Origin of the sequence: Variovorax sucrosi (assembly GCF_051216635.1) — a bacterium.
GTDB lineage: Bacteria > Pseudomonadota > Gammaproteobacteria > Burkholderiales > Burkholderiaceae_C > Variovorax.
On record NZ_JBPJZU010000001.1, the window covers coordinates 506475 to 560632 of the forward strand.

59 protein-coding genes and 2 tRNA genes (2 of these 61 cut by a window edge) are annotated in these 54158 nt (G+C 66.9%); 36 read left to right on the forward strand and 25 right to left on the reverse strand.

The features are described from left to right. From ACSFBE_RS02295 to tatC, 14 genes are all read left to right on the forward strand, one after another. A protein-coding gene (locus tag ACSFBE_RS02295) for a hypothetical protein (RefSeq protein WP_435488743.1) crosses the window boundary here: on the forward strand, nt 1-102 show its end. It extends 252 nt beyond the left edge of the window; the window shows 102 of its 354 coding nt (coding positions 253-354); its start codon lies off the left edge, out of view; its stop codon occupies nt 100-102. A gap of 6 nt (nt 103-108) precedes the next feature. After that, complete coding sequence (gene hisC, locus ACSFBE_RS02300; protein WP_435488744.1) at nt 109-1197, forward strand: histidinol-phosphate transaminase; 1089 nt, start codon at nt 109-111, stop codon at nt 1195-1197. Continuing rightward, nucleotides 1194-1820 (forward strand): imidazoleglycerol-phosphate dehydratase HisB, encoded by a 627-nt coding sequence (gene hisB / locus ACSFBE_RS02305; RefSeq protein ID WP_435488745.1) that lies wholly within the window; start codon nt 1194-1196, stop codon nt 1818-1820. Before hisC ends, hisB begins: the two co-directional genes overlap by 4 nt. Continuing rightward, nucleotides 1817-2467 carry an imidazole glycerol phosphate synthase subunit HisH gene (gene hisH / locus ACSFBE_RS02310; RefSeq protein ID WP_435488898.1) on the forward strand — a complete coding sequence of 217 codons (651 nt, stop codon included), beginning with the start codon at nt 1817-1819 and terminating at the stop codon, nt 2465-2467. Before hisB ends, hisH begins: the two co-directional genes overlap by 4 nt. Before the next feature lie 20 nt (nt 2468-2487). Then, nucleotides 2488-3231, forward strand: a complete 744-nt coding sequence (hisA, locus tag ACSFBE_RS02315; RefSeq protein WP_435488746.1) for a 1-(5-phosphoribosyl)-5-[(5-phosphoribosylamino)methylideneamino]imidazole-4-carboxamide isomerase — start codon at nt 2488-2490, stop codon at nt 3229-3231. A 23-nt stretch (nt 3232-3254) separates the two neighbouring features. Next, nucleotides 3255-4094 (forward strand): D-hexose-6-phosphate mutarotase, encoded by an 840-nt coding sequence (locus tag ACSFBE_RS02320; RefSeq protein ID WP_435488747.1) that lies wholly within the window; start codon nt 3255-3257, stop codon nt 4092-4094. Between the two features lie 28 nt (nt 4095-4122). Continuing rightward, entirely contained in the window at nt 4123-4902 is a 780-nt protein-coding gene (gene hisF / locus ACSFBE_RS02325; RefSeq protein WP_435488748.1) for an imidazole glycerol phosphate synthase subunit HisF, read from the forward strand. 44 nt (nt 4903-4946) lie between these two features. Further along, the gene (gene hisI, locus ACSFBE_RS02330; protein WP_435488749.1) at nt 4947-5336 is read left to right on the forward strand and encodes a phosphoribosyl-AMP cyclohydrolase; all 390 of its coding nucleotides are present in this window, start codon (nt 4947-4949) and stop codon (nt 5334-5336) included. Next, a complete protein-coding gene (locus ACSFBE_RS02335) occupies nt 5336-5710 on the forward strand; it encodes a phosphoribosyl-ATP diphosphatase (protein ID WP_435488750.1) in 375 nt (124 codons plus the stop codon). Before hisI ends, ACSFBE_RS02335 begins: the two co-directional genes overlap by 1 nt. A gap of 8 nt (nt 5711-5718) precedes the next feature. Beyond that, nucleotides 5719-6108: a DUF4870 family protein gene (locus ACSFBE_RS02340; protein WP_435488751.1), complete on the forward strand. Its 390-nt coding sequence runs from the start codon at nt 5719-5721 to the stop codon at nt 6106-6108. Then, the gene (locus tag ACSFBE_RS02345; protein WP_435488752.1) at nt 6098-6457 is read left to right on the forward strand and encodes a histidine triad nucleotide-binding protein; all 360 of its coding nucleotides are present in this window, start codon (nt 6098-6100) and stop codon (nt 6455-6457) included. The genes ACSFBE_RS02340 and ACSFBE_RS02345 overlap by 11 nt, the downstream gene beginning before the upstream one ends. 45 nt (nt 6458-6502) lie before the next feature. Then, complete coding sequence (gene tatA / locus ACSFBE_RS02350) at nt 6503-6739, forward strand: Sec-independent protein translocase subunit TatA (RefSeq protein ID WP_262074996.1); 237 nt, start codon at nt 6503-6505, stop codon at nt 6737-6739. 10 nt (nt 6740-6749) lie between these two features. Continuing rightward, complete coding sequence (gene tatB / locus ACSFBE_RS02355) at nt 6750-7211, forward strand: Sec-independent protein translocase protein TatB (protein WP_435488753.1); 462 nt, start codon at nt 6750-6752, stop codon at nt 7209-7211. 61 nt (nt 7212-7272) lie between these two features. Further along, the gene (tatC, locus tag ACSFBE_RS02360; RefSeq protein ID WP_435488754.1) at nt 7273-8073 is read left to right on the forward strand and encodes a twin-arginine translocase subunit TatC; all 801 of its coding nucleotides are present in this window, start codon (nt 7273-7275) and stop codon (nt 8071-8073) included. A gap of 33 nt (nt 8074-8106) precedes the next feature. On the opposite strand, the gene ACSFBE_RS02365 is transcribed toward tatC, so the two are convergent. Further along, on the reverse strand, nt 8107-9270 hold the full coding sequence (locus ACSFBE_RS02365) for a S1C family serine protease (RefSeq protein ID WP_435488755.1): 1164 nt from the start codon (nt 9268-9270) through the stop codon (nt 8107-8109). A 308-nt stretch (nt 9271-9578) separates the two neighbouring features. On the opposite strand from ACSFBE_RS02365, the gene ACSFBE_RS02370 reads away from it, so the two are divergent. From ACSFBE_RS02370 to pdxA, 3 genes are read left to right on the forward strand one after another with little or no spacing between them, the layout of a single operon-like run. Continuing rightward, a complete protein-coding gene (locus tag ACSFBE_RS02370) occupies nt 9579-10910 on the forward strand; it encodes an MFS transporter (protein ID WP_435488756.1) in 1332 nt (443 codons plus the stop codon). Nucleotides 10911-10920: 10 nt separating this feature from the next. Further along, nucleotides 10921-11694, forward strand: a complete 774-nt coding sequence (locus ACSFBE_RS02375) for a Nif3-like dinuclear metal center hexameric protein (RefSeq protein WP_435488757.1) — start codon at nt 10921-10923, stop codon at nt 11692-11694. Further along, entirely contained in the window at nt 11691-12758 is a 1068-nt protein-coding gene (gene pdxA / locus ACSFBE_RS02380) for a 4-hydroxythreonine-4-phosphate dehydrogenase PdxA (RefSeq protein ID WP_435488758.1), read from the forward strand. Before ACSFBE_RS02375 ends, pdxA begins: the two co-directional genes overlap by 4 nt. Here pdxA and mscL read toward each other — a convergent pair. Beyond that, complete coding sequence (gene mscL / locus ACSFBE_RS02385; RefSeq protein ID WP_435488759.1) at nt 12745-13173, reverse strand: large conductance mechanosensitive channel protein MscL; 429 nt, start codon at nt 13171-13173, stop codon at nt 12745-12747. The genes pdxA and mscL overlap by 14 nt on opposite strands. A 156-nt stretch (nt 13174-13329) precedes the next feature. On the opposite strand from mscL, the gene petA reads away from it, so the two are divergent. From petA to ACSFBE_RS02415, 6 genes are all read left to right on the forward strand, one after another. Next, nucleotides 13330-13944 (forward strand): ubiquinol-cytochrome c reductase iron-sulfur subunit, encoded by a 615-nt coding sequence (petA, locus tag ACSFBE_RS02390; RefSeq protein ID WP_435488760.1) that lies wholly within the window; start codon nt 13330-13332, stop codon nt 13942-13944. Between the two features lie 13 nt (nt 13945-13957). After that, complete coding sequence (locus ACSFBE_RS02395) at nt 13958-15358, forward strand: cytochrome b (protein WP_435488761.1); 1401 nt, start codon at nt 13958-13960, stop codon at nt 15356-15358. 16 nt (nt 15359-15374) lie between these two features. Then, the gene (locus ACSFBE_RS02400) at nt 15375-16130 is read left to right on the forward strand and encodes a cytochrome c1 (protein ID WP_435488762.1); all 756 of its coding nucleotides are present in this window, start codon (nt 15375-15377) and stop codon (nt 16128-16130) included. Nucleotides 16131-16231: 101 nt separating this feature from the next. Continuing rightward, the gene (locus ACSFBE_RS02405; protein ID WP_062473683.1) at nt 16232-16843 is read left to right on the forward strand and encodes a glutathione S-transferase N-terminal domain-containing protein; all 612 of its coding nucleotides are present in this window, start codon (nt 16232-16234) and stop codon (nt 16841-16843) included. A 29-nt stretch (nt 16844-16872) separates the two neighbouring features. Beyond that, complete coding sequence (locus tag ACSFBE_RS02410; protein ID WP_435488763.1) at nt 16873-17442, forward strand: ClpXP protease specificity-enhancing factor; 570 nt, start codon at nt 16873-16875, stop codon at nt 17440-17442. Nucleotides 17443-17489: 47 nt separating this feature from the next. Then, nucleotides 17490-17565: transfer RNA gene (locus ACSFBE_RS02415), tRNA-Thr, on the forward strand. A 24-nt stretch (nt 17566-17589) separates the two neighbouring features. On the opposite strand, the gene ACSFBE_RS02420 is transcribed toward ACSFBE_RS02415, so the two are convergent. Then, entirely contained in the window at nt 17590-17901 is a 312-nt protein-coding gene (locus tag ACSFBE_RS02420) for a DciA family protein (protein WP_435488764.1), read from the reverse strand. Between the two features lie 160 nt (nt 17902-18061). On the opposite strand from ACSFBE_RS02420, the gene secA reads away from it, so the two are divergent. Genes secA through mutT form a run of 4 tightly spaced genes read left to right on the forward strand, consistent with a single transcriptional unit; the run spans nt 18062 to nt 23407 of the window. Beyond that, a complete protein-coding gene (secA, locus tag ACSFBE_RS02425) occupies nt 18062-20842 on the forward strand; it encodes a preprotein translocase subunit SecA (RefSeq protein WP_435488765.1) in 2781 nt (926 codons plus the stop codon). A gap of 33 nt (nt 20843-20875) precedes the next feature. After that, nucleotides 20876-22105: a bifunctional glutamate N-acetyltransferase/amino-acid acetyltransferase ArgJ gene (argJ, locus tag ACSFBE_RS02430; RefSeq protein WP_435488766.1), complete on the forward strand. Its 1230-nt coding sequence runs from the start codon at nt 20876-20878 to the stop codon at nt 22103-22105. Between the two features lie 4 nt (nt 22106-22109). After that, the gene (locus ACSFBE_RS02435; protein WP_435488767.1) at nt 22110-22979 is read left to right on the forward strand and encodes an ATP-binding protein; all 870 of its coding nucleotides are present in this window, start codon (nt 22110-22112) and stop codon (nt 22977-22979) included. Continuing rightward, on the forward strand, nt 22976-23407 hold the full coding sequence (gene mutT / locus ACSFBE_RS02440) for an 8-oxo-dGTP diphosphatase MutT (RefSeq protein ID WP_435488768.1): 432 nt from the start codon (nt 22976-22978) through the stop codon (nt 23405-23407). The genes ACSFBE_RS02435 and mutT overlap by 4 nt, the downstream gene beginning before the upstream one ends. Before the next feature lie 22 nt (nt 23408-23429). Here the strand turns inward: mutT and ACSFBE_RS02445 are convergent, their stop codons facing one another. The 8 genes from ACSFBE_RS02445 to ACSFBE_RS02480 all read right to left on the reverse strand — a co-directional run bounded on the left by ACSFBE_RS02445 (nt 23430) and on the right by ACSFBE_RS02480 (nt 30247). Next, entirely contained in the window at nt 23430-23642 is a 213-nt protein-coding gene (locus ACSFBE_RS02445; RefSeq protein WP_435488769.1) for a DNA gyrase inhibitor YacG, read from the reverse strand. Between the two features lie 58 nt (nt 23643-23700). Further along, on the reverse strand, nt 23701-24456 hold the full coding sequence (zapD, locus tag ACSFBE_RS02450) for a cell division protein ZapD (protein ID WP_435488770.1): 756 nt from the start codon (nt 24454-24456) through the stop codon (nt 23701-23703). Between the two features lie 101 nt (nt 24457-24557). After that, on the reverse strand, nt 24558-25157 hold the full coding sequence (coaE, locus tag ACSFBE_RS02455; protein WP_435488771.1) for a dephospho-CoA kinase: 600 nt from the start codon (nt 25155-25157) through the stop codon (nt 24558-24560). Nucleotides 25158-25173: 16 nt separating this feature from the next. Next, complete coding sequence (locus ACSFBE_RS02460; protein ID WP_435488772.1) at nt 25174-26022, reverse strand: prepilin peptidase; 849 nt, start codon at nt 26020-26022, stop codon at nt 25174-25176. Continuing rightward, entirely contained in the window at nt 26022-27245 is a 1224-nt protein-coding gene (locus tag ACSFBE_RS02465; RefSeq protein ID WP_435488773.1) for a type II secretion system F family protein, read from the reverse strand. The genes ACSFBE_RS02460 and ACSFBE_RS02465 overlap by 1 nt, the downstream gene beginning before the upstream one ends. Nucleotides 27246-27267: 22 nt before the next feature. After that, nucleotides 27268-29001, reverse strand: coding sequence for a type IV-A pilus assembly ATPase PilB (gene pilB, locus ACSFBE_RS02470; RefSeq protein ID WP_435488774.1), 1734 nt, complete (start codon nt 28999-29001; stop codon nt 27268-27270). Nucleotides 29002-29126: 125 nt separating this feature from the next. Further along, nucleotides 29127-29203 (reverse strand) — tRNA-Pro (locus tag ACSFBE_RS02475). 51 nt (nt 29204-29254) lie between these two features. Then, the gene (locus ACSFBE_RS02480) at nt 29255-30247 is read right to left on the reverse strand and encodes a polyprenyl synthetase family protein (protein WP_435488899.1); all 993 of its coding nucleotides are present in this window, start codon (nt 30245-30247) and stop codon (nt 29255-29257) included. Between the two features lie 187 nt (nt 30248-30434). Between ACSFBE_RS02480 and rplU the strand changes: the two genes are divergently transcribed. From rplU to proB, 4 genes are all read left to right on the forward strand, one after another. Beyond that, nucleotides 30435-30746, forward strand: a complete 312-nt coding sequence (gene rplU / locus ACSFBE_RS02485; RefSeq protein WP_435451210.1) for a 50S ribosomal protein L21 — start codon at nt 30435-30437, stop codon at nt 30744-30746. A 12-nt stretch (nt 30747-30758) separates the two neighbouring features. Beyond that, nucleotides 30759-31016 carry a 50S ribosomal protein L27 gene (gene rpmA, locus ACSFBE_RS02490; protein WP_435453524.1) on the forward strand — a complete coding sequence of 86 codons (258 nt, stop codon included), beginning with the start codon at nt 30759-30761 and terminating at the stop codon, nt 31014-31016. 101 nt (nt 31017-31117) lie between these two features. Then, nucleotides 31118-32173: an Obg family GTPase CgtA gene (cgtA, locus tag ACSFBE_RS02495; RefSeq protein ID WP_435488775.1), complete on the forward strand. Its 1056-nt coding sequence runs from the start codon at nt 31118-31120 to the stop codon at nt 32171-32173. 49 nt (nt 32174-32222) lie between these two features. Beyond that, nucleotides 32223-33365 carry a glutamate 5-kinase gene (gene proB, locus ACSFBE_RS02500; RefSeq protein ID WP_435488776.1) on the forward strand — a complete coding sequence of 381 codons (1143 nt, stop codon included), beginning with the start codon at nt 32223-32225 and terminating at the stop codon, nt 33363-33365. A gap of 6 nt (nt 33366-33371) precedes the next feature. On the opposite strand, the gene ACSFBE_RS02505 is transcribed toward proB, so the two are convergent. Further along, nucleotides 33372-33869 carry a CNP1-like family protein gene (locus ACSFBE_RS02505; protein ID WP_435488777.1) on the reverse strand — a complete coding sequence of 166 codons (498 nt, stop codon included), beginning with the start codon at nt 33867-33869 and terminating at the stop codon, nt 33372-33374. Next, on the reverse strand, nt 33856-34512 hold the full coding sequence (locus tag ACSFBE_RS02510) for an RNA pyrophosphohydrolase (RefSeq protein ID WP_435488900.1): 657 nt from the start codon (nt 34510-34512) through the stop codon (nt 33856-33858). Before ACSFBE_RS02510 ends, ACSFBE_RS02505 begins: the two co-directional genes overlap by 14 nt. A gap of 123 nt (nt 34513-34635) precedes the next feature. On the opposite strand from ACSFBE_RS02510, the gene ACSFBE_RS02515 reads away from it, so the two are divergent. Together ACSFBE_RS02515 and ACSFBE_RS02520 are read left to right on the forward strand one after the other, a co-directional pair. Continuing rightward, entirely contained in the window at nt 34636-36381 is a 1746-nt protein-coding gene (locus ACSFBE_RS02515) for a proline--tRNA ligase (protein ID WP_435488778.1), read from the forward strand. After that, nucleotides 36378-37040 (forward strand): lytic transglycosylase domain-containing protein, encoded by a 663-nt coding sequence (locus ACSFBE_RS02520; protein WP_435488779.1) that lies wholly within the window; start codon nt 36378-36380, stop codon nt 37038-37040. The genes ACSFBE_RS02515 and ACSFBE_RS02520 overlap by 4 nt, the downstream gene beginning before the upstream one ends. Here the strand turns inward: ACSFBE_RS02520 and paeA are convergent. The 6 genes from paeA to hemA form a co-directional block, all read right to left on the reverse strand. Next, entirely contained in the window at nt 37010-38338 is a 1329-nt protein-coding gene (gene paeA / locus ACSFBE_RS02525; protein WP_435488780.1) for a polyamine export protein PaeA, read from the reverse strand. The genes ACSFBE_RS02520 and paeA overlap by 31 nt on opposite strands. 59 nt (nt 38339-38397) lie before the next feature. Further along, nucleotides 38398-39420, reverse strand: coding sequence for an AAA family ATPase (locus ACSFBE_RS02530; protein ID WP_435488781.1), 1023 nt, complete (start codon nt 39418-39420; stop codon nt 38398-38400). A gap of 115 nt (nt 39421-39535) precedes the next feature. Then, the gene (gene grxD, locus ACSFBE_RS02535) at nt 39536-39859 is read right to left on the reverse strand and encodes a Grx4 family monothiol glutaredoxin (protein ID WP_435451217.1); all 324 of its coding nucleotides are present in this window, start codon (nt 39857-39859) and stop codon (nt 39536-39538) included. 68 nt (nt 39860-39927) lie between these two features. Next, entirely contained in the window at nt 39928-40749 is an 822-nt protein-coding gene (gene prmC, locus ACSFBE_RS02540) for a peptide chain release factor N(5)-glutamine methyltransferase (protein WP_435488901.1), read from the reverse strand. 38 nt (nt 40750-40787) lie between these two features. Beyond that, nucleotides 40788-41876 (reverse strand): peptide chain release factor 1, encoded by a 1089-nt coding sequence (gene prfA, locus ACSFBE_RS02545; protein ID WP_435453533.1) that lies wholly within the window; start codon nt 41874-41876, stop codon nt 40788-40790. An 85-nt stretch (nt 41877-41961) separates the two neighbouring features. Continuing rightward, nucleotides 41962-43248 (reverse strand): glutamyl-tRNA reductase, encoded by a 1287-nt coding sequence (gene hemA, locus ACSFBE_RS02550; RefSeq protein WP_435488782.1) that lies wholly within the window; start codon nt 43246-43248, stop codon nt 41962-41964. A gap of 94 nt (nt 43249-43342) precedes the next feature. Here hemA and ACSFBE_RS02555 point away from each other — a divergent pair, with 94 nt between their 5' ends. Next, nucleotides 43343-43621, forward strand: coding sequence for a hypothetical protein (locus ACSFBE_RS02555; protein ID WP_435488783.1), 279 nt, complete (start codon nt 43343-43345; stop codon nt 43619-43621). Here the strand turns inward: ACSFBE_RS02555 and ACSFBE_RS02560 are convergent. From ACSFBE_RS02560 to ugpB, 6 genes are all read right to left on the reverse strand, one after another. Continuing rightward, a complete protein-coding gene (locus ACSFBE_RS02560; protein ID WP_435488784.1) occupies nt 43618-46110 on the reverse strand; it encodes a DUF3772 domain-containing protein in 2493 nt (830 codons plus the stop codon). The genes ACSFBE_RS02555 and ACSFBE_RS02560 overlap by 4 nt on opposite strands. 61 nt (nt 46111-46171) lie before the next feature. After that, nucleotides 46172-46912, reverse strand: a complete 741-nt coding sequence (gene ugpQ, locus ACSFBE_RS02565; protein ID WP_435488785.1) for a glycerophosphodiester phosphodiesterase — start codon at nt 46910-46912, stop codon at nt 46172-46174. A gap of 2 nt (nt 46913-46914) precedes the next feature. Continuing rightward, nucleotides 46915-47922, reverse strand: coding sequence for a sn-glycerol-3-phosphate ABC transporter ATP-binding protein UgpC (ugpC, locus tag ACSFBE_RS02570; RefSeq protein ID WP_435488786.1), 1008 nt, complete (start codon nt 47920-47922; stop codon nt 46915-46917). 10 nt (nt 47923-47932) lie between these two features. Further along, nucleotides 47933-48784: a sn-glycerol-3-phosphate ABC transporter permease UgpE gene (gene ugpE / locus ACSFBE_RS02575; RefSeq protein ID WP_435488787.1), complete on the reverse strand. Its 852-nt coding sequence runs from the start codon at nt 48782-48784 to the stop codon at nt 47933-47935. 1 nt (nt 48785) lies between these two features. After that, nucleotides 48786-49667, reverse strand: coding sequence for a sn-glycerol-3-phosphate ABC transporter permease UgpA (ugpA, locus tag ACSFBE_RS02580; protein ID WP_435488788.1), 882 nt, complete (start codon nt 49665-49667; stop codon nt 48786-48788). 80 nt (nt 49668-49747) lie between these two features. After that, nucleotides 49748-51058 (reverse strand): sn-glycerol-3-phosphate ABC transporter substrate-binding protein UgpB, encoded by a 1311-nt coding sequence (gene ugpB, locus ACSFBE_RS02585; RefSeq protein ID WP_435488789.1) that lies wholly within the window; start codon nt 51056-51058, stop codon nt 49748-49750. Nucleotides 51059-51286: 228 nt separating this feature from the next. On the opposite strand from ugpB, the gene serA reads away from it, so the two are divergent. Both serA and ACSFBE_RS02595 read left to right on the forward strand, forming a co-directional pair. Beyond that, nucleotides 51287-52516 (forward strand): phosphoglycerate dehydrogenase, encoded by a 1230-nt coding sequence (serA, locus tag ACSFBE_RS02590; protein ID WP_435488790.1) that lies wholly within the window; start codon nt 51287-51289, stop codon nt 52514-52516. A gap of 84 nt (nt 52517-52600) precedes the next feature. Continuing rightward, on the forward strand, nt 52601-54158 hold the start of the coding sequence (locus ACSFBE_RS02595; protein WP_435488791.1) for a DUF3683 domain-containing protein. Its footprint extends 2321 nt past the window's final position; only the first 1558 of its 3879 coding nucleotides appear in the window; the start codon lies at nt 52601-52603; its stop codon lies off the right edge, out of view.

The window sequence follows — 54158 nt, forward strand, 5'->3', positions numbered from 1 at the left end:
CAGACCGAACTCTCGCGCAACGCCGACAGCTACGAGGCCGACATGCCGGTGCAATTCGTGCTCGCGTCAGCCCTGCGCAGCAGCTACCGCTGCACCCACTGAGAAACCATGACCGCTTCGACCACCGCCGCCGCCTTCCAGCGCATCCGCGCCGACGTCCAGTCCATGCACGCCTATGCGGTGCAGGACGCGACCGGTCTCCTCAAACTCGACGCGATGGAGAATCCGCATGGCCTGCCGCCAGCGCTGCAGGCTGAACTCGGCGCCCGGCTGGGCGCGCTGGCGCTCAACCGCTATCCCGGCGAGCGCGGCAACGACCTGAAGCGTGCGTTGGCGGATTACGCGCAGATGCCCGACGGTTTCTCGCTGATGCTGGGCAACGGCTCGGACGAACTGATCTCGCTGCTCACCATGGCCTGCGATCTGCCGGGCGCGACGATCCTCGCGCCGGTCCCCGGCTTCGTCATGTATGCGATCAGCGCGCAGCTGCAGGGCGTGCGCTTCGTCGGCGTGCCGCTCACGGCCGATTTCGAGCTCGACGGCCCGGCCATGCTGGCCGCCATCGCCGCCGAGAAGCCGGCCATCGTCTACCTCGCGTACCCGAACAACCCGACCGCCAACCTGTGGGACAGCGTGACGATCGAGCAGATCGTCGAGGCCCAGGGCGCGCAGGGCGGCCTGGTGGTGATGGACGAGGCCTACCAGCCCTTCGCCGCGCGCAGCTATATCGACCGCGTCGCGCGCCACGGCCACGTGCTGCTGATGCGCACGCTGAGCAAGTTCGGCCTGGCCGGCGTGCGGCTGGGCTACCTGATGGGCCCGTCGACCCTGATCGCCGAAGTCGACAAGGTGCGCCCGCCCTACAACATCAGCGTGCTGAACTGCGAGTGCGCGCTGTTCGCCCTGGAGCATGCCGACGTGTTTGCCGCCCAGGCAGCCGACCTGCGCGCCCAGCGCGAGCGCCTGGTGGCGGCGCTGGCGGCGCTGCCCGGCGTCGAGCAATGGCCCAGCGAAGCCAACATGGTGCTCGTCCGGGTGCCCGACGCGGCCAAAACCTTCGAGGGGATGAAGGCGCGCGGCGTGCTGGTCAAGAACGTTTCTAAAATGCACCCCTTGCTGGCGAATTGCCTACGCCTGACCGTCGGAACCGCCGACGACAATGCGCAGATGCTCGCGGCGCTTGAATCTTCCCTATGAACACCCCCACGGCACCCGAGGCCGTCGCCGCTGGCGACCGCAAAGCCTCCGTCACGCGCAACACCGCCGAGACGAAGATCACCGTTTCGGTGAACCTCGACGGCAGCGGCCGCGCGTCGCTGTCGACGGGCATCGGCTTCTTCGACCACATGCTCGACCAGATCGCCCGCCACGGGCTGATCGACCTCGACATCGATTGCCAGGGCGACCTGCACATCGACGGTCACCACACGGTGGAAGACGTGGGTATCACGCTTGGCCAGGCGGTCGCGCAGGCCGTCGGCGACAAGAAGGGCATCCGCCGCTACGGCCACGCCTACGTGCCGCTCGACGAGGCGCTCAGCCGCGTGGTCATCGACTTCTCCGGCCGCCCGGGCCTGGTGATGCACGTGCCCTTCACCAGCGGCATGATCGGCGGCTTCGACAGCCAGCTGACCTACGAATTCTTCCAAGGCTTCGTGAACCACGCCGGCGTGACGCTGCACATCGACAACCTCAAGGGCGTCAATGCGCACCACCAGTGCGAAACGGTGTTCAAGGCCTTCGCCCGCGCATTGCGCGCGGCGCTCGAACGCGATCCGCGCTCGGCCGGCGTCATCCCCTCGACCAAGGGGTCGCTCTGAAATCCAACACTGTCGCCGTCGTCGACTACGGCATGGGCAATCTGCGCTCCGTGTCGCAGGCTGTGCAGCACGCCGCCGATCAGGTCGGCGTGGAAGTCTTCGTCACCTCCGACCCCGAGGTGGTGCGCAAGGCCACCCGCGTGGTGCTGCCGGGGCAGGGCGCCATGCCCGACTGCATGCGCGAACTGCGCGATTCCGGCTTGCAGGCCTCGGTGCTCGAGGCGGCGGCCAGCAAACCGCTGTTCGGGGTCTGCGTGGGCATGCAGATGCTGCTGTCGACCAGCGAAGAAGGGCCGACGAACGGCCTCGGCCTCATTCCCGGTGCGGTCGTCAAGTTCGACCTGGCGGGCCGCACCCAGCCCGACGGCAGCCGCTACAAGGTGCCGCAGATGGGCTGGAACCAGGTGCGCCAGGCGCAACCGCACCCGGTGTGGGCCGGCGTGCCGGACGAGGCGTACTTCTATTTCGTCCACAGTTTCTTCGCCCGGCCGGCCGACCCGAAGCACAGCGTCGGCGAAGCCGACTACGGCGCGCCCTTCACCGCCGCCATTGCGCGCGATAATATTTTCGCCACCCAGTTTCACCCCGAAAAGAGCGCGGACCACGGTTTGCAGCTCTACCGCAACTTCCTCCACTGGAACCCCTGAGCCTTTCGGTTCGCCCTGCCATGCTGCTGATTCCCGCCATTGACCTCAAAGACGGCCACTGCGTTCGCCTCAAACAAGGCGACATGGACCAATCAACCACCTTCAGCGAAGACCCGGCCGCCATGGCGCGCAAGTGGGTCGAGGCGGGCGCCCGTCGGCTGCATCTGGTCGACCTGAACGGCGCGTTCGCCGGCAAGCCGCAGAACCATGCGGCCATCAAGGCGATCCTGCGTGAAGTGGGTGCCGAGATCCCGGTGCAACTCGGTGGCGGCATTCGCGACCTCGACACCATCGAGCGCTACATCGACGACGGCTTGCGCTACGTGATCATCGGCACCGCCGCGGTCAAGAACCCGGGCTTTTTAAAAGACGCCTGCACGGCCTTCGGCGGCCACATCATCGTGGGCCTCGACGCCAAGGACGGCAAGGTCGCCACCGATGGCTGGAGCAAGCTCACCGGCCACGAGGTCGCCGACCTCGGCAAGAAGTTCGAGGACTACGGCGTCGAGTCGATCATCTACACCGACATCGGCCGCGACGGCATGCTGTCGGGCATCAACATCGACGCCACGGTGAAGCTCGCACAAGCATTGACCATCCCGGTCATCGCCTCCGGCGGCCTGTCGAACATGGCCGACATCGACCAGCTCTGCGCGGTCGAATCCGAGGGTGTCGAAGGCGTGATCTGCGGCCGTGCCATCTACTCCGGCGACCTCGACTTCGCCGCGGCGCAGGCCCGCGCCGACGAACTCGCGCCGGGCTGAGCGCTCGGCGGGCCGGCGACCTCATGCCCCTGCAAACCCTCGACGTCCGCGGCCAGCCCGCGGTGCGCCTGACCCTCTCCGAGGGCAGCACCTGCACCGTCGCGTTGCACGGCGCGCACGTGCTCGGCTGGACCACGGCCGACGGCGTGGAGCGCATCTACCTCAGCCCGGACGCGGTTTTCGACGGCCAGGCCGCCATCCGCGGTGGCGTGCCCGTCTGCTGGCCGCAGTTCAACCAGCGCGGCCCGCTGGCCAAGCATGGCTTCGCGCGGAACATGGCGTGGCGGGTCGAGCCGCTCGACGCCGCGGCGCCGAATGCGGTGCAGCTGGTGCTGACGGACAGTGACGCCACCCGTGCGCTCTGGCCGCACGGCTTTCGCGCCACCTTGACGGTCGCTCTCACGCCGCAAGGCCTGCGCACCGCGCTCGACGTGGTGAACACCAGCACCGCCCCCTGGCCCTTCACCGCCGCGCTGCACACCTACCTGCGGGTCGACGAGATCGCCAATGCGCGCCTGGAAGGCCTGCAGGGGGCCGCCCGCTGGGATGCGGTGCGCGACGTGCGCCATCCCGAAGCCGCCGAGGCGCTGCGCTTCGGTGAGGAATTCGACAGCGTCTACGCCGCGGCCGCAGCACCCCTGCGCCTGGTCCAGCCGCACGGCACGGTCGAGATCGCGCAGAGCGCGAGCTGCACCGAGACGGTGGTGTGGAACCCAGGCCCCGTGCTCGCGGCCAAATTGTCCGATCTGCCGGACGATGGATGGCGCCACATGCTCTGCGTCGAGGCGGCGCGCATCGACGAAGCCGTGCTGCTCCAGCCGGGCGCTGCATGGCAGGGCTGGCAGCAACTCAGCCTGCGCTGATCCTTCTCTTCTTCTCAACACCGATTCCATGCTCGCCAAACGCATCATTCCCTGCCTCGACGTGACCGGCGGTCGCGTCGTGAAGGGCGTCAACTTCGTCGAATTGCGCGACGCGGGCGACCCGGTCGAGATCGCCGCTCGCTACAACGCGCAGGGCGCCGACGAGCTCACCTTCCTCGACATCACCGCCACCAGCGACGGGCGAGACCTGATCCTGCCGATCATCGAGGCCGTGGCCTCGCAGGTCTTCATCCCGCTGACGGTGGGCGGCGGCGTGCGCACCGTCGACGACGTGCGCCGGCTGCTCAACGCGGGCGCCGACAAGACCAGTTTCAATTCCGCCGCCATCGCCAATCCGCAGGTGATCGAGGACGCCTCTCGCAAGTACGGCGCGCAGTGCATCGTGGTGGCCATCGACGCCAAGCGCCGCACGCCGGAAGACGCTGCCACGCGCGGCCCGGGCTGGGACGTGTACAGCCACGGCGGTCGCAAGAACACCGGCCTCGATGCGGTCGAGTGGGCGGCCGAGATGGCGCGCCGCGGCGCCGGCGAGATCCTGCTGACCAGCATGGACCGCGACGGCACCAAGAGCGGCTTCGACCTGGCGCTGACCCGCGCGGTGAGCGACGCGGTCAGCGTGCCGGTGATCGCCTCGGGCGGGGTGGGCGCACTCGACCACCTGTCCGACGGCATCCAGATCGGTGGCGCCGACGCGGTGCTGGCGGCCAGCATCTTCCATTACGGCGAATTCACCGTGGGCGAGGCGAAGGCGCAGATGGCGTCGCGCGGTATCCCGGTGCGGCTTTGAGCCTGTTCGGTTCCACGGCATCGACGGTTTGCGACAATCCGCCGATGGATTGGCTCAACGAAGTGAAATGGGACGCGAACGGCCTGGTGCCGGTCATCGCGCAGGAACAGGGCAGCAACGACGTGCTGATGTTCGCCTGGATGAACCGTGAAGCGCTCGGAAAGACCGCCGAACTGGGCCGCGCCGTGTACTTCAGCCGCTCGCGCAACAAGCTGTGGTTCAAGGGCGAGGAATCCGGCCACGTGCAAACGGTGCACGAGATCCGCCTGGACTGCGACAACGACGTGGTGCTGCTCAAGGTCACACAGCTCGGCCACGAACCCGGCATTGCCTGCCACACCGGGCGTCACAGCTGTTTCTTCAGCCGGTACGAGAATGGCCGATGGATTGCGGTCGATCCGGTCTTGAAGGACCCGGAGACGATCTACAAATAATGGAAACGATGACCACCGACGCGCTGGACCGCCTTGCCGCCACCATCGAAAGCCGCCTGCCAGCGCGCGGTGGCGATCCCGAGAAAAGCTATGTCGCGCGCCTGCTGCACAAGGGCCCCGACGCCTTCCTGAAGAAGATCGGCGAGGAGGCGACCGAGGTCGTCATGGCCGCGAAGGACGCCGACCATGGCGCCGACCCGCAAAAAATAGTGAACGAAGTGGCCGATCTGTGGTTCCACAGCATGGTGGCGCTGGCGCACTACGGCCTCACGCCACGCCAGGTCGTCGCGGAGCTGGAGCGGCGCGAAGGCACCAGCGGCATCGAGGAAAAGGCCCTGCGCAAGGCGCAGGCCCGCGAAGCGTCCAACGACTGAGACAAACCATGGCCAATGACATCGTGACCGTCGAGCCCGACGAATCGCTCAAGACCTGGGGTTGGGTCAGCTACATCCTGCACCTGATCGTCGCCGTCGGCGCGGTGCTGCCGGGCGCCCAGGCGTCGGTCGTGCTGCTGCTGATTGCGCTGGTGATCGACCTGGTCAAGCGCGACGACGCGGCCGGCACCTGGCAGAAATCGCATTTCAGTTGGCGCATCCGCTCGGTGCTCTGGGCCGGGCTGTTGTACGTGCTGACCTCCTGGCTTTGGCTGCTGTTGCTGGCGCCGGGCTGGATCGCCTGGGGTCTTATCTCGCTGTGGTTCCTCTACCGCATCGTCAAGGGCATGGTGCGCATGAACGCCGGCCGTCCGATGGAGCCTGCCGATGTCGTCTGATCCGAACTGCATCTTCTGCAAGATCATCGAAGGGAAGATCCCGTCGAAGCAGGTCTACGAGGACGAAGACCTCTACGGCTTCCACGACATCGCGCCCTGGGCGCCGGTGCATTTCATGCTGGTACCCAAGCGGCACATTCCCTCGATGGCGCAGCTCACGCCCGATGACGCGGCGCTGATGGGCAAGATCATGACGCTGGCCCCCCGGCTCGCGCTCGAGAACGGCTGCCGGCCTTATCCCAACGGCGGCTACCGCGTGGTGGTCAACACCGGTGCCGAGGGCGGCCAGGAAGTGCACCATCTCCATGTTCACGTCATGGGTGGCCCGCGCCCCTGGCTCAAGGGCTGATATTCAGCCCGGACTAAAATTCTTCACATTCTTCAGGAGTCATCCATGGGTTCTTTTTCTATCTGGCACTGGCTGATCGTGCTGCTCGTCGTGGTCATGATCTTCGGCACCAAGAAGCTTCGCAACATGGGCTCCGATCTCGGCGGCGCCGTGAAGGGCTTCAAGGACGGCATGAAAGATGGCTCGACCACCGACACGCCGGCCACACCGACGCAACACGTGACCGGCACGCCGGCCGCCGACAAGTCGACCATCGACGTCGAAGCGCGTCAGAAGTCCTGAGCCGACCCGCGTGATCGACCTCGGCATTTCGAAGCTCGCGCTGATCGGCGCGGTGGCGCTGATCGTCATCGGTCCGGAGAAGCTGCCGCGCGTCGCCCGCACGGTGGGCATGCTGCTGGGCAAGGCGCAGCGCTACGTCAACGACGTGAAGTCCGAGGTCAACCGCTCGATGGACCTCGACGAGCTGCGCAAGATGAAGGACACGGTGCAGGAAGCGGCTCGCGACGTCGAGCAGAGCATCCACACCGGCGCCAGCGACTTCGAGAAGCAGTTCTCCGAGAGCGGCCAGACGCTGTCGGCCCTCGCGGAGCCCGACGCGCCGTCGTACCCCGAGTACAAGCACCCCCGAAAGAACTGGCGCCTGAAGCAGGGCGCCACGCCGCAGTGGTACAAGTCACGCAACGGCGTGCGGACCAAAGCGATTTCCGGCGCGGCGCGTGTCGCCCGCTTCCGTCCCCACAAGCTCAACTAGCCGCCACGCCGAACCCGGCCGCGCGCAGTGCGCCTCCGATTTCCTGCCCGCAGCGTCCCCCATGGCCGATCCCACCGACAAGAACAAAGAAGACGAACTGGCCGGCACCGAGCAGCCTTTCGTCGCGCACCTGATCGAGCTGCGCGACCGGTTGCTCTACTGCGTCTACGGCCTGGCCGTCGCGGCAGCGCTGCTGGCCTTCTGGCCCGGCCCCGCCGGTCTGATCGACCTGATCGCCGTGCCGATCCGCGCCCACATGCCCGAGGGCGCCAAGCTGATCGCGGTGGGCGTGTTCTCGCCCTTCTTCGTGCCGCTGAAGGTGTTGGGCATGACGGCGGTGCTGCTGGCGCTGCCCTGGCTCATGTACCAGATCTGGATGTTCGTCGCGCCAGGCCTCTACAGCCATGAAAAGAAGTTCGCGCTGCCGCTGATCCTGTTCGGCAGCCTGCTGGCCTACGCCGGCATCGGCTTCGTGCAGTTCTTCGTGCTCGACAAGATGTTCGGCTTCATCCAGAAATTCACGCCGCCGAGCGTGAATGCCACGCCCGACATCTCGTCGTACGTGGAGGCCATCCTGTCGCTCTACATCGCCTTCGGCTGCGCCTTCCAGGTGCCGATCGTCGTGATGCTGCTGGTGCGTTTCGAGATGGTCACCATCGAGAAGCTGCGCAGCTTCCGCGGCTACTTCATCGTGCTGTCCTTTGTGGTGGCCGCGGTGCTCACGCCACCCGACGTGGTGTCGCAGCTGGCGCTCGCCATCCCGATGTGCCTCTTGTACGAAGTCGGCATCATCGCGGCGCGCTACTTCGTGAAGCACAGCGCGGCGCCCGCGGAAGAGGGCGCCGACTCCGCCCAGTCCTGATGCGTCTGCGGCACCGCGCGGTGCCGCCAGGCATCATTCGGGGTCGTTCGGGTTGCGGCGCAGCGGCGTCTTCGGCCGCAGTCCGGGGACCACGTTCAGTTCCATCTTGTCGGTGCCGCGCTGCAGCGCGAAGCGCGATTCGCTGCCCGGCTTGAGGCCGGCCACGGCGGTCAGCAGCTCCTGCACGTTGTCCACCTTCTTGTCGTCGACGCTGGTGATCACGTCGCCCGGGCGGATGCCGGCCTTGGCCGCCGGGCCGGCCTGCAGCACGCCGGTGATGATGACGCCCGCATTGGCTTTGACGCCGAAGGTTTCGGCCAGCTCAGGCGACAGGTCGTTCGGCTCGACACCGATCCAGCCGCGCGTGACTTTGCCTTCCTTCACGATGTCGCCCAGCACCTGCTTGGCGATCGAGACGGGAATCGCGAAACCGATGCCCATGCTGCCGCCGGAGCGTGAATAGATCGCGGTGTTGATGCCCTCGAGGTTGCCGTTGACGTCGACCAGTGCACCGCCCGAGTTGCCCGGGTTGATGGCCGCGTCGGTCTGGATGAAGTTCTCGAAGGTGTTGATGCCGAGCTGGTTGCGGCCCAGCGCCGAGACGATGCCGCTGGTCACCGTCTGGCCGACGCCGAAGGGGTTGCCGATGGCGAGCACCTGGTCACCGACCTGCAGCGAATCGGAGTTGCCCAGCACGATGGCCGGCAGCTTGTCGAGTTCGATCTTCAACACCGCGAGATCCGTGTCGGGGTCGGTGCCGATCACCTTGCCGCGTGCATGGCGGCTGTCGTTGAGCGTCACCTCGATCTCGTCGGCACCCTCGACCACATGGTTGTTCGTGAGGATGTAGCCCTCGGCGCTGACGATCACGCCGCTGCCCAGGCCGACCTGCGGCTGGCTGTCGCCCTGGTCGCCGAAGAAGAAGCGGAACCAGGGGTCGTTGCTGCGGGGATGTCGCTGGGCGGCCTTGCTGGTGTTGATGCTGACCACCGCGGGCGCCGCCTTCTTGGCCGCGCTGCTCAGGCTGCCCGGTGCAGGCGTGGCGGTGCCGGTGCTGCCGGGCGCCTCGACCACCGACACGACGCCTGCGAGGGAGGTGCGTCGGTTGAGCCACTCGGGCTTCAGGGTGGCCACGACGAAGTAGGCCGCGAGCAGGACGGTCACGGCTTGGGCAAACAGCAGCCAGGTGCGTTTCATGGAAAAGATCGAAAGGAAATGAAAGACCGCAGTGCGGAGACGCCGCCGTGGGCGGGGGCCCAATTCTCCCTCAACACCCCAATGGGAATCGTCCCAGTGCCCCTGCCAAGGCCTGGCCGTAAAGACCGATGGACGGTGTCTCTCAGGGAAAACCCCTAAAATCAAGACCGCAGCTGGACGCCCACCCGGTGCTTCGGCGCGGCCCCGCACACCCGCAGCGCACGCCGCATCGCACGTTCCCGTTCTCTCGCCGGCCCTGCCGCCCCTGCGCAGCGCGCCATGCCGTCCGCCCGATTTCTGCCTGCTCCATGACTGCTCCTGCCTTTGCCGATGTCGCCGCTCCCGCCGCGGCCAGCGGCCGCGCCCTGACCGCGCGCGACTACAAGACGCTCTCGCTGTCCGCCCTCGGTGGCACGCTCGAGTTCTACGACTTCGTCATCTACGTCTTCTTTGCGACGGTGCTGGGGGCGCTGTTCTTCCCGGTCGACATGCCAGAGTGGCTGCGCCAGCTGCAGACCTTCGGCATCTTCGCCGCCGGCTACCTGGCGCGGCCGGTGGGTGGCATCGTCATTGCGCACTTCGGCGACATCCTGGGCCGCAAGCGCATGTTCACGCTGTCGATCTTCCTGATGGCGGCACCGACGCTGGTGATCGGCCTGCTGCCGACCTACGAGAGCATCGGCGTGGCCGCACCGCTGTTGCTGCTGGCGATGCGGGTGCTGCAGGGCGCGGCCATCGGCGGCGAAATGCCCGGTGCCTGGGTCTTCGTCGCCGAGCATGTGCCGGCCAAGCGCTACGGATTCGGCGTGGGCACGCTCACCTCGGGCATCACCGGCGGCATCCTGCTGGGCTCGCTGGTGGCCGTGGCCATCAACACCCACTACGCGCCCGCCGAGGTGAACGACTTCGCCTGGCGCATCCCCTTCATCCTGGGGGGCGCGTTCGGGCTGGTGTCGGTGTACCTGCGGCGCTTTCTCCACGAGACGCCGGTGTTCCAGGAACTGGCCGACCGCCGCACCGTGGCGCGCGAGCTGCCGATCAAGACCATCCTGCGCGAGCACCGCGCGGCCATCGTGTTCGTCGGTCTGCTGACCTGGGTGCTGTCGGCGGCGATCGTGGTGGTCGTGCTGTACACGCCGACCTACCTGCAGAAGGTGCACCACGTCCCGGCAGCGCTCGCTCTGAAGGCGAATGCGCTGGCGACCCTGACGCTCACGATCGGCTGCATCGTGGTCGGCTGGGCCAGCGACCGGATCGGCACCCGCGCCGTGATGCTCATCGGCTGGGGCGGCCTGCTGGTCACGTCCTACCTCTTCTACACCGGCCTGCCCGGCACGCCGACCTCGCTGGTCTGGCACTACGGGCTGGTCGGCTTCTTCGTCGGCACCATCGCCACGGTGCCGATCGCCGGCGTGCGCGCCTTCCCGGCGCCGGTCCGCTTCTCCGGCCTGTCCTTCGCCTACAACATGTCGTATGCGATCTTCGGCGGCCTGACGCCGGTGATCCTCACGCTGTGGCTGCAGAAGGACCCGATGGCCCCGGCGCACTATGTGGCGGCGCTGGCGGTGCTCGGCTTCGTCCTGGCGTTGCTGCCGATGGCTTCCCGCGGTCATGCAATGCGGGCGGTACCAAAGGCGTAACAATGGCGGGATGACGACCACCCGCCACGAACTTCTCCATGCGTTCGACCTGCTGCTGGCCCCTGAGCGCTTCAAGGACTACGGCCCGAACGGCCTGCAGGTCGAGGGGCGCACGACGGTGCGCAAGATCGTCTCGGGCGTGACCGCCAGCCGAGCCCTCATCGAAGCGGCCATCCATGCGGAGGCCGACGCCATCTTCGTGCACCACGGCCTCTTCTGGCGCGGCCAGGATGGCCGGGTGACCGGCTGGATGCGACAGCGCCTGGGCCTGCTGCTGGGCGACGACGTCAATCTGTTCGCCTACCACCTGCCGCTCGACGCCCACCCGGAGCTCGGCAACAACGCGCAGCTCGGGCTGCAACTCGGCCTGGTCGCGCAGCCGGGCTCGGCGGGGCGCTTCGGCGAGCAGGACCTGGGCTTCATCGGTGGCCGCATCGACGGCGAGGCCTTCCTCGATGCCGCGGCGTTGGCGGCGCATGCGCAGAAGGTGCTCGGTCGACAGGTCACGCTGGTCGACGGCGGACGGCGGCCCATCAAGACCGTGGCTTGGTGCACCGGTGGGGCGCAGGGCCACTTCGAGGCGGCCATCGCTGCAGGCGCCGATGCCTTCCTGACCGGCGAGATCTCCGAGCCGCAGGCGCACTATGCACGCGAGATGGGCGTGACCTTCCTGGCCTGCGGCCACCATGCCACCGAGCGCTATGGGGCACCGGCGGTGGCCGCGCACATCGCGGCGCAGCTCGGACTGGCGCACGAGTTCATCGACATCGACAACCCGGCATGACGACGTCTCCCGAGCGCGCCTTGCCCATGGCCATCACCATGGGCGACCCGGCCGGCATCGGCCCGGAGATCGTGGTCAAGGCCTTCCGAGGCGCGCCCTCGCTCTTGCGTGGGTGTTTCGTCGTGGGCGATCTGGCCACGCTGCGTGCGGCGCAGCGGATGCTGGGCGACGTTGCCAGCACGTCAATGCCCATCGCCCTGATCGACGATGCGAAGGAGGTCGCGCAGTTGCCGCCGCACTGCATCCCGCTGCTGCAGGCCATCGCCCCGCCGGAGGGTGTGACCCTCGGGCACGTCAGCGCTGCGGCCGGCCGGGCCGCCGGCGACTGCGTGCTCTGGGCGGCCCGTGCGGCCTTGGCCGGGCAGGTGGCCGCGATCGTCACCGCGCCCTTGCACAAGGAGTCGCTGGCCGCCGCCGGCTTCGCCTTCCCGGGCCATACCGAACTGCTGCAGGCCGAGGCGGCGGCGCATCTCGGACGCCCGGTGGCCGAGGTGCCGGTTCGGATGATGCTGGCCAACGACGAACTGCGCACGGTGCTCGTGAGCATCCATGTCTCGCTGCGCGACGCCATCGAGGCCGTGCATGTCGACGGGGTGCGAGAGACGATCCGCATCGCGCACGAGGCGCTCGCTGCCGTGCTCGGTCGTGCGCCGCGCATCGGCGTGGCCGGGTTGAATCCCCATGCCGGCGAGGGCGGTCTGTTTGGCTCGGAGGAGCGCGCGGTGATCGCACCTGCGATCGCCGCCGCCCGCGCCGCCGGCATCGACGTGCACGGCCCCTATGCGCCGGACACCATCTTCATGCGGGCGCGTGCGACGCCGACGAAGGCCGGGGAATTCGATGTGGTGATCGCGATGTACCACGACCAGGGCTTGATTCCGGTGAAGTACCTGGGCGTGGAGAAGGGCGTGAACGTCACGCTCGGCCTGCCGCTGGTGCGCACCAGCCCGGACCATGGCACGGCCTTCGACATCGCCGGCACCGGGCGGGCCGACGCATCGAGCCTCGTCGAGGCCATCCGCATGGCGCGGGCGCTGGCGCCCGACGCGCTCAGGGGCGCTTGAGGCTGTCGCGGATCTCGCGCAGCAACGTGATGTCCTCGGGCGGCGTGGCCGCCGGCGGCGCCGCTTCTTCTTTCTTGCGCAGCTTGTTCACCTGCTTGACCATCATGAAGATGATGAAGGCGAGGATCAGGAAATTGACCGCGATGGTGATGAAATTGCCGTACGCCAGCACCGGCACGCCGGCCTTCTTCAAGTCCGCCAGATTGTTCGCCACGCCGGCCGGCGCGCTGCCCAGAACGACGTAGAGGTTGGAGAAGTCGAGCTTGCCGAAGACCAAGCCGACGATCGGCATGATGATGTCGGTGACCAGCGAGTCGACGATCTTGCCGAAGGCAGCGCCGATGATCACGCCGACCGCCAGATCGATCACGTTGCCCTTGACCGCGAACTCGCGGAACTCCTTCAAAACGCTCATTGCAAGGTCCTCGACCGTATGTGGGCGGCCAGTATAGGAGCCATCGCGCAGCGTGCGTGCGCCCGCCGCAGCCGGTCTGCGCGCGTTGAATTCGCTTGTGACGCTCCGCTACAATCGTTGGTTGACCCCACCCCAGCGACAAGATTGAGGCCCCCCATGAGTGACATCCCCGTCGGCGCCCCCCGGATCGACAAGAGCAAGCGGACGTGGTTGATCGCCTCCGGCTGTGCCGGCGCGGTGGGTGGCGTTGCAACTGCCGTCCCTTTCGTCAGCACCTTCCAGCCTTCCGAGCGGGCCAAGGCTGCGGGTGCACCGATCGAGGTGGACATCGGCGCCATGCAGGTCGGCGAGAAGCTCACGGTCGAATGGCGCGGCAAGCCGGTGTGGATCCTCAAGCGCTCGCCGCAGCAGATCGCCGAACTCTCGAAGCTCGATGGCCAACTGGCCGACCCGAAGTCCGCGCGCAACCCCGCCGAATTCACCCCCGAGTACGCCCGCAACGAAGGCCGTTCGATCAAGCCCGAAGTCCTGGTGGTGGTCGGCATCTGCACGCACCTGGGCTGCTCGCCGATCGACAGGCTCCAGGCCGGCCCACAGCCTTCGCTGCCCGACAACTGGGAGGGCGGCTTCCTCTGCCCCTGCCACGGTTCGACCTTCGACCTGGCCGGCCGCGTCTTCAAGAACAAGCCCGCGCCCGACAACCTGCCGGTGCCGCCGCACATGTACCTGTCGGACACCCGCCTGCTCATCGGCGAAGACAAGAAGGCCTGAGGGAAGAGACGACATGGCTGAATTCAAGGAAATCTCCCCCAACGCCCCGGCTGCCGAGCGAGCGCTCAACTGGGTCGACAACCGCTTCCCGCTGACCAAGCTGTGGAACGACCAGTGGGGCAAGTACTACGCGCCCAAGAACTTCAACTGGTGGTACATCTTCGGCTCGCTCGCGATGCTGGTGCTGGTCATCCAGATCGTGACCGGCATTTTCCTGGTGATGCACTACAAGCCCGACGCGAACCTCGCTTTCGCCTCGGTCGAATACATCATGCGCGACGTGCCCTGGGGCTGGCTGATCCGCTACATGCACTCCACCGGCGCCTCGGCGTTCTTCGTGGTGGTGTACCTGCACATGTTCCGCGGCCTCATCTACGGCAGCTACCGCAAGCCGCGCGAACTGATCTGGATCTTCGGCTGCGCGATCTTCCTGTGCCTGATGGCCGAAGCCTTCATGGGCTACCTGCTGCCCTGGGGCCAGATGAGCTACTGGGGCGCGCAGGTGATCGTGAACCTGTTCGCCGCGATTCCTTTCGTCGGCCCCGACCTCGCGCTGCTGATCCGCGGCGATTACGTGGTGAGCGACGCCACGCTCAACCGCTTCTTCAGCTTCCATGTGATCGCCGTGCCGCTGGTGCTGCTCGGCCTGGTGGTCGCCCACCTGATCGCGCTGCACGAAGTCGGCTCGAACAACCCGGACGGCATCGAGATCAAGGCCCATCGCGGCCCCGACGGTCACCCGCTGGACGGCATCCCGTCGCACCCGTACTACACGGTGCACGACATCTTCGGCGTCGTGATCTTCCTGACGATCTTCTCGGCCATCATCTTCTTCGCACCGGAGATGGGCGGCTATTTCCTCGAGTACAACAACTTCATCCCGGCCGATTCGCTCAAGACGCCGAACCACATCGCACCGGTCTGGTACTTCACGCCCTTCTATTCGATGCTGCGCGCCATCACCAGCGAGATGATGTACGCGCTCATCGCCTGCGTCGTGGCGGCTGCCGTGTTCGGCGTGTGGAAGGCGCGCGTCGCGACCCTGGTCAAGGGCGCGATCGTCGTCGCCGCAGTCGTCGTCGCCGCACTGATGCTGGCGATCGACGCCAAGTTCTGGGGCGTGGTCGTGATGGGCGGCGCCGTGATCATCCTGTTCTTCCTGCCCTGGCTGGACCACAGCCCGGTGCGCTCGATCCGCTACCGCCCGAGCTGGAACAAGGTGCTCTACGGCATCTTCGTCATCAACTTCCTGATCCTGGGCTACCTGGGCGTACAGCCGCCGTCGCCGATCGGCGAACGCGTCTCGCAAGTGGGCACCCTGTTCTATTTCGGTTTCTTCCTGCTGATGCCGTGGTGGAGCCGCCTTGGTGAGTTCAAGCCGGTGCCCGAGCGCGTGACCTTCGCTGCGCACTGAGCTGGAGAGAAGAAGAATGAAGAAACTGATCCTCACGCTGATCGCCGCCCTTGGCATCGTCACCGGCGCCCACGCCGCGGAAGGCGGAATCGCCTGGGACAAGGCGCCCAACCGCACCAACGACCTGGCGTCGCTGCAGAACGGCGCCAAGCTGTTCGTCAACTACTGCCTGGGCTGCCATTCGGCCGCCTTCATGCGCTTCAACCGCCTGCAGGACATCGGCATCTCGGAGCAGCAGATCAAGGACAACCTGCTGTTCACGACCGAGAAGGTCGGTGATGTGATGAAGGCCAACATCGATCCGCGCCAAGCCAAGGAATGGTTCGGCGCCAATCCGCCGGACCTGACGTTGGTGGCGCGCTCGCGCGCGGGCCACGGCGGCACCGGTGCCGACTACCTGTACACGTACCTGCGCACCTACTACCGCGACGACACCAAGGCGACCGGCTGGAACAACCTGGCCTTCCCCAGCGTCGGCATGCCGAACGTGCTGTGGGAACTGCAGGGCGATCGCCGCCCGGTCTACACCAAGGTGACGCAGCATGGCCACGAGGTGGACGTGCTCAAGGGCTGGGAACAGGTCACGCCCGGCGCGATGACGCCGCTGCAGTTCGACCAGGCGGTCGGCGACCTCGTCAACTACATGCAGTGGATGGCCGAGCCGGCCCAGAACACCCGCATTCGCGTCGGTGTCTGGGTGCTATTGTTCCTCGTAATGGCACTGGTCTTCGTCTGGCGACTCAACGCCTCGTACTGGAAAGACGTCAAGTAGTCGCTTCCATGCCGACCGACGGGCGCCACGGGGCGCCGCCGGTCCCGCAGAGTGGGTTGCCAACGCGACCCACTCTTTTTGATTTTTAGGAGTCTCCCGCCATGATGGTTCTGTATTCAGGTACGACCTGCCCCTTTTCCCACCGCTGCCGCTTCGTCCTGTTCGAAAAGGGCATGGACTTCGAAATCCGCGACGTTGATCTGTACAACAAGCCCGAAGACATCAGCGTGATGAACCCGTACGGCCAGGTGCCCATCCTGGTCGAACGCGACCTGATCCTGTACGAGTCGAACATCATCAACGAGTACATCGACGAGCGCTTCCCGCATCCGCAACTGATGCCCGGCGACCCGGTCGACCGCGCCCGCGTGCGCCTGTTCCTGCTCAACTTCGAGAAGGAACTGTTCGTTCATGTGGCCACGCTCGAGAACCGCACCGCCAAGGGCAACGAGAAGGCGCTGGAGAAGGCGCGTTCGCACATCCGCGACCGTCTGACGCAGCTGGCACCCGTGTTCCTCAAGAACAAGTACATGCTGGGCGACAACTTCTCGATGCTCGACGTGGCGATCGCACCGCTGCTCTGGCGCCTCGACTACTACGGCATCGACCTCAGCAAGAACGCTGCGCCGCTGCTGAAGTACGCCGAGCGCATCTTCTCGCGCCCAGCCTACATCGAAGCGCTGACGCCCTCCGAAAAGGTCATGCGCAAGTAAGCGCCTTTCAACGCGTCTTTCCCGCTCCCATGCTCAACGCGCTCGAATCGTCTTCCACCCGTCCGTACCTGATCCGGGCGATGTACGAATGGTGCACCGACAACGGCTTCACGCCCTATGTCGCGGTGCAGGTCGACGACACCGTTCAAGTGCCGCGCGAGTACGTCAAGAACGGCGAGATCGTGCTCAACGTCAGCTTCGACGCGACCAGTTCGCTGAAGCTGGGCAACGAGTTCATCGAGTTCAAGGCGCGCTTCGCCGGTACCGCGCGCGAGATTGTCGTGCCCGTCGGGCGCGTGATCGCAATCTACGCGCGGGAGAACGGGCAGGGCATGGCTTTCCCCGCACCGGCCGCGGCGACGGGCGATGGGCCCGCGCCGTCGTCCACGGCCGCCACAACCCCTGCAGCGGTGCCGCGCCCCGCGTTGCGCGATGCCTCGCGCGACGCCGACGCTGACGCCGGCAAGATCGTCCACCTGGTGACGGGCGACATCGCACCGGACGCATCCGGAGAAGGCGACACGAGCACCGATTCGACCGAGCCTCCGCGCCCGCCGACCGGTGGCGGCACCAAGCCGTCCCTCAAGCGCGTCAAGTAGCTTCGTCGGCGCGTGCCCGGGTGCGCGTTCGATAGAATCCAGCCCGTGCCGCTTTAGCTCAGTTGGTAGAGCAACCGCCTTGTAAGCGGTAGGTCGTCAGTTCGATTCCGACAAGCGGCACCATCCCCACGCAGCCCTCTGGCCTGCTCAGCGTCGTGTCTGCACCTTGATGCGGATGCTCGCCACCTTCCAGCCTCGCGCGTTCAGCCGGGCCACCAGCGCAGGGGCCAACTGGCGCAGCTTCGCAGCGGCCGCGCTGCCTTGCACCAGCAGGCACCACACATCGTCTTCGGCCGGCCCAGGCTTGACCGCAGGACGCATCTCTATCGGGATCAGGGCCTCGACCGCCTTCAGTCGTTCGGCGGCGTCCTGGGCGCGCTGCAGCAAGCCGGCGAGCGTCGGCGAGCCGTCGGCGGCCTGCAGCAAGGTGAAGGAATTGAATCGGCGATTCGATGACATGAGAGGTGGGCCCCAAGTGGCTAAAATGCCCGGTTTGCCGGCGTTCGCGCCGGCACGGGCCGCTTGCTTTTCGCGAAAGCGCGCCCAAGTGCTTTCACCCTATCTTAGGGATTCGTAGCAGCAACCGAACAGCTTCGGACGCGCGATCGATCCTTCACACATGGCCACCAACTTCCTCACTCACATCTTCGGCAGTCGCAACGACCGGCTACTCAAGCAGTACCGCAAGACCGTCGAACGCATCAACGCCCTCGAGCCGCAGTTCGAGACACTCAGCGACGATGCACTGCGCGCCAAGACGGGGGAGTTCAAGGACCGCATCGCCAAGGGCGAGTTGCTCGACGACCTGCTGCCGGAAGCCTTTGCCACCGTGCGCGAGGGTTCCAAGCGCGTCATGAAAATGCGCCACTTCGACGTTCAGTTGCTGGGCGGCATGGCGCTGCACAACGGCAAGATCTCCGAGATGCGCACCGGCGAAGGCAAGACGCTGACCGCCACGCTGCCGGTGTACCTCAATGCGCTGGCCGGCAAGGGCGTGCACGTGGTCACCGTGAACGACTACTTGGCCAATCGCGACGCGCAGTGGATGGGGCGCCTCTACAACTTCCTCGGTCTGACGGTGGGCATCAACCTGCCCAACATGCCGCGCGAGGAGAAGCAGGCGGCCTACAGTTCCGACATCACCTACGGAACGAACAACGAGTACGGCTTCGACTACCTGCGCGACAACATGGTGTACGAGGTGCAAGACCGCGTGCAGCGCGTGCTGAACTACGCGATCGTCGACGAGGTCGACTCGATCCTGATCGACGAGGCCCGCACCCCACTGATCATCAGCGGCCAGGCCGAAGACCACACCGACCTGTACCTCGCGATCAACAAGGTCGTGCCCCTGCTCGTGAAGCAGGAGGGCGAGGAAGACCCGCGCACCGGCGAGGGTGTGACGAAGCCCGGCGACTTCACCGTCGACGAGAAGACGCACCAGGTGTTCCTCACCGAAGCCGGCCACGAGAAGGCCGAACAGCTGCTGTCGGAATTCAAGCTGCTGCCCGAGGGCGCGTCGCTCTACGACCCGGCCAACATCACGCTGATGCATCACCTGAATGCCGCGCTGCGCGCCCGGCATCTCTACCACCGCGACCAGCACTACGTGGTGCAGCAGGGCGAAGTGGTGATCGTCGACGAATTCACCGGCCGCCTGATGAGCGGTCGCCGCTGGAGCGACGGCCTGCACCAGGCGGTGGAAGCCAAGGAAGGCGTGGAGATCCAGCCCGAGAACCAGACGCTGGCCTCGATCACCTTCCAGAACTACTTCCGGCTGTATGCCAAGCTGGCCGGTATGACCGGCACCGCCGACACCGAGGCCTACGAGTTCCAGGAAATCTATGGGCTCGAGACAGTCATCATCCCGCCGAACCGCATCAGCAAGCGCGACGACCAGCTCGACCGCGTCTACAAGACGACGCGCGAGAAATACGAGGCCGCGATCCAGGACATCCGCGAGTGCTACGAACGCGGCCAGCCGGTGCTGGTGGGCACCTCGTCGATCGAGAACTCGGAAATCATCGACGCGTTGCTGACCAAGGCCGACCTGCCGCACCAGGTGCTCAACGCGAAGCAGCATGCGCGCGAGGCCGACATCGTGGCGCAGGCCGGCCGCGCGAAGATGATCACCATCGCGACCAACATGGCGGGCCGCGGGACGGACATCGTGCTCGGCGGCAACATCGAGAAGGCGATCGCCGCGGTCGAGGCCGACGAGGCGCTGGACGAGACGGCCAAGGCCGCCGAGATTGCGCGCGTGCGTGCCGAATGGACGAAGGACCACGAGTCCATCAAGGCCCTCGGTGGCCTGCGCATCATCGCGACCGAGCGCCACGAGTCGCGCCGCATCGACAACCAGCTTCGCGGCCGCTCGGGCCGCCAGGGCGACCCGGGTTCCTCGCGCTTCTACCTGAGCCTGGACGATCCGCTGATGCGCATCTTCGCGGGCGACCGCGTCAAGGCCATCATGGACCGGCTGAAGATGCCGGACGGCGAGGCCATCGAAGCCGGCATCGTCACCCGCAGCATCGAGAGCGCGCAACGCAAGGTCGAGGCGCGCAACTTCGACGTGCGCAAGCAGCTGCTCGAATACGACGATGTGTCGAACGACCAGCGCAAGGTGATCTACCAGCAGCGCAACGACATCCTCGACGCCACCGACCTCGGCGCCCAGATCGCGGCGCTGCGCGAAGGTTGCTTCACCGACCTGGTGCGGCAGTACGTGCCTGCCGAGTCGGTCGAAGAGCAGTGGGACCTGGCTGGCCTCGAGAAGGCGCTGGCCAACGACGGGGGCCTGGAGCTGCCGCTGCGCCAGGAAGTCGAAGCGGCCACGGCCATCAGCGACGAAGACATCGTCGAGAAGGTGGTGGCGGCTGCCAATGCAGCCTTCGATGCCAAGGTGGCGTTGGTCGGTGCCGAGAACTTCACCCAGTTCGAACGCATGGTGCTGCTGCAGAGCATCGACACGCACTGGCGCGAGCACCTGGCCTCGCTCGACTACCTGCGCCAGGGCATCCACCTGCGAGGCTATGCGCAGAAGCAGCCCAAGCAGGAATACAAGCGCGAGGCCTTCGAACTCTTCGGTCAGCTGCTCGATTCGGTGAAGAACGAAGTCACCCGGCAGCTGATGACGGTGCGGGTGCAATCGAGCGAGCAGCTCGAAGCGGCGGCCGACACCATGGAAAGCCGCGCCGAATCCATCACGAACATCACCTACACCGCGCCCACCGAGACCGGTGAGGTCGAGGTCCGTGTCGACGAAGACAGCACGCGGCGTGTGGCAGCCGGTGCCGGGCTGAGCGCCGAGGCGGCCGCCTTCGCGCGCGTCGGCCGCAACGACCCCTGCCCCTGCGGCAGCGGCAAGAAGTTCAAGCAGTGCCACGGCAAGCTGACCTGATCCCCACCCACCGTTTTTGCTGAAGACGACGCCATGCCAGTGAACCTTTCTCCTCCCAACCCGGCAGCGCTTCATGCAGTCGACGGCGTGCGCATCGGCGTGGCCGAAGCCGGCATCCGCAAGGCGAACCGCAAGGACCTCACGGTGGTGCTGATCGACGAAGGCGCTGCCGTCGGCGGCGTGTTCACCCAGAACCGCTTCTGCGCCGCGCCGGTGCAGGTGTGCCGCGAGCATCTGGCCAAGGGCTACGGCATCCGCGCGATGCTGATCAACACCGGCAACGCGAATGCGGGCACCGGGCAGGACGGGCTGGCGCGCACGCATCAGAGTTGCGTCGCGCTGGCACGCGAACTGAACATCGCGCCCGAACAGATCCTGCCCTTCTCCACCGGTGTGATCATGGAGCCGCTGCCGGTAGAGCGCATCGAGGCCGGCCTGCCGGCCGCCTTGGCCGATGCCGCGCCCCAGCACTGGGCGCGCGCCGCCGAAGGCATCATGACCACCGACACCGTGCCCAAGGCCTTCAGCCAGCAGGTGCAGATCGGTGGCGCGACCGTCACCATCACCGGCATCAGCAAGGGCGCCGGAATGATCCGGCCGAACATGGCGACGATGCTGGGCTTCATGGCGACCGACGCGCAAATCGACCCGGCGTTGATCCAGCCCCTGGCCAAGGCGTTGGCCGATGCCTCGTTCAACCGCGTGACGATCGACGGCGACACCTCGACCAACGATTCCTTCGTCGTCATCGCGACGCAGAAGGCGGCGCATGCGCGCATCGATTCGCTCGACTCGGCCGATGGCCGCACGCTGCTCGAGGCGATGCAGAAGGTCGCGCGCCTGTTGGCCCAGGCCATCGTGCGCGACGGCGAGGGCGCCACCAAGTTCATCACCATCCGCGTCGAAGGCGGCCGCGATGGTGCCGAGTGCCGTCAGGTGGCCTACGCGGTCGCGCATTCGCCGCTGGTCAAGACGGCTTTCTTCGCCAGCGACCCGAACCTGGGCCGCATCCTCGCGGCGGTCGGCTATGCCGGCATCGATGACCTGGACCCGACGGGCATCGATCTGTATCTGGACGACGTGCACGTGGCCGTCAAGGGCGGCCGCAATCCGGCCTATCGCGAAGAAGACGGCCAGCGCGTGATGAAGCAGAGCGAGATCACCGTGCGCATCGCGCTCGGGCGCGGCAGTGCCACCGACACGGTGTGGACCTGCGACCTGAGCCACGACTACGTGTCGATCAACGCCGACTACCGCTCCTGAGCCGATGAACGAGAAGTTCGAGCACCTCATCGAGCGGGCCGAACAGCTCATCGCCCGCATCGAGTCGATTCTTCCGCAGCCGCTGCAGGCGCCGGCCGACTGGAACGCTGCCATCGCCTGGCGCTACCGCCGGCGCAGCTCGGGCCACGGCACGCTGGAGCCGGTGCGCCACTTGGCGCCGATGCCGCTCGAGGCGCTGAAGGAAATCGACCTTCAGAAGGAAAAGATCGAGCGCAACACCCGGCAGTTCGTCGAGGGCAAACCGGCCAACAACGTGCTGCTGACCGGCGCGCGCGGTACCGGCAAGTCCTCGCTCATCCGGGCCTGCCTGCAGGCCTATGCGCCGCAGGGCCTGCGCCTGATCGAGGTCGACAAGGCCGAACTCACCGACCTGCCGGACATCGTCGAGGTGGTGGCGAATCGTCCCGAGAAGTTCATCGTCTTCAGCGACGACCTGAGCTTCGACGAAGGCGAGCCCGGCTACAAGGCGCTCAAGTCCATCCTCGACGGCTCGGTGGCGGCGTCGACGCCCAATGTGCTGATCTATGCGACCAGCAATCGGCGCCACCTGCTGCCCGAGTACATGAAGGACAACCTCAGCTACACGCACACCGACGACGGCGAGGTGCATCCGGGCGAGGTGATCGAGGAAAAGATCTCTCTGTCGGAGCGCTTCGGCTTGTGGGTGAGCTTCTACCCCTTCAGCCAGGCCGAGTACCTGGCGATCGTGGCGCAGTGGCTCTCCTCCTTCGGCGTCGATCCGAAGGCCATCGAGACCGCGCGGCCCGAGGCGTTGGTCTGGGCTCTGGAGCGCGGTTCGCGCAGCGGACGCGTGGCCTATCAGTTCGCGCGCGACTACGTGGGGCGCTCATGAGCACCGGCGCCGCTGTGGAAGGCCGCAAGCACACCGAGGTCGCGGTGGGTATCCTGATCGGCGGTGACGAGGCCCTGCTGCTGTCGACCCGGCCCGAGGGCAAGCCCTACGCCGGCTACTGGGAGTTTCCGGGGGGCAAGATCGAAGCCGGCGAGACGGTCGAGCAGGCGCTGCGCCGCGAGTTGCAGGAAGAGCTCGGCATCACCATCGCTGCGGCCGAGGTCTGGAAGATCACCGAACACGACTATCCGCACGCGCTGGTGCGCCTGCACTGGTGCAAGGTGCGCGAGTGGGACGGCGACTTCGAGATGCGGGAAGGCCAGGCGATGCGCTGGCAGCAGTTGCCGCTCGACGTCACGCCGGTGCTGCCGGGTGCGCTGCCGGTGCTGGCCTGGCTGGCCGAAGAGCGGGCCGCACGGGCCGGCTGAGCGCGATTCTGGGTCGCTGCGGCTACTGCAGCCGCGGGTCGCCGAAGGGCTCGTCGTCCGGCGGCGTGTCGGCCGGCATCCGGAATTCTTCACTGGCCCAGGCACCGAGATCGACGCCCTTGCAACGCGCGCTGCAGAAGGGGCGGTAGGGGTTACCGGGGCCGTAGATGCTGTCCTGAGCGCAGGCCGGGCATCGCACGATGCGGTCGCCGTCAGAGGTGGTGCGGGTCTTCATGGGCTTTCTCCTGCGCGTCGTGCCGCAAGCTGCGACGCCGGTTCTTTGCTGTCGCCCGTCAGGCGCACAGCGTGAGTTCGAAGGGGGTGTCGTCGTGGCTGGCGTGGAGGCGGTCGTCCGAGGCGTGGCGCATCAGCCGCACCGACACCATCAGCCGGTTGCCGCTGATCTCGGGAATCAGACCAAGGCGCGGATCGATCCGAAGGCGCAGCAGCTGAAAGCTGCGTCCCTGCGGCAGCGTCTGCTGGAACTGCCCGCCGGTGGCGATGACCTTGTACGGCACGTCGGCGTCACGCAGCAGCTTGAGCAGCAGGTAGATCGACTCGGCCAGCGGCGCCAGGGTCGACGACCAGCGTTCGAGGTCGGTGCGGCGCATCGGGGGCGGGCGGTGCTGCCACGCATGGTAGGCCGGCAGGTCGAATTCGCAGGTGCCGCCGGGGATGCTCGCGCGGCTGCGGATGCTCATCAACCATTCGTTCTCGGTCAGCGACTGGCCGGCCTTGCCGGGCACCGTGTTGAGCGTCGTGAAATTGCGCTCGAGCTGGCCGACCACCTGGTCGAGCACCGCCTCGGCGATGGCCGGATTGCCGCGGTAGCTGTTGAAGACGTTCTTGTGCTTGTCGAGATCGCGTAGCACGTCGGCCTTGAGATCGGCGCGCGCGGCCACGTCCATGATCTCGAAGATCGTGACGAGGGCGTAGTGGTGCGAGAGGGCGGAGTCTGCGGGTACCAGCTCGCCCAGCCGGCGGAACAGGTGCTCCAGACGCAGGTAGGTCCGGATGCGCTCGTTGAAGGGGTACTCGTAAAGAATCACGCGGTGTATCTGTTTCCTGTCGCGGGATCATAGCCTCAGGGTGAGCGGGCGGGTGTGTCGTGTTGCTTCGCCGGCCGCCGCGCGCGTGGGATGTACGCGGATCAGTGCGTGCGCGGCAGGGTCCAGCGCACCCACAGGCTGCGGACTTCGTCGGCCAGGGCGTCGAGGCTCAGGCCGTCGTTGAAGATCACCGCATCGGCCGCGGCGCGCCGTTCGCTGCGCCGGGCCTGTTGCGCGATCACCGCCTGGACCGCTTCCGGCGCCCAGCCCGAACGTGCGATCACGCGCTCGCGCTGGGTCGCTTCGCTGGCGTCGACCACCAGCACGCGGTCGACGATGCGGCGCCACCGCCGGGACTCCACCAGCAGCGGCACATCGAAGACGATCGGCGAAGCGCCAGCGAACGCCGCCAGGCGTTCGGCTTCGGCACCGATCAGCGGATGCAGGATGGCTTCGAGCCGGCGCTTGGCCGCGGCGTCGGCGAAGACGAGCTCGCGCATGCGGGCGCGGTCCAGGCCGCCGTCGGCACCGAGCACCGCGGGGCCGAATTCGGCCTCGATGGCCGGCATGGCCGCACCGCCGGGCAGGGCGATGGCGCGGGCGATGGCGTCGGTGTCGACCAAGGCGGCGCCGAGCGTGGCGAGCATCGCCGCCACTGTGCTCTTGCCGCTGCCGATCCCGCCCGTCAGACCGATTCGCATGGTGACGCGACCAGCCTCAGAGCCCGATGACACGCAGGATCGTGTCGGCGCCGAAGAGCATGGCGGTGAAGCCCGCGCCCGCCAGGAAGGGGCCGAAGGGCACGTAGCCGCCTTCGCGCAGATTGTTGTTGAGCTTGAGCGCGATGCCCACGATGACGCCGATGACCGACGCCATCAGGATGATCGGCACGAGCGCCTGCCAGCCGAACCAGGCGCCGAAGGCCGCGAACAGCTTGAAGTCGCCGTAGCCCATGCCTTCCTTGCCGGTGCTGAGCTTGAAGAGCCAGTAGATGGCCCAGAGCGACAGGTAGCCAGCCACCGCGCCCAGCACCGCGTCCGCCAGGCTGATGCCGGTGAAGCCGAGCAGAGCGGCCAGCAGGCCGGCCCACAGCAGGGGCAGCGTGATGTCGTCCGGCAGCAGCGTGGTGTCCCAGTCGATCAGGGCCAGCGTGAGGAGCGCGGCCGAGAAGCCGCACCAGGCCAGCGCCGCCCACTGGCCGGGCATGCGCCAGACGCACCAGGCGAAGAGCAGGCCGGTGACCAGTTCGACCATCGGATAGCGCGGGCTGATCGGTGTCTTGCACGAAGAACAGCGCCCGCGCAGAAAGGCGTAGCTGAGCAGCGGCACGTTCTCGTACCAGCGGATCGCATGGCCGCACTGCGGGCAGCGCGAGTGCGGCACCATGAGGTTGAAGCGTTCGGCGGCCGGGGCCGCGGCTTCAGGGCCGTCGAGTCCGGCGCAGTCGGCCGCCCATTGCCGCTCGAGCATCTGGGGCAGCCGGTGGATCACCACGTTCAGGAAGCTGCCGATCAGCAAGCCCAGAACGCCCGCCAATGCGGCGTCCACCCCCTGCGAGACCCACATCAGACGACCTGGCCGAGCTTGAAGATGGGCAGGTACATCGACACCACGATGCCGCCGATGATCACGCCCAGGAACACGATGATGATCGGCTCCATGAGGCTGGAGAGGCCGGCCACCATGTCGTCGACCTCGGCTTCGTAGAAGTCGGCGGCCTTGCCCAGCATGTGGTCGATCGAGCCGGATTCTTCGCCGATGGCGGCCATTTGCAGCACCATCGACGGGAACACGTTGGCATTGGTCATGGCCGAGGTCAGGCTGGTGCCGGTCGAGACTTCCTGCTGGATCTTGGCGGTCGCGTCGGCGTACACCGAATTGCCGGATGCGCCGCCGACGGAGTCGAGCGCCTCGACCAGGGGCACGCCGGCAGCGAACATCGTCGACAGCGTGCGGGTCCAGCGGGCCACGCAGGACTTGTCGATCAGCGTGCCGAAGATCGGCAGGCGCAGCAGCAGGCGGTCCATGACGCGCTGCACTTTCTCGTTGCGTTTCCAGGCTTGCAGGAAAAAGTAGATGCCACCGCCCAGTACGCCGAAGATGAGCCACCAGTAGGAGACGAAGAACTCGCTGATCGCCATCACGATCAGCGTCGGCGCCGGCAGGTCGGCACCGAAGGAGGAGAACACCTCCTTGAAGGCCGGAATCACGAAGATCATGATGATCGCCACCACGATGAAGGCCACCACCACCACGGACGTCGGGTACATCAGCGCCGACTTGATCTTCGACTTGATCGCCTCGGTCTTCTCCATGTAGGTGGCCAGGCGGTCGAGCAGTTCTTCCAGAATGCCGGCCGCTTCACCCGCCTCGACCAGGTTGCAGTAAAGGTTGTCGAAGTACTTCGGAAACTTGCGGAAGGCGGCGGACAGCGAGGTGCCCGTCTCGACGTCGCTGCGGACGTCGTTGAGCAACTTGGCCACGCTCGGGTTGGCGTTGCCGCGGCCAACGATGTCGAAGGACTGCAGCAGCGGCACGCCGGCCTTCATCATGGTGGCGAGCTGCCGCGTGAAGATCGCGATGTCCTTCGGCTTGATCGACTTGCCGGCCCGCATGCGCCGCTTCTTGACCTTGGTGAGCAGCACGCCTTGCCGTCGCAGCGCCGCCTGCACCTGGTTCGTGCCGGCCGCGCGGAGTTCACCGCGCACCTGTTTGCCGTTGCGGTCCTTGCCCTCCCATTCGTACACAAACTCCTTGTGTCCGCGGGGCGTGGATGTTGCCGTTGCCATGGGAGATCTCCGCTTCTGAATGCTATTCGTTGGTGACCGCGACCACTTCCTCGAGCGACGTCAGCCCCTGCATCACCTTCTGCAGGCCCGACTGCCGCAGGGAGCGGACACCTTCGGCTTCCGATTGCCTGGCAATGTCCAGGGCGCTGCCGTCGCGCAGGATGATCTTCTGGATCTCCTCGGAGATCGGCATCACCTGGTAGATGCCCACGCGTCCCTTGTAGCCCCCGTTGCAGGCGGAACAGCCGACCGGGCGGTAAGGTTTCCAGGAGCCATCCAGGTGTGCTTCCTTGAAGCCCGCGTCGAGCAGTGCTTCGCGCGGCACGTCGGCCGGCTCGCGGCAGACGGTGCACAGCCGGCGCGCCAGGCGCTGGGCGGTGATCAGGATGACGCTCGAGGCGATGTTGAAGGGCGCGATGCCCATGTTGCGCATCCGCGTGAGCGTCGTCGGCGCATCGTTCGTGTGCAGCGTGGACAGCACCAGGTGCCCGGTCTGCGCGGCCTTGATCGAGATGTCCGCTGTTTCGAGGTCGCGGATTTCGCCGACCATGATGATGTCCGGATCCTGCCGCAGGAAGGCACGCAGTGCCGTCGCGAAGGTGAGGCCGGCCTTCTCGTTCACGTTGACCTGGTTCACGCCCGGAAGGTTGATTTCCGACGGGTCTTCGGCCGTCGCGATGTTCACGCCCGGCTTGTTCAGCAGGTTCAGGCAGGTGTAGAGCGACACCGTCTTGCCGGAGCCGGTCGGGCCGGTCACCAGGACCATGCCGTACGGCCGACCGATGGCTGACAGCAGCCGTTCCTTCTCGACCGCGTCGTAGCCCAGTGCGTCGATGCCCAGGCGGGCGCTGCTCGGGTCCAGGATCCGGATCACGATCTTCTCGCCGAAAAGCGTGGGCAGGGTGCTGACCCGGAAGTCGATCACGCGGTCGGGGCCGATCTTGAGCTTCATCCGGCCGTCTTGCGGAATGCGCTTCTCGGAGATGTCCAGCCGCGAGATCACCTTGATGCGCGAGGCCAGCTTGTCCTTGATGACGGGCGGCGGGCTGGCGATCTCGCGCAATTCGCCGTCGATGCGAAAGCGCACCCGGTACTGGTGCTCGTAGGGCTCGAAATGGATGTCCGAGGCGCGCATGCCGAAGGCGTCGAGCAGCATCTTGTGGAGGAAGCGCACCACCGGTGCGTCCTCGACCTCGGCGACTGCTTGATCGGCGGCATCGTTCGCCGTGTCGACGGCTGCCTCGTCGAACTCGAATTCGGCACCGACGATGGTGTCGATGGTTTCCGCGGCGCTGACCGCCGCCGCCTCGACCATGCGGGAGAGCTTGTCGTACTCGGCAATGACCCAGTCGACGCCCATCTGCGAGGCGAACTTGATCTTCTCGACTGCCTGCTGGTCCGACGGATCCGCGGTGGCGACGATGAGGCGATTGTTGCGTTTGCTCAGCACGACGATGCGGTACGCCAGGCACAGCTTCGCGTCGAGCAGGTCCTTGGGCAGCCGCTGCGGATCGATTGCATCGAGGTCCAGCAGCGGGGCGCCGAAGGCGCTGGAGAGGGTGTGCGCGAGGTCGGCGGCGGACACCGCACCGGTGCCGGTGAGTTCGGCGATGAAGCTCGACCGGGAGGTGAGCGATCGCTGGTAGATCTCTTCGGCCGTCTTCGCTGGGAGCTTGCCGGCAGAGATCAGCGCGCGTGCAAGGCCTGGCAGGGCGACGGTCGAGCTATCTTTGACGGGAGGTTCGGCAGCGGCCATCAGCGAATGTAAAAAACGTGAAAAAGTGCTTCACGATCATCGCTGATCGCCCTTTGACTGTAAACCGGCGCAGCCGAGGACCGCGCAGCATTTGGCATGCATTTGGCTTTACAGCCACAAAAGGCTGGTCGGGGTGAGAGGATTCGAACCTCCGGCCTCTACGTCCCGAACGTAGCGCTCTACCAGGCTAAGCTACACCCCGATGGTGGTGCAGAAGAAGAGAAACCGTCGATTTACCGTCTGTTGAAGCCGGTTAGGCGCGTCGCTCAAGCAACTGAGCCGCCAATTGTAGCAAACCCTCCGAGTGCCGATTCACGGAAAAACCACGCAACGCATCGATCGCGCGTTGGGCCTCGGACGCCGCTGCGGCGCGCGTCGCTTGCAGTGCCCCGGTCTCCCGGACGATGGCCACGATGTTCGCCAGCTGGCTGGTGTCCCCGTTCTCGATCGCGTTGCGGACCAATGCGCTTTGTTCGGGCGCGGCGCGCTGCATGGCGAGGATCAGCGGAAGTGTCGTCTTGCCCTCGCGCAGGTCGTCGCCCACGTTCTTCCCGGTCTCGCTGGCGTCGCCCTCGTAGTCGAGCACGTCGTCGATGACCTGGAAGGCGGTCCCAATGGCTTGGCCGTAGGAGGCGCAGGCCTCTTCGGTGGCCGCGTCGGCGCCGGCCAGGACGGCGGCGAGGCGGGTGCTGGCTTCGAAGAGTTTGGCGGTTTTCGATCGGATGACCCGCAGGTAGGCCCCTTCGTCCAGCGTCGCGTCGTGCATGTTCATGAGCTGCAGCACCTCGCCCTCGGCGATCACGTTGGTGGCCTCGGCGAGGATCTGCATGACGCGCATGTTGTTCGCGTCCAGCATCATCTGGAACGCGCGCGAATAGAGGAAGTCGCCGACCAGCACGCTGGCCGGATTGCCGAACGACTCGTTGGCGGTCGGACGGCCGCGGCGCAGGGTCGACTCGTCGACCACGTCGTCGTGCAGCAGGGTGGCGGTGTGGATGAATTCCACCACCGCCGCCAGGTTGAAGCGCTGTTCGCCCTTGTACTCGAGCGCCCCGGCCATCAGCAGCAGCAAGGCCGGGCGCAGCCGCTTGCCGCCGGCGGAGATGATGTACTGCGAGACGTGGCTGACCAGTGGCACGCCGGTGTCTAGGCGCCGTGCGATCACGCGATCGACTTCTGTCATGTCGGCGGCGATCAGGCCGAGGACGGAGGTGGTCGGGGAGGAGTCGGCGGCAGGACTGGGCAAAGCGGAGGCGGCTTGGGCGCTGCGTGAGGTGAAGACGAGGCCTGGCGGCCCGGAGCCGCAAATTATAGGGAGCGCCGCGGCGTCCCCGCGCTGCCCATCCATGGCCCATTGGAGGCCGGGATCGGCCGTGCTAGAATCTTGGGCTCTGCGGAATTCGCCGCCGAGACTCAATTTCAAAGAGGTTTACATGTACGCGGTCATAAAAACCGGCGGCAAGCAGTATCGCGTTGCTTCCGGCGAAAAAATTAAAGTAGAACAGATTGCTGCGGACGTAGGCCAGGAAATCGTGCTCGATCAGGTTCTTGCAGTCGGCAACGGCTCGGACATCAAGATCGGCACGCCCCTGGTGTCCGGCGCATCCGTCACGGTCACCGTGCTCTCGCACGGCTTGCACGACAAGGTGCACATCTTCAAGATGCGCCGTCGCAAGCACTATCAGAAACGTCAAGGCCATCGCCAGCAGTTCACCGAACTGCAAATCGGCGCGATCGCCGGTTAAGGAGCAGGCACCATGGCACAGAAAAAAGGCGGCGGCTCCACGCGAAACGGGCGCGATTCCAAGCCCAAGATGCTCGGCGTGAAAGCGTTCGGCGGCGAACTGATCAGCGCAGGCTCGATCATCGTGCGTCAGCGCGGCACCCAGTTCCACCCCGGCGTCAACGTCGGTCTGGGCAAGGACCACACGCTGTTCGCCCTGGTCGACGGCCATGTGTCGTTCGGCATCAAGGGTGCACTGAACAAGCACACGGTCAACGTGACGCCGGCCTGAGCCTCGTCACTTCGATCTGCTCGAAGCCCCGCTTGTCGGGGCTTCTTCGTTTTCCACCCCTTCGCCGCAAGCCGGCTTCCCGTTTGTAAACTGGACATCCCATGAAGTTCGTCGACGAAGCCTTCATCGACATCGCCGCCGGCGATGGCGGCAACGGCTGCGTGTCGTTCCGTCATGAGAAGTACAAGGAATTCGGCGGCCCGAACGGCGGCGACGGCGGACGCGGCGGCCATGTCTTCGCGGTGGCCGACGTCAACCTCAACACCCTGGTCGATTTCCGCTACTCGCGCCGGCACGAGGCCAAGCGCGGCCAGCACGGCATGGGCTCCGACATGTTCGGTGCGGCGGGCGACGATATCGTCCTGAAAATGCCGGTCGGCACCATCATCACCGACGCTGAAACCGGCGACGTGCTGTATGAGCTGCTGGTGCCCGGCGAGGTGATCACCATCGCCAAGGGGGGCGACGGCGGCTTCGGCAACATGCGCTTCAAGAGCGCGATCAACCGCGCGCCCCGCCAGAAGACGCCGGGTTGGCCCGGCGAGAAGAAGAGCCTCAAGCTCGAACTGAAGGTGTTGGCCGACGTCGGCCTGCTGGGCATGCCCAACGCCGGCAAGTCCACCCTGATCAGCGCGATCTCGAACGCGCGCCCACGCATCGCGGACTATCCCTTCACGACGCTGCACCCGAACCTGGGCGTGGTGCGCGTCGGCCCCGAGCAAAGCTTCGTCGTGGCCGACTTGCCCGGCCTGATCGAAGGCGCCGCGGAGGGCGCCGGGCTTGGCCATCTCTTTCTGCGGCATCTGCAGCGTACGCGGCTTTTGCTGCATGTGATCGACCTCGCGCCTTTCGACGACGACGTGGACCCGGTCTCCCAGGCCAAGGCGATCGTCGGCGAGCTCAAGAAGTACGACGCTGGCCTGTACGACAAGCCGCGCTGGCTGGTCCTGAACAAGCTCGACATGGTGCCCGCGGACGAGCGCGACGCGCGCGTCAAGGACTTCGTGAAGCGCCTGCGTTTCAAGGGCCCGGTGTTTGAAATCTCGGCACTCACACGCGAAGGCTGCGAACCGCTCGTTCAGGCGATCTACCAGCACGTGAAGGCGCAGCAGGTGGCCGAGCAGCCGCCGGCGGATATCGATCCTCGGTTCGCCTGACAGCGCTGTGCGGCGCGCCTCCGCTTCCTCTCGACCATCGACACCTCTCATGAGCAGCAGCCTCGGTACCCATGCACTGCGCGATGCGCGCCGGATCGTCGTCAAGGTCGGCTCCAGCCTCGTGACCAACGAGGGCCGGGGACTGGACGAGGTGGCGATCGGCGAGTGGTGCCGCCAGTTGGCCGGCTTGATGCGCGATGGCCGCGAGGTCGTCATGGTGTCCAGCGGCGCCATCGCCGAAGGCATGAAGCGCCTCGGCTGGCGCACCCGTCCGCACGAGGTGCACGAACTCCAGGCCGCGGCCGCCGTGGGCCAGATGGGCCTGGCGCAGATGTACGAGACGAAGCTGCGCGAGAACGGCGTCGGCAGTGCGCAGGTGCTGCTCACGCATGCCGACCTGGCCGATCGCGAGCGCTACCTGAACGCGCGTTCCACGCTGCTCACCTTGCTCGGCCTCGGCGTGGTGCCGGTCATCAACGAGAACGACACCGTTGTCAACGACGAGATCAAGTTCGGCGACAACGACACGCTCGGCGCACTGGTGGCCAACCTGGTCGAAGCCGACGCGCTGGTCATCCTGACGGACCAGAAGGGCCTCTACACCGCCGACCCGCGCAAGAACCCCGATGCGCAGTTCGTGCACGAGGCGCGTGCGGGCGACCTGGCGCTCGAGGCGATGGCCGGTGGCGTCGGCTCGGCCATCGGCAGCGGCGGGATGATCACCAAGATCCTGGCCGCCAAGCGCGCTGCGGGTTCGGGTGCCTCGACGGTCATCGCGTGGGGCCGCGAGCCCGATGCCTTGTTGCGGCTGGCCGCTGGCGAGGCGATCGGCACCCTGCTGGTGGCGCAGACCGCCAAGCACCAGGCGCGCAAGCGCTGGATGGCCGACCATCTGCAACTGCGCGGTGCGGTCACGGTCGATGCCGGCGCGGCGGAAAAGGTCCGAAGCGAAGGCAAGAGCCTGCTGCCGATCGGCATGACGGGCGTGGACGGCGAGTTCTCGCGCGGCGACGTGATCGCCGTGCGCGACCCGAACGGTGTCGAGCTCGCGCGCGGCCTGGCCAACTATTCGAGTGCCGAAGCACGCATGCTGTGTCGCAAACCGTCGGGTGAATTCGAGCGCTTGCTCGGCTACGCGGCCGAGCCGGAGATGGTGCACCGGGACAACATGGTGCTCATGGCGCCCCGCTGAAGCGCACTACTGCACTTCCGGCAACGGATTCTTCAGCCGCTGCACCATCTCGTTGACCGAACCGCGCGGTGCCGCACCGCGGCAGAGCCCTTGTTGGGAAAGTGCCAGCGTGTAGCTCGAGTTCAACGAGAACATCTTCTTCCACTCCGGATTGGGCACCGTCTCCCAGCCGGCGCCGCCGTAGCGGGCGTACGACTTCATCTCGCCGGTGGCGCAGCGCACGCCTTCGTAGAAGGCGTTGCTCGCACCGCCGGCTTTGTTGTTCGCCACGACGACGTAGCGCACCACGCCGTCACCGGTGATGGCGATGGTGGCCGGGTCGACGCCGAACTTCAGCGTCATGTAGCGGGGCATATCGATCGGCACCAAGCGGTTTTCGTCGAAGGCCGGTGGCGGTGGCACGGCGCTCTCCTTCCACTCCGGGTTCTCGAACAGCTGGGCCGAAGCGCCGCCGGTCGCGCCGAGCAGACAGGCCAGGGCAAGGGCGCGGCTAGCGCGGTGCATGAAACGGATCGGGCGGTGAGGGGAGGTCAGTGGCGGTGTTGGCATTGGGATCCGGGTCGAAGCTGGCGCCCGGAGGCAGGTCGAAGTGATGCGCGGGTCCGGTATCGGGCGCTTGATGGTCGAAGTCGCGCGTACGCACATTGCTGCGCAGGAAGCGGTTGCGGAAATCCTGCCGTGGCAGGTAGCGTGCGAGTTCGGTCAGCGCCATTTCGTAGACGCCGCGCTTGAACTCCACGACGACGTCGAGCGGCACCCAGTAGTCGTGCCATCGCCAGGCATCGAATTCGGGATGGTCAGTGGCGCGCAGGTTGAGATCCCAGTCGTGACCGACCAGCTGGAGCAAGTACCAGATCTGCTTCTGGCCCTTGTAGTGGCCTCGTGCGTCTCGGCGGATGAACCGATCCGGCACCTCGTAGCGCAACCAGTCACGGGTACGGGCGACGATCCGCACATGCTCCGGATGGAGCCCCACCTCTTCGTGCAGTTCCCGGAACATGGCTTGCTCGGGACTCTCGCCGCGATCGATGCCGCCTTGCGGAAACTGCCAGGAGTGGGTGCGTATGCGTTTGCCCCAGAAAACCTGGTTTCTCTGGTTGAGCAGGATGATGCCGACGTTGGGCCTGAAGCCGTCCCGGTCGAGCATAATCAAACCCCAATTTTTGAACTGCTTCGATTATGCCTGCCGGGTCGCACTCGGCAAGTGAGCGGTTCCTGCGGCAGCCTGCCGACACCCCCCTTTTTCGTTACCCCCTTTCGAGCGCGACCGATGAAAGCTTCCCGTTTCTTTGTCTCCACCCTGAAGGAAGCGCCGGCCGACGCCGAAGTCGCGAGCCACCGGCTCATGATGCGCGCCGGCATGATCAAGAAGCTCGGCGCGGGCATCTACACCTACATGCCGATGGGCCTGCGCGTGATTCGCAAGGTCGAAGCGATCGTGCGCGAGGAGATGAACCGGGCCGGCGCCGTCGAGCTGACGATGCCGGTGGTCCAGCCCGGCGAGTTCTGGCAGGAGAGCGGGCGCTTCGACAAGATGGGCGCCGAGCTGCTGCGCATCAAGGACCGGCACGAGCGCGACTACGTCGTGCAGCCGACCAGCGAAGAGGTCGTGACCGACATCGCCCGCCAGGAGATCCGCAGCTACAAGCAGCTGCCGCGCAACTTCTATCAGATCCAGACCAAGTTCCGCGACGAGCGCCGCCCGCGCTTCGGCCTGATGCGTGGCCGCGAGTTCACGATGAAGGACGCCTACAGCTTCGACCGCGACCTCGACGCCGCCAAGCTCAGCTACCAGGCCATGGCGCAGGCCTACCGCCGGATCTTCGATCGCTTCGGCCTGACCTACCGTGCGGTGGCGGCCGACAGCGGCGCCATCGGCGGCGACCTGAGCGAGGAGTTCCAGGTGATCGCCGCCACCGGCGAAGACGCCATCGTCTACTGCCCCGACAGCGACTACGCCGCCAACATGGAGAAGGCCGAGGCGCTGGCGCCGACCGCGCCGCGCGGTGCCGCCACGAAGGTGCTCGCCAAGACGCCGACCCCGGGCAAGAGCACCTGCGCCGACGTGGCGGAACTGCTCGGCATGCCGCTCGCGACCACGGTGAAGTCGCTGGTGCTGGCGACCGACGTGCTGGACGACGCCGGCAACATCACCGGCTCGCAGGTCTGGCTGCTGCTGCTGCGCGGCGACCACGACATGAACGAGATCAAGGTGAGCAAGCTGCCGGGCCTGGACCAGGGTTTCCGCTTTGCCACCACCGCCGAGATCGACGATCACTTCGGCTGCAAGCCCGGGTACCTCGGCCCGCTGAACCTGAAGCAGCCGGTGAAGCTAGTGGCCGACCGCGAGGTCGCCGTGATGTCCGACTGGACCACCGGCGCCAACGAGCTCGACTTCCACATGACCGGCGTCAACTGGGGCCGCGACTTGCCCGAGCCCACTTTGGTGGCCGACATCCGCAACGTCGTCGCCGGCGACGCCTCGCCCGACGGCAAGGGCGTGCTCGCCATCGAGCGCGGCATCGAGGTCGGCCACGTCTTCGTGCTCGGCACCAAGTACAGCAAGGCGATGAACGCCACCTTCCTCGACGAAGGCGGCAAGCCGCAGTTCCTGGAGATGGGCTGCTACGGCATCGGCATCACGCGCCTGCCGGCCGCGGCGATCGAGCAGAACCACGACGAGCGCGGCATCATCTGGCCCGACGCGCTGGCGCCGTTCACGGTGGTGCTGTGCCCGATCGGCATGGACCGCAGCCCCGAGGTCAAGGTCGCCGCCGAAACGCTCTACGAACAATTACTGGCGGCCGGCGCCGACGTGCTGCTGGACGACCGCGGCGAGCGCCCCGGCGCGATGTTCGCCGACTGGGAACTGATCGGCGTGCCGCACCGCCTGGTGATCTCCGACCGCGGCCTCAAGGAAGGCCAGTTCGAGTACCAGCACCGGCGCGACACGGCGGCCACCAAGGTGCCGGCCGCCGCCGCGCTGAGCTTCCTGCAATCCAAGCTCGCTGCATGACCATGAAGCCGGCGGCGGACCGAGGCTCGCCCTTGTCCCGTCGGCTGGTCATGGGTGGCGTGGCCGCCGGCGCCCTGGCGCTGGCCTTGCCGCGCCGGGCCCTGGCCGGCGCGCAGATCGAAGAGCCGCTGATCGACTCGGTGCGCAATGCGCTCAGTTCGGCCATCCACAACAAGGCGCCGCCGGTACCGGAATTCGCCCACACCGAGGCCCGCCTGGCCTACCTGCGCTGGCTGGGTGCGATGAGCGAACGGCTCAAGAAGAAGATTCCGGGCGCGCAGGAGCGCATCGAGCTGCTCCAGACCATCTGGTACGAAAGCAAGCGTTCGGGGCTCGAGGTCAGCCTCGTGCTGGGCCTGATCCAAGTGGAAAGCAACTTCCGCAAGTTCGCGGTGTCGAGTGCCGGCGCGCGTGGGCTCATGCAGGTGATGCCTTTCTGGACGCGCGTCATCGGCGACGGCGACCCAGCCACGCTGTTCCGCATGCAGACCAACCTGCGCTTCGGCTGTGTCATCCTGCGCCACTACCTCGACCGCGAGCGCGGCGACCTGTTCATGACGCTGGGACGCTACAACGGCAGCCGGGGCCGTGCGCCGTACCCCGATGCCATCTTCGCCAATCAGCGCATCTACGCCTTCAGCGACCGCGCCACCGCCTGAGCTGCACGCTCGACGTGGGTCACCATGACCTGGTCGATGCGGTAGCTGTCCACGTCCATCACCTCGAAGGTGTAGCCGCCCCAGCTCACGCTGTCGGTGCGCTTGGGCACGCGGCGCAGCATCACCATCAGGAAGCCGGCCAGCGTCTCGTACTCGTCGGCATGCGGCAGGGGAGCGTCGAGGTCCAGCGCTCGGTGCACGTCCTGGATCGGCGTCACGCCGTCGATCAGCCAGGAGTTCTCGTCGCGCCGGACGATCTGCTGCTCTTCGTCCTGCGGGCCGACCAGGTCGCCCATCACCGTGCTCATCACGTCGTTCAGCGTGATGACGCCCACCACCAGGCTGTACTCGTTGACGATGATCGCGAAGTCCTCATGGGCGTGGCGGAATTGCTCGAGCACCTCGGTGAGCGACAGCCGGTCGGGCACCACCAGCGCCTTGTGCAGCGGCACGCCCTGGTCGAGCGCCAGCGGCTGGCCGCTCAGCACGCGCTGGAACATGTCTTTGGCGTCGACGTAGCCGAGCACATGGTCGATGTCGCCGTCGCACACCGGGTAGGCCGAGAAGGGCTCGGCCACGATGCGCGCGCGCAGCACGGATTCGGGGTCGTCCTTCTGGAACCAGGCGATGCGATCGCGCGAGGTCATCACGCTGTTCACCAGCCGGGTGTCGAGCTCGAACACGTTGGCGATCACCTGCTGCTCGCGCACGGCCAGTACGCCGGCGCGCGCGCCGGCCTCGGTCATGGCCAGAATGTCGGCCGAGGTGATCTGCTCGTCGCGGTGGGCCGGCATGCCCAGCAGCTTGAAGAGCAGGTCGGTGCTGCGGGTGAAGAGCCACACCAGCGGCATGAAGGTGGTGATGAGCACCTGCATCGGCCCGACCATGCGCACCGCGAGCTGCTCGGGGTTGTTCATGCCCAGCCGCTTGGGGAACAGGTCGGCAAACACCAGGAACACCGCGATGATCGTGACGAAGGACGCCGCGAAGGCCGCCGCTTGGGCCGTGTCAGGGCTGAACCAGAGGTCGAACAGCCGCGCGAAGTAAGGGCTGAGCGAGCCTTCGCCGACCACGCCGCCCAGGATGGCGACGGCGTTCAGGCCGATCTGCACCACGGTGAAATAGTGGCCGGGCTGTGCCTGCACGCGCAGCACGCGCTCGGCTCGCACGTCGCCCTCGTCGGCCATCTGGCGCAGCCGGAGGCGCCGCGAGGCGGCCAGCGTGATTTCGGCCAGCGAGAAGAAGGCGCTCAGGGCAATGAGCGCGACGATGAGGAGAAGGCTTTGGGTGAGGGTCATTGGCGGTCGCAGGGGCCGCCAATGGTGCCACGGCGGGCGCCTGCCGCCGTGACGCTCCCTTACTGCACGAAGCCGATGCGGCTGCGGCCCGCGGCGCTGCGCGGCAAGTCATCCACCTGCACGTCCTCGCGGTGCGCCAGACGTGCATTGCCGAAGCCGGTCATCAGCGCCCGGCGCATCTCGCGCGGCGCGACGGCGGCCAGGTGGTCGAGCACGTCGTCGCCCGGTTCCGGCGACACGAGGCGGCCCCAGTCGTGGTCGGCGCGGATCGCGGCGTAGAGTTGCCGCGCAATTTGCCGGGCCGCCTCGTGCGACGGCGCTTCGACCTCGAACACGTTCATCCGGTTGAGGATGGGTTCCGGGATGCCGCGCGCGTCGTTGGCCGTGGTGATCCAGATCACCTGGCTGGCGTCGATCGGCACCTCGGCGAACTCGTCGACGAAGGCATGCGCGGTGTCGTGCTCCAGCAAGCTGTAGAGCGCGCCGAGCGGGTCGTACTGGGCGTCGGCGCCGGCCTTGTCGATCTCGTCGATCACCATCACCGGGTTGGCGTACTGGCCGTCGACCAGCGCCTCGAAGACCTTGCCCGGCTTGGAGCCCTTCCATTGCGATGATGCGCCCGACAGCAGCCAGCCGGCCGTCATCGAGCTCATCGGCACGAGCGACATGCCGGTGCCGAGCAGGTCGGCCAGTTTCTTCGCGAAATGGGTCTTGCCGATGCCCGGCGGGCCGAGCAGCAGGATCGGTGTCACTTCGAGCCCATCGCGGCTGTCCTGCGCGAGCGCGACGTGGCGCCGCACGTCGTCGAGCACCTCGGTGAAGTTGGGGAGCTGGGCGTACAGCGATGCCATGTCCGGCACGCCGCTGGGCTTGACCTGGAAGCGGTCGGGGCCGCGTTCGAGCATGCGCTCGTAGGTGCTGCGCAGATGTTCGTGATCGCGGTCGGGAAGCTTGGCAAGCTTGCGTTCGACGTCCTGCGGTTGAAACACGCTGCGCAACTGCGCCACCGGCAGCTGGAACGCGGACGGGAAGGTTTGCGACGACGAAACAGGGACCAGGTCGTGGGACGAGCGGGAATCCATGAACACCTCCGATTGCGGACAGTCCAACACAGCATAAGCCGTGCCGGACACCATCGGATGTGGATGTTTTCGCGCTTTCCCGTGTTCGCGACAGCCGTGCGGCGCGTCGGCGTTCTCAGACAGGCGCGTTGATCACCTGCTGAAGCTCGCCGGATTCGTACATCTCCATCATGATGTCCGATCCGCCGACGAATTCACCCTTCACATACAGCTGCGGGATCGTCGGCCAGTTGCTGTATTCCTTGATGCCCTGGCGGATCTCCTGGTCGTCCAGTACGTTGACGGTCTTGAGCGCCTTGGTGTCGACACCGACCGCCTTGAGGATCTGGATCGCACGGCCGGAGAAGCCGCACATGGGAAAGCTGGCGTTGCCCTTCATGAAGAGCACGATGTCGTTGGTCTTGACGAGGTCGTCGATGCGTTGTTGAGCGTCGGGCATGGTGGGAACTCCTGGAATGGGCTGGGTGGATTATTTCACTGCAGCGGTTTTTCCGCCGCCCGTGGGGGTCAAGCCCCGGCGCGCCGTGCGCCCGAGCAGCGTTCGATGCCGGCCAGGTCGGGGCGCGACTGCACGGCGCCGAAACCGGCCGCCGCCAGCAGCGCGCGCACCGCGGCGGCCTGGTCGTGGCCGTGCTCCAGCAGCAGCCAGCCGCCGGGCGCCAAGTGGGCCGGCGCGCTGGCGACGATGCGGCGGAGGTCGTCGAGGCCATCGGCACCGGACACCAGCGCCGATGCAGGCTCGTGCGCCAGTGCCGGCAGGTGCGGGTCGCCCGCGGCGATGTAGGGCGGGTTGGAGACGATCAGGTCGTAGCCCGACGCCGCGCCCGCCAGCCAGTCGGCCTGGGCGAAGCGCACAGGCAGGCCCAGCCGCCGCGCGTTCTCGCGCGCCACGGCCAGTGCATCGGCGCTGGCATCGACCGCGTCGACCACGGCATCGGGCCGCGCGTGCTGCAGTGCCAGCGCGATGGCGCCGCTGCCGGTGCCCAGGTCGAGCAGCGTCGGGCGTTCGCGGCCCTGCGCCAGCTCGAGCGCCCAGTCGACGAGAGTCTCGGTGTCGGGCCGCGGCACCAGCACGCGGGCGTCGACCTGCAGCGGCAGGCCGTGGAACTCTTTTTCGCCAAGCAGGTACGCCACCGGCTCGCCCGCCCGGCGCCGTGCGCACAGCGCCGCCACAGCGGGCCAGGCGCCGGCCGGCAACGCATCGCCGTCGTGCGCCAGAAGCCAGGCGCGCTCGTGCACCGGGCGGCCCAGCGTGTGCAGCAGCAGCAGCTGGGCGTCGAGCCGGTCGATGCTCAGCGCGGCGATGGCACGCAGGGCCTCTGACACCATGGCCGGCGCGGCCTCGTCGATGGGGATGGCTGCGTCGGTCATGCCGGCAGGCTCGATTCCAATTCGGCCAGCTGCTCGGCCTCGCGCGCGGCCTGCAGTGCGGCCAGCACGTCGCCCAGGTCGCCTTCCATGATCGACAGCAGCTTGTAGAGCGTGAGGTTGATCCGGTGGTCGGTGAGCCGGCCCTGCGGGAAGTTGTAGGTGCGGATGCGGTCGCTGCGGTCGCCGCTGCCGACCAGCCCCTTGCGCAGCGCCGCGTCCTTGGCGGCGCGCTCGCTGCGGTCCTTCTCCTGGATGCGGGCCGACAGCACCTGCAGCGCTTTCGCCTTGTTGCGGTGCTGGCTCCGGTCGTCCTGGCACTCGGCCACGATGCCGGTCGGAATGTGCGTGATGCGCACCGCCGAGTCGGTCTTGTTGATGTGTTGGCCGCCCGCGCCGCTCGCACGGTAGGTGTCGATGCGCAGGTCGGCCGGGTTGATCTGCACCGCCACCGTCTCGTCGGGCTCGGCCAGCACCGCCACCGTGCAGGCGCTGGTGTGGATGCGGCCCTGCGTCTCGGTGGCCGGCACGCGCTGCACGCGGTGGCCGCCGGATTCGAAGCGCAGCTGGCCAAACACATCGTCGCCCACCACGCGGACCACGACCTCCTTGTAGCCGCCCAGTTCGCTTTCGCTCTCGCTCACCACCTCGCAGCGCCAGCCGGCGCGCTCGAAATAGCGCGTGTACATGCGCAGCAGGTCACCGGCGAACAGCGCCGATTCGTCGCCCCCTGTGCCGGCGCGGATTTCCAGGAAGGCGTTGCGCGCGTCGTCCGGATCCTTGGGCAGCAGCAGGCGCTGCAGCTCATCTTCCAGCTTCAGCAATTCCTCCTCGGCGCCGGTGATCTCTTCCTGCGCCATCTCGGCCATGTCCGGGTCGTCGAGCATTTCGCGGGCGCCGGCCAGGTCGGCCTCGCGCTGCTGGTAGCGCGCGTAGCGCCCGGCAATCTGCGTGACCTCGGCATGCTCGCGCGAGATCACGCGGTACTGCGCCATGTCGGACATGATGTCCTCGCGAGAGAGCAGGAAGTCCAGCTCGCCGAGGCGTTGCGCATAGCGCTCGAGTTGGTGGCGCAGGAAGGGTTTCACGGAGAGACGACCAGGAGAAAAAGAGGGCGTCGCCATGGGCGACTGGAAGCGGCGGCCGCTGTGGCCACCCTGCGAACCCGCGTCGCTAACGCTCTTTGCGCGGTTCGCTGCGCAGGAACAGGCGCGAGATGGTCTGTGCCGTCTGCTCGCGCGCGGCGGCGTCGCCGGCATGCAGTTCGGCCAGCGCGCCGTGCAGCATCTTCTGCGTGAGGCCACGCGACAGGGCTTCGAGCACCGCGTCGACCGATTCGCCCTTGGCCAGCAGCTTGCGCGCACGGGCGAGCTCGGCGGCGCGCCATTCGTCGGTCTGGGCATTGAGCTGCTGGATCAGCGGCACGGTGCCGCGTTGGCTCAGCCAGTGCATGAAGTTCTGCACGCCGGCGTCGATGATGACCTCGGCCTGCGCCACCGCGGCCTGGCGGTTGGCTTGCCCCTGCTGCACCACCTGAGCGAGGTCGTCGACGGTGTAGAGGTACACGTCTTCCAGCGCCTTTACCTCGGGCTCGATGTCGCGCGGCACGGCCAGGTCGACCATGAACATCGGGCGGTGCTTGCGCTGCTTGAGCGCCCGCTCCACAGCACCCAGGCCGATCAGCGGCAGCGTGCTGGCGGTGCAGCTCACCACGATGTCGAATTCGGCCAGCCGCGCGGGCAGGTCGGCCAGCCGCATGGCGGTGCCGCCGAAGCGCGTGGCCAGCTTCTCGCCGCGCTCGAGCGTGCGGTTGGCGATGGTGATGGACTTCGGCTCCTTGGCGGAGAAGTGTGTCGCAGCCAGGTCGATCATCTCGCCCGCGCCGACGAAGAGCACGCGCGTTTCCTTGATGTCCTCGAACAATTGGCCCGCCAGGCGCACCGCGGCGGCGGCCATGCTGATCGAATGCGCGCCGATCTCGGTGGCGGTGCGCACTTCCTTGGCGACTGCGAAGGAGCGCTGGAACAGCTGGTTGAGCGTGCTGCCCAGCGCGCCGGCGTTTTCAGCGGCGCGCACGGCGTCCTTCATCTGGCCGAGGATCTGGGCCTCGCCCAGCACCATCGAGTCGAGCCCGCTGGCCACGCGGAAGGCGTGGCGCGCCACGGCGTCGCCGTGCAGGGTGTAGGCGTGCGAACGCAGCAGGGCCGGGGCGACGCCGCCGCTTTCGGCCAGCCAGCCGACCGTGTGGTCCAGCGCGGCGGCATGCTCGGCGGCGCAGTAGATCTCGGTGCGGTTGCAGGTGGAGATGATCGCCGCCTCGACGGCCGGGTGCCGGCCGGAGGCGAAAGAGGTGCGCAGGCTCTGCAGCGTGGGGGCGATCTGGTCGAGCGCGAACGCGAAACGACCGCGCAGATCGAGCGGCGCGGTCGTGTGGTTCAACCCGAGGGCCCAGACTGACATAGACGGCGATTATAAAATTTGTGGAGCGTCGTGCCGCTTGACGCCGCGCAAGTCCCGCCCCGCCGCTGCGGCATGGTCCATTTCAGTCTCCCAGATGCCGCCTCTCGCCTTGATCGACCACCTGCTCAACTTCGTCGCGCCCGCCTTCTTCATGGCGCTGACGCTGGTGCTAGCCGCTCGATGGCTGCTGCGCCGGCAGGCCGGATCACCCAGCTTCTGGGCGCAGCTGGCCATCAACTTCATCGCGGGCGTCGCCGTTCTGGCCATCGGCCTGGGGTACTTCGGCCGCGACGGGAAGATGGCCACCTACGCCGCACTGGTCGTGGTGTGCGGCACCGTCCAGTGGTTCGTCGCGGGCGGCTATCGGCGCTAGGCGGTGGGTGGTAGCGCAGCCGTGACCGGCGGCGGCTCGCCCGGCACGGTCGGCTGCGGCGGCGGTGGCGCCGCGTAGGCGACCAGCGGCAGGTCGGCCTGCTTCAACCCGTCGAGCATGCTGAAGAGCAGGTCGCTGCGGACCCCGCCGGCCACCCGCGGGCTTTGGACGTACGCGATCACCTGGAAGATCAGGAAGCCGTTCTCGATGCCGTCGAGCATCACCGACGGCTCGGGCGTCGGCAGGATGCCGCCATGCGCACGGCAGGCCGTCAGCAGCACCTCGCGCGCCCGGTTCGCGTCGGTGGTCAGCGGCATCGGCAGGCGGATCAGCACCCGGCCCTCCGCATTCGCCAGTGTCATGTTGCGGACCGTCTTGGTGATGAATTCCGAGTTGGGCACGATCAGCGTCGAGCGGTCGCCCAGCTGGATCTCGGTGGCCCGCACGTTGATGCGGCGCACGTCGCCCTCGGCGTTGCCGAGCACCACCCAGTCGCCCACCTTCACCGGCCGCTCCGCCAGCAGGATCAGGCCGGAGATGAAGTTCTGCACGATGGCCTGCAGGCCGAAGCCGATGCCCACCGACAGCGCGCTCGCCACCCAGGCGATGCGCTCGATGCCGATGCCCAGCGCCGACAGAGCCGAAGCGATCACCAGGATGCCGCCCACGTAGCCCAGCAGCGTCGTGAGCGAGCTCTGCATGCCGGGCTCGAGCGTGGTGCTCGGCAGGTAGCTGTTGTCGAGCCAGCGCTTGAAGATCCGCAACGCGAGGAAGCCGAGCACCAGCACGCCGAGCGCGCCGAGCAGTGCACCCGGCACCAGTTCGAACTGCCCGACCTTGAGGCTGGCGCCGACCTTGCCGCTGCGCTCGAACAGTTCGTCCGGCGTGGTGCCGAGCGGCGCCAGCAGCGCGATCACCAGGTAGAAGAACAGCGTGACGCGGATCACGCCCGACAGCACCACCGCCGCCTGGTCGAGCGTCGTCGGTACCACGTTCAGGCTTTTCTGGAGCCGTTGGCCGACGTTGCTGCGCGACGACAGCAGTGCCATGGCCAGATCGTCGGCGAACTTGAACAGCAGGTAGGCCGCTGCGGCCACCACGCCGGTCCAGACCAACTGGCTGGCGATGAAGCTGGCCAGCGACACGTAGCCGACGGCCACCAGCACGCAGATCGCGATCAGCACCGCCGCGACGCCGCCGGTCAACAGACCGACCCAGAGGGGGCGCTCCGGCAGGGCTTCGGACGCCTCGGCCGGCGTTTCGGCGCGCTTGGCGTCGGCCGGCTTGCCCGCGTCGGCGGTGCCGAGGTCGGCCTCGGGCAGGCGCAGTCGCATCACCATGATGGTCGTGAGCGCGGTCAGCGTCAGCGCGCTCGCCGCATGCGTGACCACGGTGGCCGCGAGGCTCGCATCGATGATCGTGTTGATCTGCGTGGTGAGCCAGCTCAGCGTGCTGACGCCCGCGATCAGCCAGGGGAAGAACGCCATGCGCGCGGCCATGCCGTCGGCCATGGGCGGCAGCCGCCAGGACGGCCGGCGCTGCGCCAGCAACGCCCGCCCGAGGCCGATCACGAAGCCCACGAAGAGCGCGAAGCGGGCCACGACATCCCCCAGACGTTGCGCCATCGGGCCCCAGTCGCCAGCGTCCTGCAGCGACTGCCAGGCCCACTGCGCCGCCAGCCCGACGATGAGTACTGTCGCCGCCACCGTGCTGAGCGCCAGCAGCGAGCGCCGCAGGCGGCCCTTCGGAAAGACCCGTGACGCCAGCTGCGTCAGAGCGTGTTCGGCGGCCCAGGTGCCGACAAAGGCCATCAGCAGCGCGCCGATGAGGACCGCGACGACCATGCCGCCATGCTCGCCGCGCAAGGCGGTCGAGGCGCCGGTGCGCACTTCCGCTGCGAAGGTCATCAGCCGGGCGCTGTCGGCCGGCCATGCGGTGGCGATGCTGCGCCAGAAAGCGCCGCTCAGCGGTGAGTGCGAGCGCTCGAGCAGCCGTGCCTCGAACAGGGCGCGGCGCTGCGAGCGGAGGTCGCTGGCGCGCTGCTGGGCATCGACCGACACCAGCCGCGCGAGGCGGATGTCCGCATCGAGCGCGTTGCGCTCCTTCTCGAGCGCGGTGCGTTGGCGCGTGATGTCGGGATCTTCGGTGGTGCCCTTGGGCGGTGCCGCGCCCAGCTCGCCGAGGCGCGCGTTGAGGTCGGCCAGCGGACCCGAACGCGAGGCCACGAAGCGCTGGGCAAGGGTGACGATGTCCTGCGTCTCCGTGACGAAGGCGGTGATGTCCTCGTTGCGCTCGACCGTCTCGGGAATCTTGTCGAGCCGCGCCCGCAGTGCGGGCACGGTCACTTCGGGGTCGAGCGGCGCGCTGCTGTCTGCTGCAGCCGGTGCTGAGACCGTCGTCGTCGTCGTCGATTGAGCCCAGGCGACGCCAGCGGTGGCAAGCAGCGCCGCCAGAAGCCAGACCGCGAGCCAGCGTGGAAAGAATGTCATCGGGTCGATTATGGAAGCCCTGCCGGTGACAGAACGCTACCGGCGGCAGCGATGCCGACGCTCAGCGGGTGGGGCTGAACAGGTCGACCCGGTCGGTGATGATGCCGTCGGTGCCGAGGGCGATCAGCCGCTCGGCCGCCCACTCGTCGTTCACCGTGTAGCTCAGTGTGCGCAGGCCGGCGTCGCGGGCTTGCGCGACGGTGTGCGCGTCCCAAAGTGCGTGGTTGCAGACGATGGCCACGCAGCCCAGGTCGCGTGCCGTGGCCAGCCAACCGTCCCACAGCGTGTCGAGCAGCAGGCCGCACGGCAACGCGGGTGCGGCGTCGCGGGCGCCGGCCAGCGCTTCGGGCTTGAACGAGGTGAGGAGCGGTGGGATCGCCGGGACAGCCCACAGCCGCTGCGCATCGCGCGCGATGACCTCCCCGGTGCGACGCTCGGTGCCGGGCGTCGGCTTGATCTCGATGTTCAGCAGGTGGCCGCTGTGCAGGCAGAAGCGCGCGGCGTTCTCCAGCGTGGCCAGCGGCTCGCCGGCGTAGGCACGCGAATGCCAGCTGCCCGCGTCGAGCTGCGAGAGGGCGTGCCAGGGCAGGTCGCCACCGACCCCATGCCCGCTGGTCGTGCGATCGAGCGTGCTGTCGTGCATCAGGAAGGGCACGCCGTCAGCGCTCAGCTTGGCGTCGCACTCGAACATGCGGTAGCCGTGCTGCGCGCCCAGCCGGAAAGCAGCCAGCGTGTTCTCCGGTGCCAGCTTGCCGGCGCCGCGGTGGGCGACCCAGCGGGGGTAGGGCCAGTCAGCGCGCATCGTCAGGCTGCGCGTTTTCCGGAGCCGGCGTCGAACCAGTGCAGGCGGTCTTGCGACGCCGAGATGTGCACCGTGTCGCCGGCCGTCGGCGGGTGGTCGACCGCGTCGGTGCGCATGATGATCTGTTCGTCGCCGATGCGGCCGTACACCAGGCGCTCGGCGCCCAGCAGTTCGACGTGTTCGACTTGTACCGTCCAGCCGGTCTGGTCGAGCTTCAGGTGCTCCGGCCGCACCCCGAGGATGTGGCCGGGGCGCACGCCCGGTGCGTGCTTCAGCAGATTCATCGGCGGGGAGCCGATGAAGCTGGCGACGAAGGTCGTGGCCGGACGGTTGTAGACCTCTTCGGGCGTGCCGAACTGGTCCATCACGCCGCCGTTCATCACGATGATGCGCTGGGCCAGCGTCATCGCCTCGACCTGGTCGTGCGTGACGAAGAGCGAGGTGATGCCGAGCTCGCGGTGCAGCTTCTGGATCTCGATGCGGGTCTGTGCGCGCAGCTTGGCGTCGAGGTTCGACAGCGGCTCGTCGAACAGGAAAACCTGCGGCTGGCGCACGATCGCACGGCCCATGGCCACGCGTTGGCGCTGGCCGCCCGACAGCTCGCGCGGCTTGCGCTCGAGCAGGTGGCCGAGTTCGAGGATCTTCGCGGCCTTGTCGACGCGCGTCTTGATCTCGGGCACCGGCACCTTGGCGATCTTCAGGCCGTAGGCCATGTTGTCGAACACGCTCATGTGCGGGTACAGCGCGTAGTTCTGGAACACCATGGCGATGTCGCGTTCCGACGGCTCGAGGTCGTTGACCACGCGGTCGCCGATGCGGATCTCGCCGGCGGAGACTTCCTCCAGCCCGGCGACCATGCGCAGCAGCGTCGACTTGCCGCAGCCCGAAGGGCCGACGATGACGATGAACTCGTGGTCGGCGATCTCGGCGCTCACGCCGTGGATGACCTGGTTGGCCTTGGGGCCGACGCCGTAGCGCTTGATGACGTTGCGAAGGGAAAGAGCAGCCATATCTTCTTGTTTACTTTTCAGTGTCTACCAGGCCCTTGACGAACCATTTCTGCATCAGCACCACTACCAGCGCGGGCGGCAGCATCGCCAGGATGGCGGTGGCCATCACGACATTCCATTCGTTCTGGCCGTCGCCGCCGGCGATCATCCGCTTGATGCCCACGACCACCGGGTACATGTCCTCGCCGGTGGTGGCCAGCAGCGGCCAGAGGTACTGGTTCCAGCCGTAGATGAACTGGATCACGAACAGCGCCGCGATCGAGGTCTTCGACAGCGGCAGCAGCACGTCGAAGAAGAAGCGCATCGGGCTCGCGCCGTCCATGCGCGAGGCCTCGGTGAGTTCCTCGGGCACGGTCAGGAAGAACTGCCGGAACAGGAAGGTCGCCGTGGCCGACGCGATCAGCGGCACCGTGAGGCCCGCGTACGTGTTCAGCATGTTCAGGTCCGACAGCACCTTGTAGGTCGGCAGGATGCGCACCTCCACCGGCAGCATCAGCGTCACGAAGATCGCCCAGAAGCAGATCTTCTTGAAGGGGAAGCGGAAATAGACGATGGCGAAGGCCGACAGCAGCGAGATCGTGATCTTGCCGATCGAGATGACCATGGCGGTCACGAAGCTGACCCACATCATGTGGGCCACCGGCGCATTGGAGCCTGCCGCCGACGCGCGGCCGAAGAGCGCACCCTTGTAGCTGTCGAGCATGTTGGTGCCGGGCAGCAGCGGCATCGGTGCCTGCACGATCTCCTGCGCGGTGTGCGTGGAGGCGACGAAGGCCAGGTAGAGCGGGAAGGCGACGATGAAGACGCCCAGCACCATGATGACGTGCGCCAGGATCCCGTGGGTTCCGCGTTTTTCGACCATATCAGTAGTTCACTTTCTTCTCGACATAGCGAAACTGGATGACCGTGAGTGCGACGACGATGAGCATCAGCACCACCGACTGCGCAGCCGATCCGCCCAGGTCCATGGCCTTGAAACCGTCGTAGTAGACCTTGTAAACCAGGATCGCCGTGTCCTTGCCCGGGCCGCCTTGCGTTGCCGCGTCGACGATCGCGAAGGTGTCGAAGAAGGCGTAAACGACGTTGATCACCAGCAGGAAGAAGGTGGTGGGTGAGAGCAGGGGGAACTGCACCGTCCAGAAACGGCGCCACGGACGGGCGCCGTCGATGGCGGCGGCCTCGATCAGCGACTTGGGGATCGACTGCAGGCCGGCCAGGAAGAACAGGAAGTTGTACGAGATCTGCTTCCATACCGAGGCCATCACGATCAGCGTCATGGCGTGGCCGGAATTGAGCAGGTGGTTCCAGTCGATGCCGAACTTGCCCAGCGCATAGGCCACCACGCCCAGGGACGGCGAGAACATGAAGACCCACAGCACGGCCGCGACGGCCGGCGCCACGGCGTAGGGCAGGATCAGCATGGTCTTGTAGAAGGTGGCGCCACGGGTCACGCGGTCGGCAAACACGGCGAGCATCAGTGACAGGCTGATGCCGATGCCGGCCACCAGCACCGAGAACAGCGCGGTGGTCTTGAAAGACTCGACGTAGCTCGGGTCGTCGAACAGTTGCCGGAAGTTGTCCAGGCCGACGAACTCGACCGAGGTGCCGAAGGGGTCCTGCTGCTGCAGCGACTGGAACAGCGCCTGACCCGCGGGCCAGAAGAAGAACACCAGGATGACCAGCATCTGCGGTGTCAGCAGAAGCCACGGCAGCCAGCCGGAGCGGAAGAAGACGCGTTTTTCCATAGGAACCCTGGATAAAGAAAACCCGCCGGGCTCGAAAGCGCGGCGGGGCGAGTCTACTGTGGCCGAGGCCGCTTCAAGGCTCAGCTCTTGTTGGCCTTCTGGAAGCGTTCCAGCTGTTCGTTGCCGCGCTTGACGATCTCGTCGAGGGCTTCCTTGGCGGTCTTCTTGCCGCCCCACACCTGTTCGAGTTCTTCGTCTTCGATGGCGCGAATCTGCACATAGTTGCCCAGGCGGATGCCGCGGCTCTTGTCGGTCACCTTGCGGACCATCTGCGTCACGGCCACGTCGGTGCCCGGGTTCTGCTTGTAGAAGCCCGAGTCTTCGGTGAGCTTGTACGAAGCCGTCGTGATCGGCAGGTAGCCGGTGCGCTTGTGGCTGGCGGACTGCACCTCAGGCTGCGAGATGAAGCTGAAGAACTTGGCCACGCCCTTGTACTCGGCCGGCTTCTTGCCCGACATGACCCACAGGCTGGCGCCGCCGATCACGGTGTTCTGCGGTGCGCCGGGCACGTCGGGGTAGTAGGGCAGCGGTGCAACGGCGTAGGCGAACTTGGCGTTCTTCGCGACGTTGCCGTAGAAGCCGGACGACGTGTTGATCATGGCGCACTCGCCCGACACGAACGAGGCCTCGGGCACGTTGCCGCGGCCCTTGTAGATGAACAGGCCCTGCTTGGACATGTTGGCCAGGTTCTCGATGTGGCGAACGTGCAGCGGCGAGTTGATCTTCATGCGCGCGTCGAGCCCGGCCAGGCCGTTGCTCTTGGTCGCGAACTCGACGTTGTGCCAGGCCGAGAAGCTCTCGAGCTGGGTCCAGCCCTGCCAGGCCGTGGTGAACGGGCACTTGTGGCCGCTGGCCTTCAGCTTGGCGGCGGCGGCGGCCACTTCAGGCCAGGTCGCCGGCAGCTTGGCCGTGTCGATGCCGGCCGCCTTGAAGGCGTCCTTGTTGATGTAGAAGACTGTCGTCGAGCTGTTGAACGGGAAGCTCAGCATCTGGCCGTTCGGCGCGGTGTAGTAGCCGGCCACGGCGGGGATGTAGGCGGCCGGGTCGAACTTCTCGCCCGCGTCCTTCATGACCTGGCCGACCGGCACGATGGCGCCCTTGCTGGCCTGCATGGTCGCGGTGCCCACTTCGAACACCTGCAGGATGTGCGGCGCATTGCCGGCGCGGAAGGCGGCGATCGATGCGGTCATCGATTCGTCGTACGTGCCCTTGTAGGTCGGCACGATCTTGTAGTCCTTCTGGCTTTCATTGAACTGCTTGGCCAGGTCGTTGACCCACTCGCCGTTGACGGCGGTCATCGAGTGCCACCACTGGATCTCGGTCTGGGCCTGGGCTGTGTTGAACAGGGTGGCTGCCAGTGCTGAGGCCAGGGCGAGCGTTTTGAATCGCATGAAGACTCCTGAGGGGGAAAGTGAGAAGCGCGGATGCTAGGGGCTGCGTGTGACACAACCGCGTCATATTTGTCGCATGGCGCTGGCTCGGCATCCAAGCGGGGAAACCCTTTTGGTGCCATGTGTGCCAACGATGCCCCATCTGCGTGCTGCGCTGCACCATGCTAGCATTTCCGCTTCGTTTTTCGGCTCTGCCTCCGAGCCCTGTCGGGGGCCTTCATGACCGCCATGAGCAAGACCTCCCTCGACAAAAGCAAGATCAAGTTCCTCCTGCTCGAAGGCATCCATGCCTCGGCGGTGGAGGCCATCCGCGGCGCGGGCTACACCCAGATCGAGATGCTGCCGAAGGCGCTGCAGGGGGAGGAACTGAAGGCCAAGCTGGCCGACGTTCACTTCCTGGGCATCCGCTCGCAGAGCAAGCTCACCGCCGATGTGCTGTCGGCCGCGCCCAAGCTGGTGGCCGTCGGCTGCTTCTGTATCGGCACCAACCAGGTCGACCTGAACGCGGCGCGGGAGCGCGGCGTGGCGGTGTTCAACGCGCCGTACTCCAACACCCGGTCGGTGGCCGAGCTGGTTCTGGCCGAGGCGATCCTGCTGCTGCGTGGCATCCCGGCCAAGAACGCGCTGGTGCATCGCGGTGGCTGGATGAAGTCGGCTGCCAATTCCCACGAGATCCGCGGCAAGACGCTGGGCATCGTGGGCTACGGCTCGATCGGCACGCAGCTGTCGGTGCTGGCCGAAGGGCTGGGCATGCAGGTGGCCTTCTACGATGTGGTGAGCAAGCTGCCGCTGGGCAATGCGCGCCAGGTACCGCGGCTGCACGACCTGCTGGCGCAGAGCGACATCGTGAGCCTGCATGTGCCCGAGCTGCCGTCGACGAAGTGGATGATCGGCCCGGCCGAGATCGCCGCGATGAAGCCCGGCGGCATCCTGATCAACGCCGCGCGCGGCACGGTGGTCGACATCGACGCGCTGGCCGAAGGCATCACGAGCGGCAAGCTCTGGGGCGCGGCCATCGACGTGTTCCCGGTCGAGCCGGGCAGCAACAACGAGGAATTCCAGTCGCCGCTGCGTGGGCTGGACAACGTGATCCTGACGCCGCACATCGGTGGCTCGACGATGGAGGCGCAGGCCAACATCGGCGGCGAGGTGGCCGAGAAGCTGGTGAAGTACAGCGACAACGGCACTTCCATCACCTCGGTGAACTTCCCCGAGGTGGCGCTGCCGGCCCACCCGGGCAAGCACCGGCTGCTGCACATCCACCACAACGTGCCCGGGGTGCTGTCGGCCATCAACCAGGTGTTCGCGGACAACCGCATCAACATCGCGTCGCAGTACCTGCAGACCAACGAGAAGGTGGGCTACGTGGTGACCGACATCGACGCTGCGTCGTCGGACCTGGCGCTCGAAAAGCTCGCTGCCGTGCCCGGGACCATCCGCAGCCGGGTGCTTTTCTAGGCGGCTGACGCGGAAGAAGCGCACTGACTTAAAATCACCGGCCCGGTTCAAGGGCGCGCAGCGTCCTGCCGAGGCTGCTCCCCGATGAACGCTCCGATCGCGCTGACTGCGTTGTTGACGCAGGCCGCAGAGCCCGCCCGACTCCGCGAGATACCGTACAACTACACCAGCTTCTCCGACCGCGAAATCGTCATTCGCCTGCTCGGGGAACGCGGCTGGGTGCTGCTGCAATCGCTGCGCGACGAACGCCGCACCGGTCGATCGGCCCGCATGCTGTACGAGGTGCTGGGCGACATCTGGGTGGTGCAGCGCAACCCGTACCTGGTCGACGACCTGCTGGACAACCCGCGCCGGCGCGGGCAACTGGTGGATGCCCTCAATCACCGGCTGACCGAGGTCGGCAAGCGCCGAACGCCCGAGGTGGACGCACAGCGGGACGTTCTGGTGGGTGAACTGTCCGACCTGGTGTCGGGCGCCATTGCGGCCTTCGACACCCTGTTCCACGACGTGGCCGCGCTGCGTCGCAAGGCCACCCGCGCCTTCCGCCGCCTGACCGCCAAGGACAACATCAAGTTCGACGGCCTCTCGCGCGTGTCGCACGTGACCGACGCGACCGATTGGCGCGTCGAGTACCCGTTCGTCGTGCTGTGCCCCGACACCGAGGCCGAGATGGCAGGGTTGGTCAAGGGCTGCATCGAGCTCGGTCTGACGATCATCCCGCGTGGCGGCGGCACCGGCTACACCGGTGGCGCGATCCCGCTGACCTGGAACAGCGCGGTCATCAACACCGAGAAGCTCGAGGCGATGACCGAGGTCGAGCTGATGGCGCTGCCCGGGCTCGAGGACCCGGTGCCGACCATCTGGACCGAGGCCGGCGTGGTCACGCAGCGCGTGGCCGACGCGGCCGAGCGCGCGGGCTATGTGTTCGCGGTCGACCCGACCTCCGCCGAGGCCTCGTGCGTCGGTGGCAATGTCGCAATGAACGCTGGCGGCAAGAAGGCCGTGCTGTGGGGCACCGCGCTCGACAACCTGGCCTCCTGGCGCATGGTGACGCCGCAGGCCGAGTGGCTCGAGGTCACGCGCGTGGGCCACAACCTCGGCAAGATCCACGACGTCGACAGCGCCGTGTTCGATCTGCAGTACTTCGCGGCCGACGGCCGGACCAAACTGCGCGCCGAGCGCCTCCAAATCGCCGGCAAGACCTTTCGCAAGGAGGGCCTCGGCAAGGACGTGACCGACAAGTTCCTTTCGGGCCTGCCGGGCATCCAGAAGGAAGGCTGCGACGGCCTGATCACCAGCTGCCGCTGGGTGGTCCACAAGATGCCGGCGCACACGCGCACCGTATGCCTCGAGTTCTTCGGCAACGCCAAGGACGCGGTGCCCAGCATCGTCGAGATCAAGGACTTCATGTTCGCCGAGCAGAAGCGCTCGGGCGTGCTGCTGGCCGGGCTGGAACACCTGGACGACCGCTACCTGAAGGCCGTCGGCTACGCGACCAAGTCGAAGAAGCACGGTGGCCTCCCGAAGATGGTGCTGTTCGGCGACATCGCCGGCCACGACGCCGACGCCGTGGCGCGCGTCACGTCGGAAGTGGTGCGCATCGCCAACTCGCGCAGCGGCGAAGGCTTCATCGCCATCAGCC

Coding starts and splice junctions, on each gene's coding strand:
- ACSFBE_RS02445 (WP_435488769.1), bottom strand. CDS start 23,642: ATGAAGACCCGCACCACCTCTGACGGCGACCGCATCGTGCGATGCCCG.
- pdxA (WP_435488758.1), top strand. CDS start 11,691: ATGACGACGTCTCCCGAGCGCGCCTTGCCCATGGCCATCACCATGGGC.
- cgtA (WP_435488775.1), top strand. CDS start 31,118: ATGAAGTTCGTCGACGAAGCCTTCATCGACATCGCCGCCGGCGATGGC.
- serA (WP_435488790.1), top strand. CDS start 51,287: ATGAGCAAGACCTCCCTCGACAAAAGCAAGATCAAGTTCCTCCTGCTC.
- ugpQ (WP_435488785.1), bottom strand. CDS start 46,912: ATGCGCGCTGACTGGCCCTACCCCCGCTGGGTCGCCCACCGCGGCGCC.
- ugpE (WP_435488787.1), bottom strand. CDS start 48,784: ATGGTCGAAAAACGCGGAACCCACGGGATCCTGGCGCACGTCATCATG.
- ACSFBE_RS02335 (WP_435488750.1), top strand. CDS start 5,336: ATGGAAACGATGACCACCGACGCGCTGGACCGCCTTGCCGCCACCATC.
- ACSFBE_RS02320 (WP_435488747.1), top strand. CDS start 3,255: ATGCCCCTGCAAACCCTCGACGTCCGCGGCCAGCCCGCGGTGCGCCTG.
- grxD (WP_435451217.1), bottom strand. CDS start 39,859: ATGCCCGACGCTCAACAACGCATCGACGACCTCGTCAAGACCAACGAC.
- ACSFBE_RS02515 (WP_435488778.1), top strand. CDS start 34,636: ATGAAAGCTTCCCGTTTCTTTGTCTCCACCCTGAAGGAAGCGCCGGCC.
- ACSFBE_RS02395 (WP_435488761.1), top strand. CDS start 13,958: ATGGCTGAATTCAAGGAAATCTCCCCCAACGCCCCGGCTGCCGAGCGA.
- rplU (WP_435451210.1), top strand. CDS start 30,435: ATGTACGCGGTCATAAAAACCGGCGGCAAGCAGTATCGCGTTGCTTCC.
- ACSFBE_RS02405 (WP_062473683.1), top strand. CDS start 16,232: ATGATGGTTCTGTATTCAGGTACGACCTGCCCCTTTTCCCACCGCTGC.
- petA (WP_435488760.1), top strand. CDS start 13,330: ATGAGTGACATCCCCGTCGGCGCCCCCCGGATCGACAAGAGCAAGCGG.
- hisF (WP_435488748.1), top strand. CDS start 4,123: ATGCTCGCCAAACGCATCATTCCCTGCCTCGACGTGACCGGCGGTCGC.
- ugpB (WP_435488789.1), bottom strand. CDS start 51,058: ATGCGATTCAAAACGCTCGCCCTGGCCTCAGCACTGGCAGCCACCCTG.
- ACSFBE_RS02510 (WP_435488900.1), bottom strand. CDS start 34,512: ATGCTCGACCGGGACGGCTTCAGGCCCAACGTCGGCATCATCCTGCTC.
- ACSFBE_RS02460 (WP_435488772.1), bottom strand. CDS start 26,022: ATGTGGGTCTCGCAGGGGGTGGACGCCGCATTGGCGGGCGTTCTGGGC.
- pilB (WP_435488774.1), bottom strand. CDS start 29,001: ATGGCCGCTGCCGAACCTCCCGTCAAAGATAGCTCGACCGTCGCCCTG.
- ACSFBE_RS02505 (WP_435488777.1), bottom strand. CDS start 33,869: ATGCACCGCGCTAGCCGCGCCCTTGCCCTGGCCTGTCTGCTCGGCGCG.
- hemA (WP_435488782.1), bottom strand. CDS start 43,248: ATGTCAGTCTGGGCCCTCGGGTTGAACCACACGACCGCGCCGCTCGAT.
- ugpC (WP_435488786.1), bottom strand. CDS start 47,922: ATGGCTGCTCTTTCCCTTCGCAACGTCATCAAGCGCTACGGCGTCGGC.
- ACSFBE_RS02375 (WP_435488757.1), top strand. CDS start 10,921: ATGACGACCACCCGCCACGAACTTCTCCATGCGTTCGACCTGCTGCTG.
- ACSFBE_RS02560 (WP_435488784.1), bottom strand. CDS start 46,110: ATGACATTCTTTCCACGCTGGCTCGCGGTCTGGCTTCTGGCGGCGCTG.
- ACSFBE_RS02340 (WP_435488751.1), top strand. CDS start 5,719: ATGGCCAATGACATCGTGACCGTCGAGCCCGACGAATCGCTCAAGACC.
- proB (WP_435488776.1), top strand. CDS start 32,223: ATGAGCAGCAGCCTCGGTACCCATGCACTGCGCGATGCGCGCCGGATC.
- mscL (WP_435488759.1), bottom strand. CDS start 13,173: ATGAGCGTTTTGAAGGAGTTCCGCGAGTTCGCGGTCAAGGGCAACGTG.
- prmC (WP_435488901.1), bottom strand. CDS start 40,749: ATGGTGTCAGAGGCCCTGCGTGCCATCGCCGCGCTGAGCATCGACCGG.
- ACSFBE_RS02365 (WP_435488755.1), bottom strand. CDS start 9,270: ATGAAACGCACCTGGCTGCTGTTTGCCCAAGCCGTGACCGTCCTGCTC.
- paeA (WP_435488780.1), bottom strand. CDS start 38,338: ATGACCCTCACCCAAAGCCTTCTCCTCATCGTCGCGCTCATTGCCCTG.
- hisA (WP_435488746.1), top strand. CDS start 2,488: ATGCTGCTGATTCCCGCCATTGACCTCAAAGACGGCCACTGCGTTCGC.
- ACSFBE_RS02435 (WP_435488767.1), top strand. CDS start 22,110: ATGAACGAGAAGTTCGAGCACCTCATCGAGCGGGCCGAACAGCTCATC.
- hisB (WP_435488745.1), top strand. CDS start 1,194: ATGAACACCCCCACGGCACCCGAGGCCGTCGCCGCTGGCGACCGCAAA.
- ACSFBE_RS02400 (WP_435488762.1), top strand. CDS start 15,375: ATGAAGAAACTGATCCTCACGCTGATCGCCGCCCTTGGCATCGTCACC.
- ACSFBE_RS02345 (WP_435488752.1), top strand. CDS start 6,098: ATGTCGTCTGATCCGAACTGCATCTTCTGCAAGATCATCGAAGGGAAG.
- ACSFBE_RS02410 (WP_435488763.1), top strand. CDS start 16,873: ATGCTCAACGCGCTCGAATCGTCTTCCACCCGTCCGTACCTGATCCGG.
- argJ (WP_435488766.1), top strand. CDS start 20,876: ATGCCAGTGAACCTTTCTCCTCCCAACCCGGCAGCGCTTCATGCAGTC.
- hisI (WP_435488749.1), top strand. CDS start 4,947: ATGGATTGGCTCAACGAAGTGAAATGGGACGCGAACGGCCTGGTGCCG.
- tatC (WP_435488754.1), top strand. CDS start 7,273: ATGGCCGATCCCACCGACAAGAACAAAGAAGACGAACTGGCCGGCACC.
- ACSFBE_RS02530 (WP_435488781.1), bottom strand. CDS start 39,420: ATGGATTCCCGCTCGTCCCACGACCTGGTCCCTGTTTCGTCGTCGCAA.
- mutT (WP_435488768.1), top strand. CDS start 22,976: ATGAGCACCGGCGCCGCTGTGGAAGGCCGCAAGCACACCGAGGTCGCG.
- ugpA (WP_435488788.1), bottom strand. CDS start 49,667: ATGGAAAAACGCGTCTTCTTCCGCTCCGGCTGGCTGCCGTGGCTTCTG.
- ACSFBE_RS02520 (WP_435488779.1), top strand. CDS start 36,378: ATGACCATGAAGCCGGCGGCGGACCGAGGCTCGCCCTTGTCCCGTCGG.
- ACSFBE_RS02370 (WP_435488756.1), top strand. CDS start 9,579: ATGACTGCTCCTGCCTTTGCCGATGTCGCCGCTCCCGCCGCGGCCAGC.
- coaE (WP_435488771.1), bottom strand. CDS start 25,157: ATGCGAATCGGTCTGACGGGCGGGATCGGCAGCGGCAAGAGCACAGTG.
- hisC (WP_435488744.1), top strand. CDS start 109: ATGACCGCTTCGACCACCGCCGCCGCCTTCCAGCGCATCCGCGCCGAC.
- ACSFBE_RS02465 (WP_435488773.1), bottom strand. CDS start 27,245: ATGGCAACGGCAACATCCACGCCCCGCGGACACAAGGAGTTTGTGTAC.
- ACSFBE_RS02555 (WP_435488783.1), top strand. CDS start 43,343: ATGCCGCCTCTCGCCTTGATCGACCACCTGCTCAACTTCGTCGCGCCC.
- secA (WP_435488765.1), top strand. CDS start 18,062: ATGGCCACCAACTTCCTCACTCACATCTTCGGCAGTCGCAACGACCGG.
- tatA (WP_262074996.1), top strand. CDS start 6,503: ATGGGTTCTTTTTCTATCTGGCACTGGCTGATCGTGCTGCTCGTCGTG.
- rpmA (WP_435453524.1), top strand. CDS start 30,759: ATGGCACAGAAAAAAGGCGGCGGCTCCACGCGAAACGGGCGCGATTCC.
- ACSFBE_RS02420 (WP_435488764.1), bottom strand. CDS start 17,901: ATGTCATCGAATCGCCGATTCAATTCCTTCACCTTGCTGCAGGCCGCC.